Genomic DNA, 57,671 nt, shown 5'->3' with positions numbered 1-57,671 from the left:
GATGTCTCTGCTTTTCTATGACAGCGGCAGTTCCCTGAGCGAAGGGTCACCGATGCTACACCTCTTCTCCGGTGCAACCATGCTCGGGGCCTTTTTTATCATCACCGATCCAGTCAGCGGTGCCACCAGCAATAAGGGGCGCCTGACCTTTGGTGCCGGTGTCGGGCTGCTGGTTTACATTATCCGCGCCTGGGGCTCCTACCCCGACGCGGTGGCCTTCGCAGTGCTGTTGATGAATTTCGCCGCCCCCACCATCGATAACTACACGCTGCCGCGCACGTACGGCCACAAGTCCGCGCGCCGCGCCACCGATCTGGAGGAGCGCTGATGCTGAAACGGTCGATGGCGAGCAATGCGCTGATCCTGGGGATTTTTGCCCTGGTCACCGCCGGTACCCTCGCAGTAACCCAAATCACCACCCGCGAGCCGATTGAGCGCGCGATACGCGAGGCTTCCGCCAAGGCGCTATTGGAGATCATCCCCCTGGACCGCCACAGCAACGACATACTGGTGGATACCTATCCCATTCCCAAGGCTTATTGGAATCAGCTGGGACTGAGCACGGGCGGTGAGATCAATCTTGCGCGGGAGGAAGATGGCAGTATCTCCGCGGTCATTATCCCCGCCGTGGCGCCGGATGGTTACTCTGGACCGATTTCCCTGCTAGTGGGCGTCAACCGCGATGGCACTATAGCTGGCGTGCGAGTTACCGCTCACACCGAAACCCCCGGCTTGGGCGACAAGGTGGACCTGAAGAAGAGCGACTGGATACTGCAATTCAACGGCCTTTCCCTGCAGGACCCACCTATAGACCAGTGGAAGGTGCAAAAAGACGGCGGCGCCTTCGACCAGTTCACCGGCGCCACTATCACCCCCCGCGCAGTGGTTAACCAGGTGCGCCGGGTACTGGAGTTTGTCGCCAGCCACCGCGAGGAAATTTTCAGCGCACCGGTCTCCAAGCGCGCGGTGGAAGTGGAACAGCCCGAGAAGGAGAAACAGTGATGACAGCGCCCTACGGCGAAATCAGCCGCAACGGTCTCTGGAGCAACAACCCTGCACTGGTGCAGCTGTTGGGGCTGTGCCCGTTGCTGGCGGTAACTGGTTCGGTAGTCAATGCCATCGGCCTGGGACTGGCCACCACTGGCGTACTCACCTGCTCCAACCTGGCGGTTTCCCTGGTGCGCCGGCAGATGCCAGACACGGTGCGCCTGCCCGCTTCGGTGATGATTATCGCCACCTTCGTCACCTGCGCCGAGCTGCTGATGAAAGCGTTTACCTACGAACTCTATCTGGTTCTGGGCATTTTTATTCCGCTGATTGTCACCAACTGCACCATCCTTGGCCGCGCCGATGCCTTTGCCAGCAAAAACCCGGTGCTCCCCTCGCTGGTGGATGGTTTCATGATGGGGCTAGGATTTACCCTGGTACTGATCACCATCGGTGCAGTGCGTGAAGTTCTCGGCCAGGGCACCCTGTTCGCGGACATGGATCTACTGCTGGGGCCGATGGCCGCGGACTGGACCATTTCGGTGATGGGGCCGGACTACCCAGGCTTTTTGGTTGCCGTACTGCCGCCGGGCGCCTTTTTGGTGGCAGGTCTTTTGATCGCAGCCAAAAACACCATCGACGCCAGTATCGAACGACGCCGCAGCCAGCAAATAAAAGTGATGCCGGGCGCCAAGCGGGTCAGGGTAACCGGCAAGATCACCTGATACCCAAATGCGGGCCCTCTACAGGCCCGCCATGAAATTTCTTCCCCGCACCAGAGCCATCCCCGCGACTGCCGATTGCAGAACTTTTCCTGTCGATTTTTTTCCGCGGCGAAATTCAATCCCCTCACAAATTGCCCGTGTAATGGCGTGTAATCGCCTGTAATAGCGTGTGCTTAATTGTCCCTTTTATACAGTAGCCATTTGAAGTTGTTCCGCTAGAATTGGACGCACGATCCAATTTAAAGATCGCCAGTTAACAATAAAAAATAAGGAACCCGCTATGACTATGGACATTGGAAAGTCTGAACTGGTCTATCACGGTCGTCGCGCCCAGCGCGCGGACAGCCGCCAGCGCCGCAAAGCAATACTCGAGGCGACACTGCGGCTAATCGTGAAAGAAGGTATTCGCGGTATACGCCACCGCGCCGTGGCCCGAGAGGCCAATGTTCCTCTGGCTGCCACAACCTATTATTTCAAAGACCTGACCGACCTGATCAGTGACTCTTTCACCTACTTCGTTGAGCAGGGGCTCGAGCAGACGCGCCAGCTTCAGGATGACAGCTTTGCCGCCGCCCGAAATCTCTCACCGGAAGAGCGTGCATCCGGCAACGGGCGTAAACTGCTGATTCAGCAACTGACCCGCTTTATCCTCACCCATGTGCGCGCCCAGGCCGGAGACAGGGACCGCCGCCTGATTGAGCTGGCTTTTCGCAACGAGGCACTGCGCAACGAACAGCTGACCCGCGCCATTCGCATGGCCAACCACTCCACAGAATTGTTGATTCAGGAGTTTTTTCAGCTGCTGGGACTTACCGATCCCCAGGCTGCCGCACAGATAGTGCACGGTACTATCCTCAATCTGGAATACCAGATTATCAGCGGCGCTGTCGCCCTGGACTCACCGCTGCTGGAGCGCACCGTCACTATGATGATCAAGGCTCTAATTCCCGCCACCATTCCGGTCGCGGAACTCGAAAGGCCGGCCTGACAGACCGCCGCGGCATTGGCAGAAACAACCGCGGCGTCACTGTCATTGTACGCGGACAGCGCTGGCGCAGAGGCCACTTACGAGCAATTGCCCGGCATGGCCGCGATCCACTCCCGCAGCAGCGCCACTCCCTCCTCGTGCACTAGGCTGCGGCCCAGCTCGGGCATCATAGCGCCGGGATCGGTACTCTCCACACGGAAGGTAAGAATCGAGTCTTCCGGGTGTCCAGGCACTATCGCAAAGCGGCGATCTCCACTACCGGTACCCGCCGCCACCGGCGGCTTGCACAACCCCAGACGACGCCGATCCTGTTCACTGTGGTGCAGCATCAACCCCGAAGTATCCGCAGCCCCCGCCGGATTGTGGCAGTGGCCGCAATTGATATCCAGGTAGGCCCGAGCGCGCATTTCCAGCGGCAAGTCGGCATCCGCAAAGTCGGCGTTGCGCGGTATTGCCTCAAATGCCGGCAGACCGCTGAGATAACCGATCTGCTGCCAGTGCAATAACTGGTTCTGTGCACCACTGGCATAGGCATAGTCCTTGTTCAGATGGCGCGCACGAGGGCCCAGGGGCGCGATGGCCTTCTGGGTGTGATTGTCGGCGTGACAGCCCGCGCACTGGTTTGCATCCGGTACCACATAAGTGAATGGCTGACTCGCGCCACCGTCGCTAGCCAGCCGCATGGGGCTGGCGTCACCGGCGATCTCCAGCGTCGCGTCCGTCTGCTCGGCGTTCCAAACATAGGGCAGCGCCTGCCAGCCGTCCGCACGCTTGACCAGTACACGGGTTTCCACCAGGTGTACCCTATCTAGTGCAAGCGCTTCACCGGCCTTGCCTTCCACGTAGTCACGGCGGTAGTCATCCGTGCGCAACACGGTACCATCCGGCCCTTTCGGGTAATAAAAGGTTTTGGTAAGCACCGTGCCCACCGGATAGTCAAAGCGCTCTTCTCCATACACTGCGGAAGTACCCGGTGGCATCCACACCGTGCGCAGTTTGTGCGCATAATCGGTAAACAGCGCCGTATTTAAATCATAGGGCGTCACGCCCCGGTTCAGGGTCAGTTCTTCGTCGATCGCTTCGACGATATGCCAGTCACTCAGCCGCTCAGGTACGGCATCGCGCGCATATAAAGTGACGTCTTGTCTGGCTGTATCACACCCGCTCACAACAAGAGCGAAAAGCGGAGTCAACAGCAGACCGCGGATTATGTTACGCATCGGCGGCCTCGGTTTGTGCAACATCATTTTCCCCTATTGCCGGCTGATCGAACTCCAGCACAATTTGCGGCAATTTTTTCAGGCTGCAGCGGTGCGGCGATATATCGGTGGAAATATTCTTAAATCCGTTGGCAGCATCAACGTTAATAATGCCGGCATCCCCATTATCGACACATAATTTCAGGTCATCAGGAAGCTCTCCGTCGACCATTTTGGCATCGTCCATCACACCGTCCCACAAAATATCCGGCAAGCTGCCGCTCAAACCGAATTTTGCAAGCTTCAGTGCTTTTAACTCCAGGTGGTCCGGGGATTCTCCACCGCCGCTAAACTGATTGTCGTAGATATAAATTGCTTCCGGATAGGGGTCAAAGGATTCCTGAGTAGACTTGTCACTGTAGTAACCGGCAGTGAAAAAGCTGCTCACAATAATGTTGGCTGTGTCGTTATCGGAAATTTCGTTGTTGAAAATTTCCACCTTATCGTTGGAATTAATCACGATACCAGAACCCGCGGGTACCGAGGCAACCGGCGTACCCTCGTGGCCGAAGTTTTCCGTGTTGTTTGCAAACACTTTGTTGTTGAATACACGGGTACTGTGACCGGGCTGCGGCAGGTTGGGCATATTGAAAACCAGTATGCCGCCGGTATTGTTAGTAGCTACATTGTCATAGACATCCGCACCGATCGTGTTTTCTATTTCGATACCAGCTACGTTGTACTCCGCGCGGTTGTTACGGACGATCACATTTTTTGACTGCCCCACGTAGATACCGGCATCTGAGGCGCCTTTAACCACTGCACCCTCCACCAAGGTATTTTGTGTCTGTACCGGATAAATACCGTAGGCGCCATTTTCCGTAGCGGGACCGTTGGTCCACTCGACGCGGATATTGCGGATGATGATGTTCTCACCCTCGTTTACCTTCAGGGCATCGCCGATGGTGTCCTCCAGAGCCAGGTCTTCAATCGTGAAATTACTCGCACTCACCAATAGGCCTTCAGCGCCCTGAATCTGATCCTTGAAGGAGAGGATGGTTTTATCCATACCGGCACCGCGGATGGTCACATTGTCTACGTTCAGGGAAAGACTGCGGTTGAGAGAGAAATTGCCGGCGGGCAGTTCGATGACATCACCGGGCTTGGCGGAAATCAGTTTTTTGAGGAGTTGCTTCTGAAAATCAGCGGAGGCAGATGCTTGAGGGGAATCAGCCTCACCGGCTTTCTTTTCCGGGGAACAGGCCGTGGCCAGTACAAGGGCCAACGCCACGCCCGCTATCCCCCTGATATGGGCTGCTGTCTTCATGGTGTTTTCCTTTTATTCGAGTTATTTCGGATGACAGCGCAACGCTACCGGGAAATCTGGCATTAATAAGTACGTTTGTACCAATTAAGCCGCGCAAAAAATAGCTGGCTGCCAGCGTGAACTGATACTATCCAATCGGTCATAGGGCATCAAGGCACTTTCCGGACTGTACCGTTTCCACTTGCCCCCGCCAGCCGGCACCTGTAGTGTCACTACCGGTCCCCCGTGCATGCGCCGTTTTGCAAAAAAATGGTCGGCCGCTAATACACACTGTAAAAAATGAAACGCATTGCCCTCTCTTTAGCAGCGCTCATCACCATCACCCCTGCCCTCAGCGCATTGGCGGTGGAAACCCTTCAGTTGAAAATTGTGACTCCCAGTGGAGACAGCTATGAAGTGCAACAGGCGCTGGGGAAAGAATTTGAATCTTTCGCCTCGGGTGTTATTACCGCTGAAACGGCGCCGCGGGAATATTTGGCGATCCGCTGCGACGGTCCCTGGGGGGCGACCAAATACCGCGTTCCGCTCCACAGCGGTCCTGGTTATCTGCTACGCGCAAAAGGGAAGCGACTATTGCTGCAAATTGTGGAGCATGTGGTGATCAGCGAGGACGAAACAATCGCGGCAATGTCTGTACATTGCATTGATACTAAACCGCGACAAGTTGTGAAATCCGTGGCAGAAGTTGAATTGGAAAGAGGCAGTTCCGCGACGCAGCGATTGCAGCTGGCCAATGATTACCTGCTGGAGTACCACTATACGCCATAACAGGCAGGGCCGAAGCCCCACCCGATTGCCAGATCAGTGAAATACCGGGGCGGCGACAAAACTCCAAAAAAGCACTGTCCCCACCATTACCATCACCGCCACCACAAGGGAGACAGTGACGATCGCGCTGGAGAACAGAAAACCCCGCTCTTCGGACACCCCCATCACAATCGGTATCCCGAGGTACAGCAGATAAACGGCGTAAGCGGCCGCTATCGTGGCGAGCAGGATATCCAGCCACAGCACCGGATAAAAACCGGCGGCTCCCGCGATAAAAATCGGTGTCGCGGTAAAACCGGCAATAACCATTCCCTTCATTGGATACGACTTGGCACCGTAAGTCTTGGCCATCCAATGAATAAAATAACCGACGGCCACCACGGCGAAAACCATGGTGCAGTAGAAAACCGCCACCAGGGATAACGCGCTGTTGCTGGTGATACGGACCGGATCGCCACCGTCGATACTCCACCCTACTCTGGTAGTGCCGAAATACCAGGCCAATGCCGGCAACAGTGCCAGCACAATAACGTAGGGGATCTGCCTGCGAAGGTTTTTTTCCGGCAAACTGCCGATCAGTTGCCACTGCTTGCGCGGCTGTATCAACAACCCGAACATATGGATCAACATCCCGATTTCCTCACTCATTGCAAGGAACCCTGGGTGCGACCTGAGAAGTTTCCAAAATACCGTTATGTGTGCCCCTATCTGTGTCTGTCGGCCACAATCAGGCGCGCACCTTGTTTTTCAGAAACTTCCGACTTGCTCAATTTGATCTGGGAACTACTTGTCAAAATGAGGAATACCGCTAAAAGGCCATTCCCTGAGTTCCAGTTCATTTTTTATTGTGTCGATACAGTTGTAGAAAGTTCGGTCACGCAAGTCAACGACTGCACAGAGATTGGCATCAATGATTGCAATTTCGTTTCTACAGGAAACAGCTACGGGAAGAAAAGTAATATTAATTGCCCCTCCGGGGCGCATAAAATAATGCCGCATGCGCATACCGCCGCGCCTGCGGCATCATAGACGGAGTCAGTCAATACTGACCACTTCCACCGGATGCATCCAGCCGAACTTGTCCTCGGCCCGGCCCTCTTGAATATCCAGTAGCATCTGGCGCAGGCGCTCCGCCACCGGACCGGGGGCTTTCGCCAGGGGGTATTCCCTGCCGCCATCGCCGAACAGGCTAATCGGGCTGACAATGGCGGCGGTACCGCAGGCAAAGGCTTCATCGCAACTGCCCTCCGCCACCTGCCCCAGCAATTCGTCGATATCAATGGCGCGCTCATGCACCGTGTAACCCATGTCCCGGGCCAGGTCGATCAGGGAGTCCCGGGTAACGCCTTCCAAGATCGATCCGCTCAGTGCCGGGGTATGTAATTCCCCATTGATAACCGCAAAGAAATTCATACCAGACAATTCGTCCACCGTATTGCGGTTGCCTGGGTTCAGCCACAGGGATTGGTCGTAGCCGCGCTCCTTGAGACGCGCGACGCTGCGCAGTGATGCGGCGTAATTGCCGCCCACCTTGGCGTCTCCGGTCCCCCCCAGTGCGGCACGACTGTCTTCGCGCTCCACCCAAAGGCGCATATTGCCGGCGTGGTAGGCTTCTGACGGGCTGGCGATCACATAGAATTCATAGGAGGTGCTGGCGGAAACGCTTAAATCCGCCTGGGTGCCAAACAGGAAGGGGCGCAAATAGAGAGACTCTCCGCTGGTAGCTGGCACCAGGTTGGCGCAGTAAGCGGTAACCGTACGCACACCGTCCATAAACAGCGCCTCCGGCACCGGTGGCATGCACAAGCGCGCGGCGGAGTGCGCCATACGCGCGGCGTTGCGCTCGGGGCGGAACAGGCTGACGCCGCCCGCCTGGGTACGGTAGGCCTTCATGCCCTCAAAACAGGACTGGGCATAGTGCAATACCTTAGCTGCAGGATCCAGCGCCAGGGGCGCATAGGGGACCAGCTCCCCCTGGCTCCAGCAGCCATCCTGACAAACAGCGCGGAACATGACCGGCGCCATCACAGTGCCAAAGCCCAGTTTCTCTGGCATCTCGAATCCGCGCAGACTGGCCGCTACGGCTGGGTCTATGTATATGCTCACCGGCACCTCCTCTTATTTCAGTAGGCCGATTATGGCGCTTGCAGCACTGTAATCCAAATATCCACTCCGTTACACCGCCTTTGAACGCAAAACACAAACGGATTATCCCCAGCGCCTAGGATAAATGTTTCGGAACCCGTGACCGTTTCGTGCACCGGCGTCCCGCGCCCGGGCAAATTATTGGCAGCCCCTTTTCCGATTCCCCTCCGTTAAGCCGGTGCAAGCGCGGCAGGAGTGCTAAACCGATTAGGTGGTATTGCACCCGTTCACAAATCCTAAGCCCTGCTGTTGTGTTTCACGCCTCCGCCGCCAGGACGCGAATCGCCGTGGCTATACTGCTAAATACGCATCAGAGGCGTCAGATAACTAGTCTCTGGCGCGGACGTGCAGGCGACGACACATACTCGAACCGCACGCCGCCTACCTGCCACCGGAAATAACAGACTCCGGGCACTGTCAGGGAGTTGTGAGAGGACCACACTTTCAGGGAGAAAAAATCCGCGCGGCCAAGGCCCGGGCGGAGTTCGTGCCCGCCTTTCCGCGCCTCAGGCACGGGAAAGGGTTGTAGCAAAACATGGAACGGAAGTGGTTCAATCGTGACACAGACAGATACCAGCAACACCCTTGCTATCGGCTTGATGTTTACAGCCACAGCTCTGCTGTGTGGCAACACCCACGCGGATTCCGGTGTCTCCGAGGCCGCGGATACCTATGCCCCGCCGCCAGCCTATATCAAAGCGGCATCGACACCACTGGAGCCCCCCAAACGAAAGTTGCGGCCGTCGCAGGCCGTGGAAAGTTACCGCGAACGCATTGAGGAAATGGAAACCATGTACGGTGCCTACGGCGCCGGCATGGACGAACAGCTGCTGGGGCTCGGCACTGCCCTACAGGAAGCCGGCGCCCATGAGGAGGCCATCAGTCAATTCCGTCGCGCCATGTTGATCAGTCGGGTCAATGAGGGGCTCTATTCCCTGAGCCAGATTCCCATGATTGAACGCATGATCGAAAGTCAGATTGCGCTCAACCAGTGGGAAGAGGCCAACGACAATCAGCAATACCTCTACTGGCTGCACGCGCGCAATTACGGTGAAAAAGATCCGCGGATGTTGCCGGTGATCAACAATCTGAGCCGATGGCACCTGCAAGCCTATGTCGAAGAAAAGGGCGGCACTTTGTTTGAACACCTGATCAGTGCCACCAACCTCTACCAGCTGGCGGTGGATATCATCACCCAGAACTTCGGCGCCAACGACCTGCGCCTGGTGGAGGCCCTGCGCGGTCTCAAAGCCACCAACTACTATCTCGCCACCTATGAAGGCGAGCCCCAGCCGCCAGTCGTGGTCAATACCAGCTTCGGCAGCGGAAACGTGGATGCGCAGCGCCGCTCCAAGCTGGATCACTACCGCATGAACAGCTTCAGTTCGGGAAAAAACGCCATAGCGCGTATCGTTGATGTCTACCAGAAAAACCCGCAGTCGCCACCGGCGGCTTCCGCCAAGGCCAAGGTGGAGTTGGGTGACTGGTACATGATGTTCAATAAATGGCACTCGGCCCGGCAAACCTATGGCGAGGCCTATCAGGCACTCTGGGACAACGGTGCCACTAACCGGGAAATCGAGGATATCTTTGGCCGCCCGGCAGCGCTGCCGGCACTGCCAATGCTGGAGGAAGATCCCAACACGCCGGCGAACGCCTACGTCACCGTGGCCTACGATGTCACGGCCTTCGGCAAGGCGCGCAACATCCGCATACTGAACGCCTACCCGGAAGACCGGATTAGCATCCGCTCACGGGTCCGCAGTGTATTAAAGCGCGCCAAATTTCGACCGCGATTCGAAAACGGCGAGCCCGTGGAGACAAAAAATATTGTGCAGAGATTCGTTTTCGACTGACGCAAACGACCCCCAGGGGACCACTGATGAATTCGCGCTTTAGTAATAAGTATCCGGCGGAGCTACAGGGAAGTACTCGTGCGTTTTCGAAATATCCGTCCTATTGCCTGAGCGCCCCGGAACCTACCATTGGGTTCACGCGAATTAATCAGAGGTTCCCTAGATATTTGACGCCAGATTACACGCCAGAAACAAACCGCAAACAACCGCTGTTGTCGAACCAGTATTCGCGCAACACAGCCAAGTGAGTGAATGCCCAGGGCCACCGCTACAGCGAACCCCCGCCGCAACAACAACGGCGGGACATTCAGGAGAGAAACAATGACACTACGGAAAGCGGTACACAAACAGGCGCACAGGGGCACCGCCTGGCGCACACTGACATCGATAGTGGTATTGGGCGCTTTGATCGCCGGTTGCAAAAGCCAGCAGACACAGTCGCAGCCGCCGGCCCAACCATCCCCCTCACAGTCCTCAGCCAGTTCGCCTTCCCAGTCGAGCGCCTCGTCCAGCAGCAGCTCATCGAGCCGCAGCCAACCGCAAACCGCGAGCAGCATGCCATCGAGTAGCTCCGCCAACCAGCCCAGCCAGGGGATGCCGAGCGTCAGCACCGCCAGTAGTCAACCGCAATCCCTGCCGGGTATAGAATCCAGCCGTAGTGACAGCGCGGCTTCCCCCAGCGGCGCACAGGACTCCGCACCGGCCAGCTCCACCCCCGGCGACAGCATGCCAGACCCGGCGGACCGCTCCGCTAGTCCATCGGCACCGGTTTACAGCGAATCAGAACAAAATCCGCGGGACAACCGCATGCCCCCTGACCCGTCCACCGATAGCCAGGGCGAGCCCCCGGAGGATATCGACTTTTCCGAGGAAGAAGCATCCGCATCTACTGCCAGCAGCACCGCCTCTGCTAGCGCCTCTGCCAGTGCCTCAGCCAGCGCTGCGAACAGTAACGACTCCGGCCAGCCCAGCGGCGCCGGCAGCCGTGGCGGTGACGCGCCCAGTGAGCCGCCCGCCACTGCCGCCGAGCGGGTCGCGGAGCTGGAGAGCCAGTTTGAATCCACCATGGCAAGCTACGACGGCATGATCCTGCGCCAGCGCGACTATGTGCGCAACCGCCCCGCCCCTGCCGGGGAAGAAGGGGAGGAGCCCGCGGACGAAGCGCCACCCGGAGAGTCACTGGAAGATCTGATCGAATCCGCCGAAGCCGAATTGCCAGCGCCTCCAGGCGGCCCCGAGGGTGGCGGCCCTGGGCAGAATAATTCCAGCGGACAGGCCACCGGCCCGGGCCTGCCCACCCCCGGGCGCATGGGCGAATACGACCACAGCAACTCCCCCATCGTGGTTCCCGCGGACATTCCCAATGGCAATGATGACGACGTAGTAGCGCGTCAAATCCGCGAGGCGGCCATGCGGGAATCGGACCCGGAATTGCGGGAAAAACTGTGGGAGGAATACCGAAAATATAAAAAAGCGCAGAAGTGACCGCGGAGGACATGCGTATGTTTTTTTCCAAACCGTCTTCGTGCCGCAAACTGCTCGGAAACTGCCTGCTGCTCGTTGCTGCACTGACTGCCGGCGCCTGTACCACCACCGAAGTGCGCACCACGGCCTATACACCGCTCACCGTGGAAGACGCCACTATTCCCGAGGAGCGCCTCCTGGACGTGGGCATAGTGCAGTTCAACCCGGGCCTGGATACCGCGGAAGTCGATGAGGATCAGCTGGTGTTCCCGGAATTGCGCCAGGCGGAGTCCCGATATATCGCCGTCACTCTGGCGGAATCCCTGCAACAGAGCCTCGGCTGGGGCGCGGTGCGGGTCATTCCGAGTGAACGCACCAACATCGATGTAACCGTCACCGGCCGTATCGTGCAGTCTGATGGCGAAACCCTGACCCTAGATGTCACGGTGACTGATTCCCGAGGCCAGCGCTGGTTCAGCAAACAGTACAGCGAGCTCGCCTCCCACTACGCCTACGACCGCAAACACCCCACCAAGGGTGACGCCTTCCAGGGGATCTACAACCGCATCGCCAACGACATGCTGGCCTACCGAAAAAAGCTCTCTGACCGGCAAATCGCGGAGCTGCGCACCATCTCGGAAATGCGCTTCGCGCGCAGCTTTTCCCCCGATGCCTTTCAACGCTATCTGGTACAGGGGGAGGACGGCATCTACCGGCTGACGGCTCTGCCAGCGGAAAACGACCCCATGCTGGAACGGGTGCGCCGCATCCGCGAGCGCGACTACCTCTTCGTGGACACCCTGCAGGATTACTACGGCACCTTCGTCAAATCCATGGAAGTCCCCTACCAGGAATGGCGCGCCATGAGTTATGAAGAGACCAAGCAAATGCGCGAACTGAAGCGCAAAGCCCGCAACCACACCATCCTCGGCGCGGCAGCCATTATCGGCGGCATCGCCGCCGCCGGCTCCGGAGGCGGCAGCGCCCGCGCGGCGGGCCAGGTGGGTATTGCCGGCGGAGGCTACCTGATCAAAAGCGGCTTCGACCGCCGTGCGGAAGCCAAGATGCATATAGAAGCACTGCAGGAATTGGGCGATTCAATAGAGGCGGAGGTGGAGCCCCAGATCGTTGAGCTGGAAGACCGCACCGTAACCCTGACCGGTACCGTGGAAAACCAATACCGCCAGTGGCGCGAGATCCTGAAACAAATTTACGAAGCGGAAACCGGCATGTTGGAAACCAGTATTTAAATACAGGACCGGACGCACCTCCGGTCCCATAAAAAAAGACAGCGAACGGCACCACCATGCAACACCGCGATCCATCCTCACAAGACAGCAGCGCCATCCAGCCCGCGGAATTTCGCTTCCCAAGCGATGAACGCCCGCAAATGGCGCAAACTTCTCCGAGAGCAGGCAGCAAAACCCCACACCCGCAGTTTCCGGTCGCAATCACCGGTGCCCTGTTGCTTTCCGGACTGGTGGGCGTATTTTGGTTTCTGCCGCGCATAGTGGAAAAACCCACGCCCCGCTCACCGGTGCCCACCACTGCGGAACAGCCCGCAGCCAGCGCGGAGCACATTAAAGCTTCCCCATACAGCGAGGCGGAAATCGCTCAACAAAGGCGTCAGGTGCAACAAGTGCTGCAGGAAATTCTTATCCTGCAGGAGGAGCTTCAGGAAAGGCAGGTCGAGGTGTGGGCTGAGGATGCATTTGTCGCCGCCAGGACACTGGCGGAACAGGCAGACGGCATCTACCGGAAGCGCCGCTTTATGGAAGCGCTGGAAAAATACCGCGAATCCCTAACTGCATTCCAGCAACTACGCGACAGCATTCCCGAACGCATCGAAAAACATTTGGCCGAAGGTCATCAGGCGCTGGACCATGGCAATGCCGAAGCCGCACACAAGGCCTTCGACCTAGTGCTGACGATTTCCCGGCAACACCCGCGCGGCGTCAAAGGCAAAGAGCGCGCGGAAAAACTGCCTCAAGCCTGGCAACACTACACGGCCGGCCAAAAGGCCTTTGCGGAAAATCGCCTCGATCAGGCGCGGGAACAACTGCAAAAAGCATTGGCAATAGACCCGCAAACGCGGCCCGCCAGCGAGCTGCTCCCGCGGGTAGAGTCCGCCATCACCGAGCGCGATTACAGTGAGGCTATGTCCACGGGCTACGCAGCCATCGCCAGCGAAGATTTCGCCTCCGCCGAAGCGGCTTTTCTGCGCGCACAAACACTGAAACCCAGCGCCACGGAACCCTCCATCGGCCTGCAGCAGGCCCGCAACGGCGCCGAGCAAAAACAAATAGAACAGCTGTTCGCCCGCGCGCGCACTCAGGAAGCCGAAGAGGATTGGCACGCTGCGCTCGATAGTTATGCCGCGCTGCTAAAAAAAGACGCCAGCCTGGTGGACGCCATCACCGGCAAGGCTCGAGCCCAGGCTCGCGCACAACTCGATGACCAGCTGCGCGAACTGCTTGCGGACCCACTCAGCCTGAGCGGCAGTAAACGCAATCAATACGCGCGGCAAGTACTCGCGGACGCGCGGCGGGTAAACAACGGTATAGCCTCCTCACGGCTGCAAAAACAGATCGAGACATTGGAAAACGCTATTACCCAGGCGTTGATTCCCCGACCGGTACGCCTGCAATCGGACAGCAACACCAATGTCGCCATCTATCATGTCGGAAAGCTGGGCAATTTCGACGAGCGCGAAATCGCACTCAAACCCGGCCGCTATATTGCCGTCGGCACCCGCGAAGGCTACCGCGATGTACGACGGGAATTTACCGTGGTCCCAGGAGAGGAAATACCGACAGTCATCATTCAATGCGCTGAAAAAATAGTTGGTGCCAATAACAGCTGATCTACCGAACAGAGCCCGCACTCCACACAGTTGCTCAGAGATTGACCGCAGACAGCCAAATTTGGACAAAAGCGCCAGTCCGGTACGCGCGATAAGATGATTTTTACGCCGAATGGCGCACGAAAAATCAAAGGGATCACACCGGCAAGCTAAGCTGTAGTGCACAGTAATAGGCTCGCGGGTCGCCTCTGCACCTGCGACTGTGACTTGCACGGCATTCGCGATAAACCGATAAGTGCGCAGTAACAGGGAATCATAAATGACAGCGAAGGAAGCAGTACCCGTTCGCGGCAGCGCCCGAACAGACGATGATTTTCCGGTGATTCGCCCCGCCGACTTTACCCCCGCGCAGGTTGAATCTGGCGGCAAGAAACGCTTTTTGTCCCCGCGTGCCCTGACAGTTTCCGGCTGCCTTTTGCTGAGCCTGATGATCCTGCTGTATCTGCTGATCGCCCGCTCCCTGATTTTTGAAACCCAACCCCCCGATGCCGATGTCAGTGTCAGCGGCTTCGCCCTGCCCCTGGGCGATGGGCACCTGGTACTCCCCGGAAATTACAAATACACCATCAGTGCTCCCGGCTACCGGCCCAAAAGCGGAGAAGTAGAAGTGCGAAAAGAGGGACACAGCCGCCACACCATCGCTCTGGAGCGGCTGCCGGGACACTTGCAGGTCATCAGCGATCCCCCGGTGCCGGTGCGCATACTGGTGGATGGCTCCGAAGTGGCCAGCGAAAACGGGCTGGCAAAAAATATTCCCCCCGGCCCCAAACGCATCACCCTGCTCAGCGAGCGCTATCTCCCCTTCACCCGCGAAATCGAAATCGAGGGTCTGGACAACACCCAAGAGCTGCGGGCCCAGCTCCGCCCCGCCTGGGCCAATGTGCGCATCAACAGCAACCCGCCGGGCGCCACTGTCAGCGTCGAAGGCAAGGTACTCGGCACCACTCCGCTGAACGCGGAACTGCTGCAGGGCGACAGAGTCATCCGCCTGTCGCTGCCGCGCCACAAGACGGTAGAGATTCCCGTGGCAGTTACCGCCGGGGTAGACCAGACACTGGCATCCGTGGACCTCAATGCCGCAGACGGCATAGTACATGTGGTCAGCAATCCCGTGGGCGCGAGTGTCACCGTCAACGGCGAATTCCGCGGCCATACGCCGCTCGAATTGGAACTCTCCCCCGGTAGTGAACACCGGCTGCGCTTCTTCAAAAACGGCTACGCATCGGTGGAGCGCACCATCAATGTGGATTCAGGACTGGAGCGGGATCTCAACATCACGCTCGACCCTGTATATGGCCGCGTACGAATCACCAGCAGCCCCGAAAACGCCCAGGTCTACATCGACGGCAAACTCGCCGGCACGACCGGGGAAACCTTCAATTTGCCGGCGCGCAGCCACAACATTCTGGTGCGCAAAAGCGGCTACGAGGACTTTGAGACGACGGTTATTCCCAGCGCCAAACTGGAGCAGAGCATCCGCGCCGTTTTACTCACCGCGGAAGAAGCCCGCTGGAGCAAAATACCCACAGAGATCACCCACCCGGCCGGCGGCACCATGAAGCTGATGCGCCCCAACGCCCAATTCACCATGGGGTCATCCCGCCGTGAACAGGGCCGACGCGCCAACGAAGTGCTGCGGCAAATCGCCCTCACCCGCCCTTTCTACCTCGCTGTCACCGAAGTGACCAACCGCGAATTCCGCCGCTTTAAACGCATGCACAGCTCAAGCCATGTGAATGGCATCAGTCTGGACAATGACAATCTGCCGGTAGTGAACATCAGTTGGACCGATGCCGCCCTCTTCTGCAACTGGCTGTCCGAGCGCGATGGACTGCAACCGGTATACCTGACCGAACGCGGCCGCGTGATCGGCTTCGACGGTGCCGCCACCGGGTACCGGCTGCCCACCGAAGCCGAATGGGCCTGGGCAGCGCGCTACGAGCGCGGCGCCATGCGCAAATTTCCCTGGGGCGACGACCTTCCAGTGCGGAAAAATTCCGGCAACTACGCCGACAGCCAAGCCGCCCGCCTGGTACCGGCGGTACTGCGCACCTACGACGACCGCTATGCGGCCACGGCCCCGGTGGCCAGCTTCGCGGCCAACCACCTGGGGATTTACGACCTGGGCGGCAATGTCTCCGAGTGGATTCACGACCTGTACACCATAGGCACCGGACTTTCCATGCGCCGCGAAGAAAACCCGGTGGGCCCTCAGGACGGGGATTACCACGTTATCCGCGGCTCCAGTTGGCGCCACGCGGGCCTCACGGAGCTACGCCTTGCCTATCGCGACTATGGCGCCGACCCCAGGGATGACGTCGGCTTCCGCGTGGCGCGGTGGGTAAATTAGGAAGACCGGATAAATGCGCCCCGGAACCGACAAAAGCCCCGAGCAGATAAATCAGAGGCACTCTAGGAGATATAGCGTGAAAACAACCCTATGGATGATCGGCCTACTCCTGTTGTCGGCACCGCTGGCAGCTCAGGAAAACAGCGATCAGAGTGAGAAAGAAAAAACCTTGGAAATCGCACAGGCGCAGAAAGCACAAAATGAAGAGACGGCAGACCCTGACGACTACCAGGCCTCCGAGGAAATCTCGGAAGACTTATCCGTCTCCTACCCCGTGGATATCTAGGGAAGCTCTGATACATGCGCTTCCTGGCGGTAAAGATACCTGGTAACACGGACTCAACGACTGCACTCGCGCGCACGCCAAAAAGAGATTCCTCGGGGCAACAACGATGACTTCACACTTGGAAACAACTGTCATTTGCAGCCGGAGCAAAGCCCGGGGAAATGAACCAGCGTTTCCCCGACAGGCTGCGACACAGCCACACAGAGCAACACTATGAAATTCAAATCATCCGATTTTGTTTTCCAGCTGTTTGCCCTTCTGGGCGCAATCATACTGGTGCACGCCATCTACGTGGCCATTATCCGCCCCAATGCGGATGCCCTTATCGAGGAACAGCTGGCCCGCGAAGCCGCCGGTGAAACCTACGTGCAGCAGCGCTCCCTTTACATCGTCATGCGCGACTACGAGCAAGAGGCCTGTTTCGTATTGATGCTCTGGGCACTGGCGATCATGGGGCTGAAAGCCCAGCGCAGCATACGCGAGCGACAACTGCTGGACAAAGCGCTGCTCAATGTCAGCGAGGGCACCCCCATTCTCCCGGAAGACACCCGAGACCTGTCCCGGCCGATTCAAGCGCTGCCAGAGGAAGAGCGGAGCTTCCTGCTGCCCCGGGCGCTGCTGACCGCGCTGCAACGATTCGGCTCCACGAAAAATGTCGCCGCCGTGTCCAACTCCATCAAGGAGGTCTGCGACACGGAAGCGGACCGGCTGGACAGCGAACTGGCGATGGTCCGCTACATCACCTGGGCCATTCCCTCCATCGGATTTATCGGCACGGTGCGCGGTATCGGCGAGGCCCTGTCCCAGGCCCATCGCGCGGTGGAGGGCGATATCGCTGGCGTCACCGTCAGTCTCGGCGTTGCCTTTAATTCCACCTTCGTCGCACTAGTGATCAGCATCATCATCATGTTCTTCACGCATCAGCTGCAGCTGATGCAGGAGCGGCTGGTGTTGGACACGCAAAACTACTGCGACAACAACCTCCTCAGGTTCTTAAAAGTGAGTTGACTATCAGGGCGCCACTGCGCCCCAAAGGAAAGGAAACCACCCTATGACCCAAGGCGTACTGGAAATCAACGACTGTGGTCTGCGCGTATTCAGCGGTACCGACGAAGTCCTCGACAGCCCCGGTGTAGCGGTGATCGACAACCAACAAATACTGGTGGGAACCGCCGCGCTCATGCGCGCGCGCAGCCATCCCACCCAGGTCAACAATCAGTTCTGGCGCCGCCTGAGCCTGGAATCTCTGAAATCCGACAACGCCCGCTGTCGTCACCATGCGGACCTAGCCTACTGCCACCTGCAGGACATCGCCGAACATTGTGATTTACCGCAAGAAGTAGTACTCGCGGTGCCTGGCAATTTCACCCGCGAGCAACTGGCGCTGCTTCTCGGCATCGTCAACGAAAGCCCGGTCAACGCCGTGGGCCTGGTGGACGCGGCCACTGCCTGCATCAGCGCAGTGGCGCCCCGTGGCGTGCATCTGCACGTGGAACTACAGCGCCACCAGACACTGGTCAGCCGCATTGCCGTACATGAGCAGGCGGAACTGGACATCGCCGAGGCGATCGGCGATTCCGGCCTGCAAAATTTCCAGGACGCCTGGGCCCGGGTTTTCACCGATGCCTTCATTATGCAGTGCCGCTTCGACCCGCTGCATTCCGCCGAGGTGGAACAACAGCTCTACGATCTAATGCCTCAATGGGTAAGCCGGGCCATGCGCCAGGGCGAGGTAATGGCGGAACTGGACGACCGCACAGCCAAGGTGAGCCTGCGTCAATTACAAGACGCCTGCGCCCCCATATTGTCCCGGGTGCGCGCCATGACTGAAAACCTCGCTGAAGAAAACAGCATCGTCTTTGTCTCACACCGCTGGGGGGAAATTCCCGGCGGAGCCCAACTAACCGGGCGCATCCACTTGCTGCCACACAATTGCGTGGCTCTGTCAGTGACCAAACACTGGGAGGAAATTTACAGCGAAACCCCCGCCCTGCGCCTGGTCAACGCGCTGAGCGCGGCGCCGGCCACCGAGGTGGCGGTGCAGATCAACACTGCCGCCGAAACCGCGGCGACGCACCTCTTATTCGGGCACCGCGCCCTGGCGGCGCGGCAACCGCTGTTTGTCTACAGCAAGGGGAACAAACTCAACATCACCCCCACACCGCCAGACCACCCCGCCGCCACCGTCACCAACCACGCGGGCCGGTTGGCCCTGCGGGTGGATGCCGGCACACGGCTGATGCTGAACGGCGAGGAGATCGCCGCGCCCGTCAATCTGAGCGCGGGCGACAGAATCGGTGTACCGGATCACGATGAAGTGATCACCGCAATCAGTGTGGAGCATTATGGCGCGTAAAAAAAACCGGCGGTTCTCCACATTCAGCCTGTCGTTCCTAGACATTATGTCCTGCGGCTTTGGCGCAGTGGCACTGATATTCCTGATCATCAAACACGGTTCCGATCACGACATAGAGGCGCAAAACGAGGATCTGGCAGCGGAGGTCAACCTGCTGCAGGAGGAAGTGACTTTCGGGCGCGAGCACCTGGTATTGGCCCGTAACGCACTGGATGTGGTCAGCGATGAATTGGCCCAGACCCAGGGACTGGCACGGCGCATTCTCGAGCAGATAGAAGCGGTCAAAGGCAATATCGCCGAGATCGACAGCAGCGACGACGAAGAGGATATCCAGCGGCTGCGGGAAAAACTGAAACAACTCCAGGAGGCCAAGAAAAATCTCGAGGAGGAAAACGAACAGCTCGGCAATAATGTACGCAAGTTCATAGGAGACGGCGATCGGCAATACCTCACCGGCCTGCGCTTGGGCGGCAACCGCATACTGATATTGTTGGATTCCTCCGCCAGCATGCTGGGGGACGAACTTATCAAAGTCATCCGCGCCCGCAATATGTCCTCACGTGTCAAGCGCCAGACAGAAAAATGGCGCCGCGCCCTGGACACCGTATCCTGGCTTACCGCACAGTTTCCCCACGAAAGTCAGTACCAGATTTACACTTTTAATACCGGTTTCCGCGCCGCCATTCCCGGCACGGAAGACCGCTGGTTGAATGTGGACGACCGCGACCAGTTGGACAGAGCCATCAAAGAACTGGATAAATTAGTGCCCGAAGGCGGCACCAGCCTGGAGCGGATATTCAACGCCGTCAACGCTATGAACCCGCTGCCGGACAATATCATTCTGATTACCGATGGCCTGCCTACCCAAGGCATAAAGCCACCCCGCAGCAGCACGATTTCCGGAAAGGACAGGCGCCAACTCTTCCGGCGCGCAGTCAAGGTTCTACCGAAAAACGTGCCGATCAACGTCATTCTCGCACCGATGGAAGGCGACCCTTTTGCCGCCAGTGAATTCTGGAAACTGGCCGCACAAACCCAGGGCTCCTTTATTGCGCCTTCGAGGGACTGGCCATGAGACGCAACCGCCGCAAAAGAGGTCAGGAAGAATTCAGCGTTTCATTTCTCGACGTCATCTGCTGTGGCTTTGGCGCCATAGTGCTGTTGCTGATGATCGCCAAAACGGTGGAACCGATAGTGCTCGAGGAGGCCGAGCTGGACCTCGACGGGCAGGTAAAGGAACTGCAGCGCCAGCTGGCAGAAATCCGCGGTGAAACCAGTGTGCTCAATCGAGATCTCAACGCCAAGCGCGAACAGCTGGATATAGAACGCAAACGCATCGCCCAGCTGCGCGGTGAGCTGGAGACGCTGCAGGCCCTTTACGCGCGCAAGACGGAGGGGGAAAGCGAGCAGGGCAAACTCAAAGGCGAGCTGACAGTGGCCCTGCAAACACTAACCGAAGAAATGCGCCGCCTTTTGGGGGAAAACCATCAGCGCAAAAACAGTGTGATCGGCGGTATTCCCGTGGATAGTGAATACATCCTGTTCATCATCGACACCTCCGGCAGTATGTTCAACTACGGCTGGGACAGAATGATGGAGGAAATGGTCAACACCCTCGACATCTATCCCAACGTGAAAGGCATACAGGTAATGAACGATATGGGGGACTATATGTTCTCCAACTATCGCGGCAAATGGATTCCCGACACACCGGGGCGCCGCCAAGCCATTCTCAAGCGCCTGCGCTCCTGGAACCCCTTCAGTAACTCCAGCCCAGTGGAAGGCATTCAAAAGGCGGTGCGCAGCTTCTACGACCCAGACAAAAAAATCAGTATCTACGTACTGGGAGACGAGTTTACCGGCAAATCCATCCGCAACGTCATGCTGGCAGTGGACAGAGTCAACGCCCAGCATGGAGAAGGCAAACGCAATGTGCGCATACACGCGATTGGATTTCCCATACAGTTTTCCCGCCCGCCTCATCTACAGACCACGGGATTGCGGTTCGCCGCGTTGATGCGCGAACTCACCTATAGAAATGGCGGCACTTTTGTGGGGTTAAACGATTTCCGATAACTGGCTATTGCCAGGTCTATCAGTTATTGAGGACGGAGAAATGGAATTTTCCAGCAACGTTTTTTCCCGGGCAGCGAGGTGTCTCCTGTTGTCGGCCGCACTGCTGACAACGGCATGCTCACACACGGTACAGGTGGATGGGGAATTTCCCCAGCCGGTAGGACGGCAACACCCTCTAACCGTGGGGATCTATCTGAGCGATGAGTTCAGCAATTTCACCCACCACGAAGACAGCGAAGACAGAGAGGAATGGAATATCAGCACCGGGCGCGCACAGAAAAACCTGTTTCAAACGGTGCTCGGTTCCATGTTTACCGAAACGATACTCCTGTCCTCCTACCCACAGAATCTGCCAGAGGACGTCGAACTGGTCATCGTACCGGAAGTGCGAGAGCTGCAATTCACCATGCCTCGGGAAACCCGTGTGAATATCTTCGAGGTGTGGATCAAATACGACATGCACGCCTATAACCCGCAAGGTGAGTCGGTGGCAAATTGGGTGATTACCGCCTACGGAAAAACACCCACCGCCTTTCTGAAGTCCCAGGAAGACGCTCTGGCCCAGGCAATTAACGTGGCGCTGCGGGACGCAGGCGCCACCCTGTTCACGGGATTTGAACAGGTACCGGAGTTACAGGCGCTGCTCGCCAACAAGCGGCGCGCCCTGTCGATGAAGCAAAACGAATCCGCCGAAGAACAGCCCGCGGATTAACAGGAGGTTGCTGTGTTCAAATCATTGTTTGTCTTCAGTCTGGCGCTGATCAGCGGCTGCACCACCGTGGTCATCGACGAATACCGCCGCAGCGACGGCGAACTGGCAGCGGGGGACACCGTCGTGATCCTCGGGCGCCGCCATTCGAGCGAATACGAAACAGAACCCGACCTCATCGACTGTGTCGGCCGGGAGCTGCACGATCCCGCACGGGGAGTGAAGGTGATACCAGAGAAACATTTTCTGGATGCCATGTACCCCTGGTTCGAACCGCGCACGGCCCCCATGCACCTGCGCTCTCTCGACCGCCTGCTGGAAATTCCCAACGTGCGTGAGCGCATGGAAGCCTACGGTGTCAAATACATTGTGTGGATAGACGGGTCCACCGAGACCACAGCCAGTGCCGGTTCCATCGGCTGTTCCATCGGCACCGGCGGCGCTGGCTGTTTCGGCTTCGGCACCTGGGACAAGGAATCCGACTACGAGGCGTCAGTGTGGGATTTCCGCGATCAGGAATTGTCCGGCAAGCTCAGTGCAGACGCGAAAGGAACGTCCTATATGCCCGCCATCGTCGTGCCGATTCCACTGATTGCACGGGTACAGAATAACGCCTGCAAAGGTATGGCGGCACAGCTGCAACAATTTCTGCTGCCCGCCAACGGCAAATCCTGACAACATGTCCTCAAAAGGGAGAGAAGCGGGATGCGTTACTTCAATAACATTCTGATCGCCATTCTGATCGCAGCCGCCCCCGGCTGTGCCTTCAACCCGGCAACCAACCGCCCGGATCTGGTTTTGATGTCCGAGGAAAAGGAAATCGAAATCGGCCGCGAAATGCACACGAAGCTGATCGCCAGCACTCCCATTTACAACGATCCGGTGCTCACCGCCTATGTGAATCACGTGGGCCAGAAGATTGCCGCCGCCAGCGACAGGCCGGATCTCAACTATCACTTTACGATTATCGACAGCCAGGACATCAACGCCTTCGCCCTGCCCGGAGGCTATGTGTACATCAACCGCGGCCTACTCACCTACCTGCACTCCGAGGCGGAAATGGCAGCGGTGCTGGCCCATGAAATCGGTCATATCACCGCCCGCCACGCGGTGCGGCAGAAAACCGCGGCGACCGGAGCCGGAGTCGCTTCGGTACTCTCGGTACTGGTGACCGGCAGTGGCGTAGTAGGCGATGTCACTAACTTGTGGAGCACCGCCGCGGTCAAGGGCTACGGGCGCGAAATGGAACTGGAAGCGGACCGCTTCGGCGCCCAGTACATGTATAACGCCGGTTACGACCCCCAGGCGATGATCAATGTAATCGGCCTGCTCAAGGACCAGGAGACATTCGCCCGCCGCCGCGCGCGGCTGGAAGGCAAGAAGCCGCAAACCTACCACGGCGTCTTTTCCACCCACCCGCGCAACGATATCCGCCTGCAAGAGGTGGTGGAAGCGGCCGGCCAGCTGCCGGAAGACCGCAAGATCATCAAAGCGGATTACTACCGGGAAAAAACCGATGGCTTAGTGTACGGGCACAATGTCCAGCAGTCCGACAAAAATCGCTATAACCACAAACGCCTGGGATTTTCCCTGCTGTTTCCCAAAGGCTGGAAAGTGGAAAACCAGCGCTCCGCCATCGTCGGCACAGCACCGGATAACAAGGCCACCATCACCATCAGGGTGGCGCAACGGCAAAACAACCAGCCCGCGGATATGGCATTGCGCGAGACCTATGATGTCCGCGATTTGGAACAGGATGAAAAATTGCACCAATACCAATTGGTGGGCCACACCGGCAGGCTGCCCGATGCTGACAGCGATAGTCCGGACAGAGTCGCGGTGATCTACTACGGCAGCCGCCAGTACATTCTGGAGGGAAAAATCAACGACGCTTCCGCTCGCGACGCAGAAACCTTCAACGAATATGACAACCTCTTTCTCACCAGTATCCGCAGCTTCCGGCCCCTGCGCAAAAGCGATCTTATCCAGCCGGATATCAAGCGGGTTCGCTACGTGAAAGCCAATGAAAAAACCACCTTTTCTTCACTGGCAAGGCATATGGAAATCGGCGAATACGCAGAAGAGCAGCTGCGGCTGCTGAACGGCTACTACCCGCGCGGCGAGCCCAAGCCCGGCGAGTGGATCAAGATAGTGCAGTAATCTTTTGGACCTCTGATTATTTCGCCTCCCGGCGGTAAATTGATGTTGCAGCCTGATGAGGTGCGCCGGATACAGGGATGAAAAAGGTTCCATTCAGCGCCGCATCGGCCTGACTGTTACCAAAGTGTCACAAAGATTCCGTAAAAAATATCCAAATCCACCACTCCATCGGCCACTAAGATGATCCGATCCACACTGATAGCCGTTTTCTCTGCCGTTGCACTGACGGCACCCCTCCTATCCCTGGCCAGTGGCGCATTTGCCTGGAAAAGTGAACGACCGGTTGTCATCGCCCACAGGGGCGCCTCTGGATACCTGCCGGAACACACTCTGGAGTCCAAAGCCCTAGCCTATGCTATGCGCCCAGACTACATAGAACAGGACCTCACCCTCAGCAAGGATGATCACTTGATCGTGATGCACGACATTGTTCTGGACAATATCACCAACGTGGCCCAGGTATTTCCAGATCGTGCCCGCGATGACGGCCACTACTATACGATCGACTTCACACTTGCCGAACTGAAGCAGCTAAAAGTCAGTGAACCCTTTGTCACTAATGGCGGCGTGCAAACCCCTAAGTACCCGCAACGCTTCCCGCTGTGGAATTCCAGTTTCCAGCTGTCCACCCTGGACGAAGAAATCGAACTGATCCAAGGGTTAAACAAAAGCCTTGGGTACAACATCGGCATTTATCCGGAAATCAATAAACCTTGGTTCCACCACCGAGAAGGCAAAGACATCGCCCTGCTGACGCTGATCAAATTAAAAGAGTACGGCTATGTGGACCGCAGGCAGAATATATATCTGCAGAGTTTTGACGCAGAGGAACTGCAACGTATCAAATGGGAACTGATGCCGCGCCTCGGTATGGATCTTCCCCTGGTACAACTGATTGCAGATACCGAGTGGGGAGAAAAGAAGGTAGAGACCAACGGAGAACTGGTTAACTACGATTACGATTGGATGCTGGAATCCGCCGGGTTGCAGAAGATTGCCGGCTACGCCGACGGAATAGGCCCCTGGAACATGATGCTGATACGCCTGGAGGGAGGGCAGCCAGTATCCACTGGGCTGGCACAAAGAGCCCGGCAACAGAATCTAGTGATACACCCCTACACTTTCCGTGCCGATGTTCAGCAGCTGCCGGGAAAATTCTCCCGTTTTGACAATCTGCTGCAACTCTTTATCCGCCGTCTGGGTGTCGATGGCGTCTTTACCGATCATCCCGACAAGGCAATACGTGTTATCGACAAAATCTACCCTGCCCGGCCCGCCCCAGAAGCACACTACAGCTCCCGAGTGAATTAATCAGAGGTTCCTTAAGCAGAAAGCCCCGCGAAGGGGCTTTTTGTTACTCGAAGCGGGAAAAGTCCGCCGGCCGCTTTTCCATAAAGGCCGTGGCGGCTTCCTTGAACTCCTCTGAGGACAGGCGCTGCTGGAAGTACTGGGCCTCCTCTTTGATCACCTCCATGCCCACTTGACGTGTTCCCTTGCGCAGCAGCTGTTTGGCCAGGCGCACCGCTTCCGGCGCCTTTGCCGCCAACTCGGAGGCAACAGCCCGGGCCCGCGCCAGGGTTTGATCCGCCGGTACCGCAGCGTTACAAATGCCAATTTCCACTGCTTCATCCGCATCAAACTTTTTGCCCAACAGCAGCAGTTCCGCCGCCTTGACATGCCCCGCTATACGCGGGAGGAAAAAGCTTGAGGCATACTCCGGCACCAACCCCAAATTCACAAATGGCATCTGGAACAGAGCGTCGCTGCCGGCAAAGGCCATATCACAGTGCAGCAGCATGGTGGTGCCTATCCCGACCGCGGGGCCGTTGACCGCAGCAACCACGGGCTTGGGGAAGTTGTACAGGGCCAGCATAAACTGGAAAACCGGCGAATCCGCACTGGACGCTGAACCGCCGAGAAAATCCAGCAGGTCATTGCCACTGGTAAAGGCCCCTCCCGCACCGGAGATAATTGCGACGCGAATCTCGGCACTTTCCGCGGCCTCATTGAGTAATTCGGCCATGGCCGTATACATGGCCATGGTGAGGGCATTCTTGCGCTCGGGGCGATTAATCGTGATTTCCAGCACACGGTCGGTGACCTTAGCCTGGATTTCCGCGCAGGAACTTTGCATGGGCTTCTCCGCTTGTCAGTGTTGCACGCACCCCTCCCGTCAGTGGAACAACTGGAAGAGAGAGTCCTGTGCGCTTGGAAGTTTTCCGGGCTAATGGTAACCACCAGTGCGCCGCGGGCGAGTTCCGAATCGACCAGTTTGGTTGACGTCAGGCACCCGATTTGGCCACCGAATCCCGACGCAGAGGTTGACACATACAGTGCACGCCGCCACCGCCGGGGGTAATCATGGAAATATCGGGGTCAATCACCTCCAGCCCGTGTGCGCGGCACCGCTCTGCCAGTGCCTTGTTGGCTTTTGGCAGCATAACGCGATCGTTGCCGAGCGCGACGACATTGACGCCAAGTTCCAGTATCTGTGGGAAGGAGATGTCGATAATCTCGATGTTGCGGCTCTTGAACCACTGCACCAGCTCCGGCTCTACCGCATCCACGCAGACCGCCGCCAGCTTTTCCGCCAGCATGGCCACCATCACGTCGATATGTAGAAAGAAAGGATCGAAGGGATAGCCTTTGACCTCCCAGCCTTCCTTCTCAATCCAGCCCTTCATTTGCTCGAAGCCCGCCTTGCTGGTGCGCTCCCCGGAGTAACCGCATAAGATGACGCCGGGTTCCAGTACCATAAAGTCGCCGCCTTCCAGCGAACCGGCGGTAATGCAGTCATATATCGGAATCCCCAACTCGGCGTATTTCTTCACGATGGGCACCCATTCACCGCGGCGCCAGGGGCTGTACATCTGGGTGACAATCGGTCCCCAGGGCGTCATTACCGAAGAGTCGCGACCGTAGATCTGGTAGGGCAGGCTGCTGTCCGCGGGGATCAAGTGCACATTCACACCGGCATGGCGGTAAGCATCCAGCATTTCCGCATGCTGGGCCGCGGCCACCTTATGGTCGAACTCGAACCCCAGACGCTCCGCGCGGCGCGCACTGGCATTGCCGGTGCGCCAGCTGAAATTGTCCACTGGGCCGATCAGCACGTCGCGCAGCAGTCCGTACTCGGAGTCCATCCCCCAGTTTTCCAGAGGTGCGGTGCCGCCTTCGTCTTTACGTCGCTTCAGAGTGAATTCAGTCATGGCTTATTGTTCCGGATGTTGTAAACAAGCGTTACCCCTTCTCGGGGAGCCTTCAATGGTTGCGCACGGGGCATCTACCCGAGTACCCCTAAAAGCGAGACAGTGCGCTCAAGCGGATCAGAGGCTCGGGTGGGGAAACCGTTTTACGCTATTCCCGCCCTGTCCAGCATCGCGTGCATTAGCACGTTGCAGCCGGCTTCCAAATGCGCCGGCTCCGCGAATTCGGCTTCGTTGTGAGACAAGCCGCCAGCGCAAGGCACAAAGATCATCGACACCGGCGCGACGCGGGAGACATACACGGAGTCGTGACCCGCGCCAGAGACCATCTTTCTGTGACTGTAGCCGAGCCTTTCCACCGCCGCGCTGACCGCCGCAACACAGGACTCATCAAACTGCACCGGCGGCGAGTGCCACTCCTCGCGCACATCGATAGTAACGCCGGCAGCCTCCTCTACCTGCTCCGCCAGCCGGTAGAGGGTGCGGTGCAGGTGCTCGAGTCCATCGGGTTTGGGGTGGCGCAAGTCCAGAGCCAAAACCACCTTCTCCGGCACCGTGTTGCGGCTGCCGGGCTCAGCGCGCAGGTCGCCGCAGGTCATGCGGGCGTCGTCGGAATAGGCTTTGACTTCGCTGTAGAGGCGTTCGCACAGAATGGCCAGTGCCTGTACCGGATCGCGCCGGTCGGCCATGGGTGTGGGGCCTGCGTGGCAAGGCTTGCCGCGGAAAGTAACGTCGTACCAGCGAATACCCTGGACGCCGGTGACCACACCGATCGTCTCATTCTGCTTTTCCAGAATAGGGCCCTGCTCAATATGGGCCTCAAAGGCCGCGGTCACGGGGCCCGGCTCCGGCGCCAGCTCACCCAGGTAACCAATGCGCGCCAGCTCTTCGCCGATGGTCTTGCCACTTTTGTCGGCGCGGCTGTGAGCGTATTCCAGCGTGAACTCTCCGGCCCAGACTCCCGAGCCGATCATCGCCGGGGAAAAACGTGCCCCTTCCTCGTTGGTCCACACCACCAATTCCAGCGGGGCCCTGGTTTTTATACCCTTGTCTTCCAAGGTCCGCAGTACCTCCAAACCGGCGAGGACCCCGTAAACACCGTCGAATTTTCCGCCGGTGGGCTGGGTATCGAGATGAGACCCTGTGATCACCGGTGCTATTCCGGCTTCGGTACCCGCGCGACGGGCGAAAATATTGCCCATGCGGTCTACGCGAATCTCACAGCCGATTTCGCGGCACCACCGCACAAACAGGTCCCGGCCCTGCTTATCTTCATCGGTTAGTGCCTGGCGATTGCACCCTCCTGCGGGCGTGGCACCGATGCTGGCCATTGCCATCAGACTGTCCCAGAGACGAGCGCCGTCAATGCGCAGCGCCTGTATCGATCTTTCCATTAGAGGGTTTCCCAACCTTATCCGGTTCTTTTCATCCGAAATAAAAAAGCTCAGAGGCGCTCCACGCCAAACCATAGGCACGAAAGGCGGCACAGGTACTGCGAAACTTGTCGGTGACCGAAACAAAGCAAACCCTCTCGCGCCCGGACAGAACGCTTGCAAATTCTCAGTTACGCGATAAGTTCACACTCTGATGCGAAGAGCCCCTTATAATGGCCCTAATACTAATAACATTTATGCAATTTTAATTTTGATCCGCGCCATATAAAGAAAACAATATTTCGCGCCTGGTCAAAGACCAATCAAGAATCGATCCCCTATGACCATTACTTATAGCTCTTACCTGAAAGTAGACGAGTTGTTGCAGTGCCAGATCCCACTGTCGGATGGGCCTGAACACGACGAGATGCTGTTTATCATTATTCACCAGAGCTACGAACTGTGGTTCAAGCAGCTGTTGCATGAACTGGACTATCTGGTGGTGCTGTTCGATGAGGGCGAACGCAATCGCGCCTTGCACACACTGAAACGGGTGGGCGCGATATACCGCACCTTGATTCAGCAGGTGGATATCCTGGAGACCCTGACACCACTGGAGTTCATGTCCTTTCGAGACCGGCTTTCCACCGCCAGCGGCTTCCAGTCCTTCCAGTTCCGCGAGCTGGAGTTTCTATACGGCGCCAAGGACCCCAAAAAACTGGACAACTACGAGGCTGGCTCGGAACACTACCTGCGCCTACAAAAACGCTTGCAAGCCCCCACGCTCTGGGACGCCTTTCTGAACTTCCTGACCAAAGAGGGGCACCCGGTTCCGGAAAGTGAGCTGAAGCGCGACTTCAGCAAGATAGCCGAACCCTCACCCGCGGTGCAGAAGATACTAATTGATATTTACCGCAATGATCCTTTGATCAGCGAGATTTGCGAGGCCTTGGTGGATATTGACACATTACTGCAACAGTGGCGGTACCGGCACGTAAAGATGGTGGAGCGGACGATTGGCAGCAAGGTGGGCACCGGCGGCTCCAACGGCGCCGCTTATCTGCGAACGACCCTGTTTAAGCCGGTGTTTCCCGACCTTTGGGCAATCCGCTCGGAGTTCTGACCCGGCCTCCACAGCCGACTGCGGGGGGAAGGGGGGGGAAATCACCCCAGCGCAAATACAAAAAAAGCCGGCACCAGCCGGCTTTTCTATGCAGGGGCACTTAGTCCTCGTATGGGACCAGGGACACCTGTATATTGGAGTTCACTTCCTTGGCCGCATCCGCAATCTGCACATAGGTATCGGCACTCGACTTGTTGTGCGCGCGCACAATCACGATAGCCTGCGGGTTCTCGGCAAACAGCTGCGCGATACGAGCGCGCACGGCACGGCTATCGATGCGGCTGGTTCCCATCCAAATCTCGTCGTTGGCGTTGACCGTGAGCAGGATATTCTGCTTATCGGGATCCGGCGGGGTCTGCTGGGTTTGCTCCGGATCGGGCACGTTGACGTCCAGCGCTTTCTCTTTGACAAAAGACGCCGTTACGATAAAGAAGATCAGCATGATAAACACAACGTCCAGCATGGGCGTCAGGTCGATATCCGCTTTTTCCTCTTCTACGGCCTTACCGCGTCGTCTACTCATAAAACACCGTATAGTTATTTATTGCGAATGGCGCCGGATTGACCGGTCTGATCAGGGGGGCAAGATTGCCGCGAAATTGCCAGCATTGCAAGTGGAACCTGGCACCGAACAAAAAAGCCAGCAATATCAATAAGTTAAGAGTACCGCCCACAAGCTAAAGGTCATTATTTGAACACCAGGTTCGACTACCTGCCTGCAAGATAGCCCTGATAATCGGGCACTTCGCGCTCAAACTCACGCTCCATCAGCACCGATTGCACCATCATATCCGCACTGGCGCCATTACAGGCCACCGGGATATTCCATACCGCGGCAATACGCAACAATGCCTTGACGTCCGGGTCATGGGGCATAGGCTCAAAGGGGTCCCAAAAGAAGATCAGCAGATCTACCTCTCCCTGACAGATCCGGGCGCCCAGCTGCTGATCCCCACCCATGGGGCCACTGAGCAGCTTCTCCACTTGCAGGCCGGTAGCCGCTTCGATCTTACTGCCGGTGGTACCTGTTCCAACCAGACGGTGCCGCTGCAACAACTCTCGGTGACGGCTGCACCACTCAATCAGAGCCCCCTTGCGATTGTCGTGTGCGACCAGCGCCACGCGCTTGGTCGCCGGTATTGGCTGGGAAATGAATTCCATCCTATCCTCGGTACTGTGTCTTTCTTCTATATAAGTAGGGCAGCTATTTTACCCGTTGCCGGGCCCTATGGCTCCACCCGCATTCAATCCCTATAATCCGCGGCCATTCCACTGAGCAGAGAGAAGCATGTCATGAGCGTCGGTGCCTGGGAACCCGAAAGTGCAGCCAATGCCTGCAGCGATAAAACGCAATTCGACCGCAACCAGCTGCAACGCTTTATCGCTGCCGCGCAGTCATCCGCTCCCTTGATGGAATCTCTGGCAGAAGCGGATCAACGGGATTCCCGGTTGATACGTCTTCCCGCACAAAGCTGGCTTGAAGAAAGTGCGCACTGGAGCGACGAGCAACTGTGGCAGCTCATCCGATTTTTCACCTTGGCAGAAATGCAACTGCCGGGCTGGGATGCCGGTGCGGAATCAGCAGTGATTCCGCTTGCCAAGGCGCTGCGCCAGCGCAACACACCTCTCAGTCGCGAACAGTTGCTGTGGATTCGGCAAAATTCCAATAACCGCTATTTGCCCTATGGGCCACTATAAAGAAGCCCGGTTAAATTCGCCTGGGTACCACCGTTGTGGTGGAGGCAGCCAGGTAATAGATGATCTTTTCCCACCCGTAGCGCCGGCCATTTTTCTCCGGTTTTCAATGCCGCCATCAAACCACATGAGCTATGCACCCGAGAGAAGAAAATCGCCCCCCAGTAGCCAATCAATTAGAGGTGACATCAACCCCTTACCGCCACTGACAAATTACTCTTCCAGGCGGAACAATTGACTGCGTAAGAGGTCCGCACTGCCGGGCGTTCGGTAGTTGTGCGGCAGGTGCCGCCAGACGACAACCCCCTCACTGTCCAACAGCCATTGACTGGGGCGGGCCGCGGCAGTCGTTCTGGAACAGGGCAGCAGCGGTGCGCCGCCCGCAACGACAAAGGGTAAATTCGCGCAAGCACCGCTCTCAAGCTGCAGTATTTCCGCTGCTAGCTGCCCGCTTCCGCCCCAGTCGGAAGCAGGAGAAGTACTAAAGAGCACGAGACCCACACCCCGCTTTTGCAAATGCGGCGATAGCTCGCGTAACTCGGCAATCAATGCACGACTGTCCGCACAACATCTTCCCCGTAAAAAAATCAACAGCAAACCACAGAAGTTATTCCGGCGCGCATATTCTTCCGCATGCCAAATTTTGCAACTGGTGACAACCAATTCCGGAAAGCGGGAGTCAACGGCGGGCATATCCGGGTGACGCACTGCGCTGAGGTGAAACAGGTAAACAAGAAAGATAAACAGGTTACAGATAGCCAGATAAATCGGTTGCCCCCTGTCTGTATCAGTGAGCAGAACAACTGCCAGCCCTGCCAAAACTGCCGCAAATGCGGCCGACTCTCGCTGGTCTCCCCGATATTTCTCCGGCCATATAGAGCGCAGCAACATCCAAAGAGGCAACGCCCAGGCATTCAACAGCAACCCCAGCCAGGCAATCGCACCGGAGCCAAAATAGCGATAAATTGCCCAAAATCCGCAGATCCAGAGCCAGACAAATGCCAATGTGGTTAAAAAAACCTTAAATTTACGCATCAAAGAGTAAAAATGCCGCGAAAACACTTGCATTCAAGTATATAAATAAGCTGCAATTAGCGCGATGAAATCAAGGGGCTTCTCTATCAATTCTTTTCTGCCGGAAATGCCCTCCCGGCTCCGCCCGATCCGGCGGACCGGAAGCGTTTGAAAGCGGTGGAGAATAATTGATAGAGGCGCCCCTTCATCTGCAACAATACTGAACTCATCCACAACAATATTGAATACAGGGATATTTTATGGCTGCAAAAAGAAAGTCTTCGCCCGCTGTAGTAAGCCCCGTCGCCAAACTGGAGGCGGAACTGAACGCATTGAAATCCAAACTGGAACAGGCTCGCGCCAAACAAGAGAAAGATGCGGAGAAAGCCGCTGACAAGCTGGCCAAGGACGCCGCCAAGGCTGCCGCCAAAGCCAAAACCGCCGCGGCTAAGGTTAAAACCGTACGCGCCAAGAAGACCACCCCCGCACAGCAGCGTCAGCTGAAAGCCGCTCAGACTGCGGCCGCCGCGGCCAAACAGGCAGCGGATAACGCCAAGGCCGCCGCCCGTGAAGCCAAAGCCCAACTGGCTAACATCAAAGCGGAAAACAAGCTCGCCGCCAAGATCGCCAAGGCTGTTGCCAAGGAAGAAGCGGCTATCGCCAAGAAGCTGGCTGCCGCCGAGAAGAAGAAAGCTGCCGCCGCAGCCAAGAAGGCCGCCGCTGCCGCCAAGAAGAAAGCCGCTGCAGAGAAGAAGAAAGCTGCCGCCGCAAAACGGAAAGCTACCACAGCGAAAAGAGGGCCCGGTCGCCCGAAAAAAGCTGCGGCCACTACAACTACCACAGCCAAAAGAGGCCCCGGTCGCCCGAAAAAAGCCGCAACTGCTGCCACTACCACAGCGAAAAGAGGTCCCGGCCGTCCGAAAAAAGCCGAAACCGCCACTACTGCGGCGAAAAAAGGCCCCGGTCGCCCGAAAAAAGCCGCTACCACCACCACCGCGGCGAAGAAAGGCCCCGGCCGCCCGAAGAAAGCTCCCGCCAAGCGCGGTCCGGGCCGTCCTCCGAAGGCCAAGTAACCACAACGCAGCGGTCTCAGGCTCCACAAATGCAAAACCCGGCTTCAGCCGGGTTTTCTTTTATGGGCACGAAAAATACGCACCATGTCCGCACGCGGGTGCTGGCCCGGCGACATCAAGAGTTTAGGCGCATCCCGCAAATCCGGTGATCGCGTCCCAGCTCAAACACACAATCGGCGCGTGCAGGCATTTCCGCAAGGAGATTACGGGTAATACGCTCATAGTGCTGCACAAAGCGTACAAGCGCTCTATCATCCATACCGCCACCAGTTCGCTCCCGCAGCTTCCGTTCCTGCAAACGTCGCCACTCCAACACGGATTCCATATCAGGGACCTTCAACATTAGCAACAGATCCAGGCGTTCAAAGAGCTCGCGATAGGACCCCGCCAGTTGCCGGTTGATGTAGTTCCGCCAGCTTCCATCCGGATCTTCATTTTTCTCCAAGGAATTGATAGGCACATCTGCATTCCGCCAAGGCTTGGCGCCGACACACCAGCCTTCGAGCAGCAGAATATCCACAGTGCCACGATGGTGCGGCCATTCAGAACAGGGGGCGCGGTCGTCCGTGGACTTGTCGAACAGAGGAAGCGCGATATCACTGCCGGCATCCGCGGCGAGCAGTGCGTCAATCGTTTTCAATCCCAACTGCACATCATGAGTACCCGGAACACCGCGGGTTTTGAGTAGTGGATGTATTTGCCGCGCAAGCTGTTCGCGCTCCGCCTTGGTAAGATAGAGGTCGTCGAGAGAGAAGCCAACACTGCGCAATCCCATCCGCAGCCAGACCGAACGGAGAAACTCCGTCAAAGTGGACTTCCCAGACCCCTGGCCACCACAAATACCCACCACCAATGCACAGTCCGGCTGCCGCTTTTTCTCCAACCACACGGCCAGCGGCAGATAGTAGTTATCAATTAACTCATGAAATGTTTCCGGCAGCTGGCGTTCGCGTATAAACGAATCAAACTCAGAGCTCAGTTCTGTGCGCAATTCCGCTGCTCTCTGCGTTATTGATTTAGGCCAGCTCACGACAACCTCCAGTCTTGATTGATGTTCCATATTCCGGCGGTCTGCCAGACAGTGCCGGATGAGCACTGGTTGGGGCGCCTCTGCTAGTTGCTTTCCTGACGCAAAGCGATTCCGCCCTGAAATCAGCAACTCAGATGATAGAACGGACACTGCCAGAGCGCCTCAATGCAACTAGATAGCGCTCACACAAATTAACCAGAGGTTCCTTATAGCGCGCTTGCGGCAGTCGTAAGGACAATGAATAAGAAGGATCTACCCACAGGCGCAGACAGATCAAGACAGCATTGATTCGAGAAAGTCATTTACTTCCGGGTCATCGTCCACCAGTTGGCCACTGCCAAATTCGGCATTCCAGTCCAGCAGGATGCGTGCCAAAGCGCGAGCCTGATCCGCCAGGGCTGAAAGCTCTTCGCGGCTGTTTTTGGGTCCAGTGTAAAGTTTCAGCTTGCGATGACTGTCCGCCAATTGGTGGCCGGGATACTTGGAGCGGTATACCTCCAATTTCCAGCGCAACGAGTGCACCATATTTCGATAGAAAACCAGCTTTGTGGGCAGATGCAATAAAGAGAAATCGTCTAAATCCGCAAACAGCGTACAGTCTACTCCCAACACCTGTGTATCGCGGCTCGTTGGCGCAGCCACAATGGTGGCACTGCGGGGCTCTGCGAGCAGCATCGAGAGATCCCCGAACAGCTCCCCCGGACGAATAATTGCAAGCGGTCGCTCACTTACAAGCCGCTCCCGCTCACCCTCAACGTGCACCTGCAATTCGCCCCGTAACAGGAAATAAACCCACTGATCCACATCTCCAGCGTTCAACAGCGGTTCTCCCGGCTGTAAACCCACCAGGCGCGAACGCTTCAGCAACACGTCATATTGCCACTCACTGCTCGCACGAATGTCACGAAACAAATGAATGACGTTTAATAGGCGATCCACAGCATCGCGTGGACAGTCAGTGAGAAGCTTTATATCCATCCGCTATTTGACAATTAGTGATAATTTTCCGTTCCGGCCCCAACCAATACCGAAACAATTTTCATTAGACGCCATTTAAACAACGCCAAACCGCCGCATTCTATCGGCAGAGTGATCACTGTCTTCTTTACAAGCGTCCGAAATTGAAAAAACGAGACATTCTACCTATTTCAGGGTTGAACTACATTGCAATTGCAGTAGAGTTAGACACGGTTCAGATTAAATTGTCCCATAGTGCCAAAACGGCGCACTTTTTAATCTGGCTGCGCACTTTCGGGGGAGATGTGCGCAATCCACTCACCTGCCGGATACTTCCCGTCCGGAAATGAGAACTGACACCAAGGAACAATGAAACCGATAAAGCTCATCATAGCCCTTATGGTGTTTGCGGTGGCCTTAACGGCCAAAGCCGCACCGTTACTAAACGGACTCGCCCTGGAGCAACAATTCAACAAGGACCGCTATATCGCCGCAGTCTATTCCGAAACGCTTGCCGACAGTGCCAGCGCACTGCTCGACAACAATACACCGCGCCGCCTGGAGGTGCGGATCGTCGCCGACAGCCTGTCCGCGCGCCGCTTCCGCAACCAGTGGATGGAAGGGATCGCCATCAATAACTCCAGCAATGTGCTCAGTAGCCAGGCAGAAAACATGGTGACCTTCGCCAAGCTCTTTTCTGGCCGCTACCAGAAGGGAGACCGCCTGACCATCGACTTCGAAGCGGGCACTGGCACCACCAAGGTGGCCTTAAACGGCATTGCCCTGGGTGAAATCGCGGATCGCGACTTCTTCAATACCCTGTTGCGCGCCTGGATAGGCCCGGTACCCCCTTCCACAGACTTCCGGGATGGCCTTCTGGCCGCGGGGGATGTCCCGCCCTCACTTCTGGGGAACTTTGAACTGCTGGAACCGAGCAGCGAACGAATCGCCCAGCTGACGGCCCTGCTGAGTGAAGAAGAGGAAGAGGCCAGCACTGAGGAAACAGCGGTGGCCGCCGCACAGCCCGCGCCCAAAGCCAAGCCCAACCTGGCATCTGATATACCGCCGCCCAGCCTAGCCGCTGCCAGCGCCCAACCCCAAACACCCGTGAAGGAGGCCGCACCCAAGCCCGCGGCCAACACGCCGAAACCCCAGCCGGCCAAGGTCGCGGCCACCAAGCCCACTCCGCCGCCGGTACAGGAATTGGAGGAGGAAGAAGACGAGGCGCCGCTGACAGCAGACCTGATCCTGGCCCGGCAGCTCTATCACTCCATGTTGCTGCGCCACACATTCAAGTACATCACCTATCCAAAGCGCGCCCAGGAGCGCGGCCAGGAAGGCAGTGTGCGTCTGAACGTGACCATTGATCCCCAGGGGCGGGTGAAAGACGTGCAACCCCTGCAGGAATCCCGCTATGCCAGTCTCAACCGCGAGGCCCGGGAGGCGGTAAAACGCGCCAGCCCCTTCCCCGCGGCACCACCGCAACTGGCCCGGGACAGCTACCAGTTCACTGTGCCCATCACTTTCCGCCTGCCGAACTGATCGGCAGCCGCACAAAGCCCCGCAATCGCGGGGCTTTTCATTTCCTCTCTTGTCAGACACACCTGAGCGCAGTCGGCTTGCCCTTAGCAGTGCGCGCGGCTTAGTATCGTGGCGTAATTATCAGCCCAACAAAGGCCCAAGATGAAAAAATTGCTCTTATCCCTCGCTGTCGCCGGCATAGTGGCCGGCTGCTCCCAGTCCGAAGCCCCCAAAACCGAGAAAAGCACTGACGACACCACCGCGGTACAGCAGGTTGAGCTCGGCTCAGGCATTGATCTGACCGCGATGAACACAGAGGTCCGTCCCCAGGACGACTTCTTCAACTACGTAAACGGTGCCTGGATGGCCAGGACCGAAATTCCCGCTGACAAATCCAGCTGGGGCACTTTCTACGAGCTGCGCGATAAAAGCACCGAACAAGTGAAAGCGCTGATCATGGAAGCCAGCGAGAGAGCCGAGGGCGAAGACGCGGAAAAAATCGGCGCTCTTTACAACAGTTTTATGGATGAAAAACGCATCGAATCCCGCGGGTTGGCCGCCCTCACTGGCGAGCTGCAGAAAGTAGATGCCATCAAAAACCGCGACGACCTGACCCGCTATTTCGCCTATGCCGATGCCATCGGCTTCGACGCGCCCTTTGGCGTCTTCATCAACCAAGATGTGAAGGACGTAGAGAACTACGCGGTTTACCTCTGGCAATCCGGTCTCGGCCTGCCGGACCGAGACTATTACTTCGATGACTCCGATAAAGGCCGACAACTGCAAGCCGCCTACATCGACTTCTTGACTAAGCTGCAACAGCTGGCGGGAATGGAAGATGCGACAAAAGGCGCGGAGACCATCTACGCACTGGAAAAACGCCTCGCCGAGCACCAATGGACTCGAGTAGAAAACCGCGACGACGAAAAAACCTATAACAAAAAGTCCCTGAAAGAACTGGCAACGCTGCTACCGGCAATCAACTGGGACATCTATTTGCCGGAAGCTCGCTTGCAGAAAGCGGAATACGTTATCGTCGGCCAGCCGGATTACCTTAAAACCGTCAACGGGATTATCACCGACACGGATCTGGATACCTGGAAGCGCTACCTGAAGGTGAAGCTGCTCACCTCCATGGCGCCCTATATGCACAGCGAATTGGCGCAATTGCACTTCGACTTCTACAGCACAAAAGTGCGGGGTATAGAAGAAATGGAGCCCCGCTGGAAGCGCGCGGTGCAATTCGTCAATGGCGCCGCCGGTGAGCTGGTGGGCAAACGTTATGTGGAAAAATACTTCCCGCCCCAGGCCAAAGCCCGCATGGTGGAACTGGTCAACAACCTCAAGGCAGCCTATAAGGACTCCATCGAATCTCTGGACTGGATGGGAGAGGAAACCAAAAAACGCGCGCTGGAAAAACTGGCCAACTTCACCACTAAAATCGGCTATCCGGACCAGTGGCGCGATTACAGTGCGCTGCAAGTGAGCAACGATTTGGTGGGCAACGTATTGGCGGCACGCCGTTTTGATTCCGAGTACGACCGCGCCAAGCTGGGCCAGCCGGTGGATCGCAGTGAGTGGCACATGTACCCGCAGACAGTGAACGCTTACTACAACCCACCGATGAATGAGATCGTCTTCCCTGCAGCGATACTACAACCGCCGTTCTTCAATATGGCAGCGGATGATGCCGTGAACTACGGAGCCATCGGAGGCGTGATTGGTCACGAAATTGGCCACGGCTTCGACGACCAAGGCAGCAAGTACGATGGCCAAGGCTACCTAAACAACTGGTGGACCGACTCCGACCGCGCCAACTTTGAGAAACTCACTGCCAAACTGGTCGACCAGTACAATGCGTTCGAGCCACTGGAGGGTGAGCATGTGAACGGCGCGCTGACTCTGGGAGAAAATATCGGTGACCTTTCTGGTCTCGGCATCGCCTACAAGGCCTACAAAATGTCCCTGAAGGGCGAAGAGGCACCAGTGATCGATGGCTTCACCGGTGACCAGCGCCTGTTTATGGGCTGGGCGCAAGTATGGCGCACGAAAATGCGTGACGAGGCCCTGAGCGAGCGTCTGAAAACCGATCCGCACTCTCCGGCACAATACCGGGTGCAAGGTGTACTGCCGAATATCGACGCCTTCTACAAAGCCTTTGATGTCAAGGAAGGTGACGGCATGTACCTGCCGAAAGAAGAGCGTGTGGTCATCTGGTAAGGCAGAGCACTGTCAGTATTACCCACGCGGGTGACAGCCCGCTCCAAAGCCCCGCATCGCGGGGCTTTTTTATGACAGCCACATTTCGCTTACCATAAAGTAAAAACACCAATAGGGGATCAGGCCCATGGCCCATAAAAATCAGTTCCAATTACTGGCCAGCCGCCGTTTTCTACCATTCTTCCTGACCCAATTCCTCGGCGCCTTTAACGATAATGTTTTCAAAAGTGCACTGATGGTAATGATCGCCTTCCGCCTCGCCGCGGATCAGGCCAATGCACTTAACAATCTGGCCGCCGGCCTGTTCATCCTGCCCTTTTTCCTGTTTTCCGCCACTGCCGGTCAGCTGGCGGACAAGTACGACAAAAGCCTGCTGATCCGACGCATCAAACTGGCGGAAATCGGTATCAGCCTGGTTGGCGTAGTGGCACTTGTCAGCGGCAGCAATTCCCTGAGTCTGCTGGTACTTTTTCTCCTCGGCCTCCAATCCGCGTTTTTCGGCCCAATCAAGTACGCAATACTGCCCCAGCACCTGCGCAAGTCGGAGCTGGTAGGCGGTAACGCTCTAGTGGAAATGGGGACCTTTGTCGCCATCCTCGGCGGTACCATTGTGGGCACGATTCTTTCTGGGGCCAGTAATGGGGGAAACGAGTGGGGTAGCAGCTGGATCGGAGGCTTGATCATCGCCATCGCCCTGGCGGGTTACCTGGTGTGCCGCGCGATTCCCAAAGCCGCCCCGCCCGTACCGGAACTACAGATCGATCTCAACCCGATTCGTCAGACCGCCCGCATGCTGCGCGAAGCAGCCAAAACACCGGCGATCTTTTACTCCATCATCGGTATTTCCTGGTTCTGGCTTCTGGGAGCCGCCTACCTGACCCAGATCCCCAGCTTCGGCAAGAACGTCTTGGGTGGCAACGAACCCCTGGTGGCTCTGCTCCTGTGCAGCTTTACCGTCGGCGTGGCGATCGGCTCTCTGACCTGTGAGCGTCTATCCGGCGGCCGCATAGAACTCGGTCTGGTACCACTGGGAGCTGCGGGCCTCACCTATGGCGGCATCGCTTTGTCTGTGATCGGTGGCAATCTGACACCGCTGACGGAAGTCTCCCTGGCCGCTTTCTGGAACAGCCCTGGCGCTCAGTCTTTCCTGCTGCATTTGGCGCTGATCGGCATCTTCGGCGGTCTCTACATAGTGCCCCTCTACGCCATGATTCAGGACCGCACCGACAAAGCCCTGCGCGCCCGGGTAATTGCGGTTACCAATATCATGAACGCTCTGTTTATGGTGATTTCGGCAATACTGGGCCTGATATTTCTCACCCTGCTCGACTTCACCATCCCGCAGTTCTTTATGGTCATCGCCCTGATGAATGCCGCGGTGGCCGTGTTCGTATTCAACCGGGTACCAGAATTCGCAATGCGCCTGCTGATCTGGCTGCTGTCCCACACCATGTACCGGGTCAAACACCAAGGACTTGAACAAATCCCCGAAGAAGGCCCGGCCATCATCGTGTGCAACCACGTCAGCTATGTAGATGCCCTACTCCTGGCGGGCGCTGTGCGCCGTCCCATCCGCTTTATCATGTACAAGCCCATTTACGAAATCCCGGTGCTGCACTTTATCTTCAAGACCGGCCGCGCCATCCCCATCTGCTCGAAACAAAAAGACCCAGAGGGCTACGAAAAGGCGTTCGTAGAAATAGAACAAGGGCTTAAAAACGGCGATCTGCTGTGCATCTTCCCCGAGGGGCAGCTGACCAAAGATGGCGAACTCGGCCCCTTCAAGGCCGGTATCGAAAAGATACTCCGCCGCACTCCTGTCCCAGTCATCCCCATGGCCCTGCGCGGCCTCTGGGGCAGCTTCTTCAGCCACAAAGACGGCCACGCCTTCACCACCTTGCCCAGGCGTTTCTGGTCAAAAGTGAGTGTGGTCGCCGGCAAGCCGCTAGACGCGGCCGCAGCCAGGGCGGAAACGCTGCGGGAGCAGGTATTGGGATTGCGGGGAGAGCAGCGCTAAAAAGCGCCTGAACAGTTCACTTCCCGGTGGTAAGGCTAATTCGAGGCCCCTCACCGCCGGGAAGCGAATGAATAAAGGTGACTTCAGTGTTCCGTCGGCACTCGACCTAAATCTCCCTCCATTTCCGCCACCAGAAAAGACATCACCACCCAGGCAGCCACATTTTGTTTCAGGTTCTCCGGGTCCACCTTGTCTAAGGTGTCGTTGGGCGTGTGGTGGAAGTCGAAATAATCAGTGCCGTCCTGGTAGAGGCCGAATGCGGGCACACCCTGGGCGACAAAGACACTGCCATCGGGACCGCCGTGACTGTTGTTGTTGCCGCGCTCAATCCCCAGCGGCGCCAACAGCTGCATCATCTGATCGGCGATATCAAACTTATTTTCCGGTAGGCGGGTATCAAATCGCCACACCTTGCCGGCGCCGAAATCGGATTCGGACACGGCAATAATATTGTCGAGTTCACTGCGGTGGGCTTCCACATACTGCTTGGCCCCCACTAGGCCGATTTCCTCTGCACCGAACAGCACCACGCGCAGGGTGCGACGCGGACGGCTCGGCAGCTCGGCGATCAGACGCGCGGTTTCCAGCACAATAGCCACGCCGGCACCGTCGTCCAGTGCGCCCGTTCCCTCATCCCAGGAATCCAGGTGTGCGCCGATGATCATCACCTCTTCCGGCTTTTCCCGCCCAGTGATTTCACCGATCACATTGAAAGAGGGGCCATCGGCGAGCAGCTCGTTATCCACGTCCAGTTTTACCTCTACCGGTTTGCCGCGCTTGAGCATGGCTTCCAGTAAGTTGGCATCCGGCGCGGACAAAGCCAGGGCTGGCACAGGATTTTCAACCCCTTCGATAGACATCATCCCGGTGTGGGCGAAGCGATCGGAATCTGTGCCCACGGAGCGCAACAGCAGCGCCACCGCACCTTTTTCCGCCGCGATGCGCATACCTTTGCTGCGCCCCTGCACGGCGGGCCCATAGCCCTCACCGGTGCGTGCGCGCTCCATGCGCCTATTGATAAAAACGATCTTGCCTTTGACTTTTTTGGCCGACGCTTTGGTGAGCGCCTCCACATCGGCAAATTCGACAATTTCCGCCGTCAGTCCGCCCTCGGGCGTGGGCACGCTGTAGCCGAGGGAGGAGACCACCAGCGGCTGCGGGAAGGGCGCAACCACTTCCGCATGTGCGTGGCCCCGATGCCAGCGCTTCACATCGATCTGCTCGGTATAGACGCGGTCAAATCCCAGCGTTTTCATTTTCTGCAGTGCCCAGGCCACAGCTCGGCGGTCCCCCTCGGTGCCGGCCCGGCGCGGTCCCACTTCTACCGTCAAAGACTCAACAAGACTGTAGGCGTCGGAAGACTCAAGCGCGCGGTCGCGCAGCACTTCCGCGACGGAAATATCCTCCTGGGACAAAGGCTTGGCCTGGGCGGAAACAACGGCCAGGGCCGCGAGCAATCCGCCGGTAAGAGTCAGCAATGGTCTCAACATGGTTTTATCCTGTGGCAAAACACTGGGGGAAGCGCCGGTTGATCCGGCCAAGCCTGCGATAGTTTCAGGGGCCTCTGGCAATGCAATGGATTGTGCGAAAACGCGCGCTACATTCCCGCATCCGGCGGTTTCAAAACCCGCCCATTACCTGAGCTCTCCCCCGCTTGCGAAATACCCACAAGGCCAGGGCGCGAATAAACCAACGCTTCCGTAGTTTTATTAATCAGATTCTTTTTCGGCTGCCAACAGCTTACGCCGCACTTCACGCAACTGCTCCAGTCCCGCCCGGGTAAACAGATAGGGCGAGCCGCCGGTGTATTCGGCCTCTTCGATCTTCAGACATTCGAGGCGCAGCTGCTCCAGATCGGGATCGTGGCGCATGGGGTAACCGGTGAGCACCCGCCATTCGTTGTCATCCGCCTGGCCGGTGATCACGTCCTCCAGTCCCTTGAGAAAATCCTTGCGCTCCATACGGAAACGCGGCGTACGCATGTGCATGAGCGCCCAGATTATCAGGGCGAAGATGCAAATGGAAAGCAGCAGGGTAAGTAGGATCGTCATGCTCTCACACTTCCAGCAACAGCTTCAACGCCACCACCAGGGTAGCGAGAATAATCACCGGCTTGATCAGGCGCGCACCGCGAGAAATAACCAGATTGGACCCCAGGCGCGCACCGGCGAACTGAGCGGCAGACATACCGATGGCGAGCCATAGTAACAGGTGGCCGCCGGCCATAAAGATCAGCATGGAAGTCACGTTAGTAACCAGCACCAGCGGCTTGGTATGCGCGGTAGCTCTACGTATGTTGTAGCCGAGCAGTGCGCTGAAAGCCAGCGCGTAAATGGATCCCATGCCGGGGCCAAAAAAGCCGCCGTAAAACCCGATGCCTCCACCGGCGAAGAGATTGAACAAGCTATTCGAAATGCGCGGCTTGCTATCAATATCAGAGATGCGGGGAGAAAAGAGAAAATAAAGCGCAATGGCAATCAGCAATAGCGGCAGCAATGTGTCTAATTGTTCACCCCCCAACTGCGTCACACTCCAGGTCCCCAACACAGCGCCAACTATCGCCGCCAGTAATCCCGGCCACAGAGGACGCAAGTCGAGGTGCCCTTTCTGAAAGAAGTTAATCGTCGAGGAAAGCGTACCGAAAACGCTCTGGAATTTATTGGTGCCCAGAGCATCCAGTGGCGGGATACCTGCCCAGAGCAGCGCGGGCAAGGTGATAATGCCACCGCCGCCGGCAATCGCGCTGACAAAACCAGCCGTAAAGGCAACCGAAATCAGGAGCAGGCAGGTAAAAAGAGAAAGCCCACCGTCTATCAGCACCACAGCGGGAACCTCTGATGAATCCGCGGGCGCTCTATCGCCGGTTCTCCGCTATTTGGGCAATGTCGGTCCGGGCGCGAATTCATCAAAGTCAGGCTCCTTTGCTCCCGCTCAGGGCTGATGCTCCACGAAGTCTGTCTGGTTTTCCGGATAGCGCCCTCGGTATTTACTGAAGCGCCGCTGTATCTCTCTCATGTCCGCCTCCAAATCTCCGGTGGGATGATAGAGGGAGTCGATACGGATGCATTTGTGGGCAAAATCCCAGGCCACCAGCAGCACGGGGACATCCGCGGCATAGGCAATGCGCAAAAAGCCGTTTTTCCACTTGCTCACCTTCTTGCGGGTGCCTTCCGGCATAATCGCCACCCACAGCTTATCCTTGTGCTGAAATTGCCTGGCGATCTGCTGCGCCAGGCCCCCTGGCGCAGAGCGGTCAGTGGGAATACCGCCGAGCCACAGAAATAAGCGCTTGAATGGAAAGAAAAAGGCCTCTTTTTTCATCAGCCAGGAAATTTTAATTCTAAGCGCCATAATAAATGGCATGGCGACAACGAAATCCCAGTTGGACGTGTGCGGCGCCATCGCCACCATCACTTTTTTCTCGCGCGGGAATTCACCCTCCAGGCGCCAACCGAGCAACCGGGTAAACATCAGACCGATTGCCTTGGTCAGCCCATTGCCTTTACGGGGTATCTCTTCGGGTATTTCTTTTGGAATGCTCACTAACTCAGTCTCTCAAAATTCAAACCAATACACGGACATAGTCATTATTAGGGAATTTCTGATGAATTCGCTTCCAGACTCTAAGAGGCCCTCTGGCTAAATCTCCTCCTGGCGGTAAAGCTATTTCCAGGCCTATTGAAATGCTCAGATAACGGAATAGGCATTGCGAAAACGCACGAGGACAACCCTCGCTTTGCCAGATTAATCTCGTTACCTAAGCGCGCGCATTCATCCGAGGTTTCTCAATGCTCCCGGGTGGCATAGAAGCGGATTTCCGGATAGCGCTCCTCAGCCAACTGCAAGTTGACGCGGGTCGGCGCCAGGTAGGTCAGGTGACCACTGCCATCCAGCGCCAGATTAGTGCTGGCCTTGCGTTTGAAGTTCTCCAACTCCTTGGCGTTGTCACTGTCCACCCAGCGCGCGGTATTTACGTTTACATTTTCGTAGATGGCCTCCACCTTGTATTCGTCCTTAAGGCGGAAGGCCACCACCTCAAACTGCAACACCCCCACAGCGCCGACAATAATGTCGTTATTGTCCAGCGGAAAGAAAACCTGCGTGGAGCCTTCTTCGGAAAGCTGCTGCAACCCTTTCTGCAATTGTTTCAGCTTCAGCGGGTCCTTCAGGCGGATACGGCGGAAGAGTTCCGGGGCGAAGTTCGGAATACCGGTGAACTTGAGATTTTCGCCCTCGGTAAAGGTATCCCCAATCTGAATGGTGCCGTGGTTGTGCAGGCCGATAATATCGCCGGCGATCGCCTCCTCTACGTGGGTGCGGTCGCCGGCCATAAATGTCACAGCGTCGGCGATCTTCACATCCTTACCCAGGCGCACGTGCCGCATTTTCATACCGCGGCTGTAGGTGCCGGAGCAAACCCGCATAAAAGCAATGCGGTCGCGGTGCTTCGGGTCCATGTTTGCCTGAATCTTAAACACGAATCCGCTGAATTTTTCTTCTCCCGGCGCAACACTGCGCTCGTTGGCGGGCCTGGGCTGGGGGCCCGGTGCCCACTCGACAAAACCGTCGAGCATCTCGCGCACCCCGAAGTTGCCCAGCGCAGTGCCAAAAAACACCGGAGTCAGCTTGCCGGCCAGATAGGCCTCCAGATCAAATTCGTGGGTGGCGCCGCGCACCAGTTCTATTTCCTCGCGGATATCGTCGGCGTACTCGCCCAACAGCGCACTCGCCTCATCAGAGTCCAGCCCCTTAATCTGGGTATCTTCGGGGATAGTGTGGCCCTGCCCCTGCTCGTACACATGTATGGTGTCCGTGTAGAGGTTGTAGACGCCCTTGAAGTTCTTGCCGGAGCCCAGGGGCCAGTTGATCGGCGCCGCCTGAATATCCAGCACTTCCTCGATTTCATCCATTACCTCAATAGGATCGCGGATGTCCCGGTCCAGCTTGTTGATAAACGACAGGATCGGGGTGGTACGCAAGCGGCACACGTTCATCAGCTTTATGGTGCGGTCTTCGACCCCCTTGGCGCCATCGATCACCATCAGGGCGGAGTCCACCGCGGTCAGCACCCGGTAGGTGTCTTCGGAGAAATCTTCGTGGCCGGGGGTGTCCAGCAGGTTGACCGTACGCCCCTTGTAGGGGAACTGCATAACGGAAGAGGTCACGGAAATGCCCCGCTCCTGCTCCATCGTCATCCAGTCGGAGCGCGCGTGGGGCCCCTTTTTGCCCTTGACCGAACCGGCCAGCTGAATCGCATTCCCGAACAGCAGCAGTTTTTCCGTGACAGTCGTCTTACCGGCGTCCGGGTGAGAAATGATCGCGAAGGTGCGGCGGTCGGTGTATCCCGCCTGGGTAGAACTCTGGCCCATACTCTAAGATTCGATAACTCGGCGTTCAGCAAAAACAAGGCGCGCATTATACACGCCGGCACGGCGGCGAGTGCTGGAAAACTGATCACATGGGTCCTAGACTGCGCATTTTTTGCTGGAGGTGGATCATGAGTCGGGAACGCTTGCAGGCATTGAGGGAAACGCTTAAACAGCAAGGTGTACAGGCCTTTCTGGTGCCGAGGGGAGATGAATACCAAAACGAATATGTTCCCGCATCCGACGAGCGCCTGGCCTGGCTCACCGGCTTTACCGGCTCGGCCGGCATGGCAGCGATTGCGGCGGAGCACGCGGCGCTGTTCGTAGATGGCCGCTATACCCTACAAGCCCAGCAGCAGCTGCGCGACCAGCCCATCGAGCAGGAAAGCCTGAGCATGGACGCCATTGCCGACTGGCTGTGCGAGCAACTGCGACCTGGCGATGCCCTGGGCTACGATCCGCGCCTACACACGGAACCAGGCCTGGCGACATTGAAAAAGCGCCTCAACGAACGGGATATCAATCTGCGTCCGCTGGAGGACAATCCTATAGACGCGATATGGCGCGACAAGCCCGCGCCCCCTTGTGGCCCCGCGCGTCCCCATCCCTTGGCCTTTACCGGCGAGCACTCGGCAGATAAACGTGCGCGCATCGCCGCCCAGCTGGCGGAGCGGCGCGCCGACGCACTCTGGCTGCCGAATCCGGAAGTCTGTGCCTGGCTGTTCAATATCCGCGGGACGGACGTTCCCCACCTGCCAGTGGCGCTGGCCTGCGGCCTCCTGTACCGCGACGGCAGTGCCACCCTCTATTTAGCCGCAGAAGCGGTTAGCGAGGCGCTGTTAGAGCACTTGGATAACGACGTCAGTATCGTCAACGATAAAAGCGAACTCTTCACCGCCGCCCAGCGACACCACGTGGCAAAGATCTGGGTAGATCCGCAAATCACTAACTGCTGGACCCTGCAGCAATTGCGCGCGCGGGATATCGAACTGCTGCAAGAGCGGGATCCCGTCACCCGGGCCAAGGCGCGTAAAAATCCCGTGGAGCTGGCGGGCGCCCGCGCCGCCCACGAGCGCGATGGCGCCGCTCTGTGCGAGTTCCTCGCTGAGCTGCCGGACGCTGTGGCCGCGAGCGCTGCCGACACCCCATTCGGCGAACTGGAGGCGGCGGGATTGCTCCGCGCCAAGCGCGAGCAGCGCGAAGGATTTCAGGACGACAGCTTCGATGCGATTTCCGGCTATGGTCCCAATGGCGCCATAGTGCACTATCGGGTCAGCCGCGAATCCAGCCTGCCGCTGAAACCCGAGGGCCTCTACCTGATCGACTCCGGTGGGCAGTACCCAGATGGCACCACTGATGTGACCCGTACCCTGGCGCTCGGCGATTTTCCCGCGCATGCACGGGAACATTTCACCCGTGTACTCAAAGGGCATATTGCCATCGCCACGCTGCACTTTCCCAAGGGCACCTGTGGCGAACAGATAGATGCTTTTGCGCGCAAATCCCTGTGGGATGCGGGTCTGGACTACGCCCACGGCACCGGCCACGGCGTCGGCAGCTTTCTCAGTGTGCACGAAGGGCCGCAGCGAATCGGCAAAGCCGCCAGTGGCGTGGCACTGGAACCGGGGATGATCCTGTCAAATGAGCCGGGGTTTTACCTGACCGGGCAATACGGCATCCGCATTGAGAACCTGGTTTTCGTCAAGGAGTCCGATAAACACCACGGTTTCCTTGAATTCGAAACACTGACACTGGCACCGATCGATAAAAGGCTGATCGACACCGGGCTACTCAACGAGGCGGAAAAAGCGTGGCTAAACCGTTACCACCGGCGAGTGCGGGAAACGCTGCTACCGCTGGTAAACGAGAAAACACAAAAGTGGCTGCACGAAGCCACCGAAACCATCTGACCCGAGAAAGCAACAGAGAAAGGGTCCGGATGCACTCGCATCCGGGCCTGAGAAATCTGTGAATATCCGCTTACCGGCGGTAAAGACACTTCGAGGTCAGGGAGACGTTCAGGAAATGCCCGCCTCATTACCTAAGGAACCTCTGAATAATTCGTGTGAACACAATGGTAGGTTCCGGGGCGCTCAGGTAATAGGACGGATATTTCGAAAACGCACGAGTACTTCCCTGTAGCTCCGACGGATACCTCCCTGTATCCGACGGTTTCGAAATATCTGTCCTATCACCTGAGCTTCATATCCGCCCCAAATGAATTAATCAGAGGCTCCATAAGGAACCGACTACAGTGCTCCGTTGATCACAGAGGCGCCCCAAAGAAACGAGCCCCCCGGAAGCAAAGCCAGCGACGCCTAGCGGGCCTGGGGCTGTGCCGCCCCCGGCGCGGCACAAGTGCCGATATCCCGACGCAGCCACCACCAGGCCAGGGCTCCCAACAGAAGATTGGATATTCCCGTAGCGACAAATAGGCCACTGACTCCCCAGTAATGACTGCCCAGCCAAGCCAAGGGCAAATAGACGCCAAGTACGCGCAGGAAGGAAATCAACGTAGCCGGCAACGGACGCCCGAGCCCGTTAAAGGCGGCATTGGCGGACATCACAAATCCATAGCCAGCGTAGCTGGCGGGCACCAGGGTCAGATAGGCCACCGCCACTGCCAACACTTCCTCGGAGTCACTGAACAACCCTGCCAACGCCGGTCCCACGGCGTAGAGCACTAGCGCCAGTGAGAAACCACAACCGACACAGAAGCGCGCCAACACACTGACCGTTTCCCGCAGGCGCGCCGTTTTGCCCGCCCCCGCATTCTGGCCGACAAATGGCCCCACGACCGACGAGAGGGCGTAGAAAATAATCAGCGCTACAGGCTCTATGCGCAGCGCAATGCCGAGCCCCGCCACGGCATCGGCACCGTGCGCGGCCACTAGCGCTACCACCACACCACCGGCCATGGGAATAATGACATTGGTGGCCACCGCCGGCAGCCCCACCGCCAGCACCGTCCGCCAGGACTCCAACAGCGGGGAGAGCTTCCAGCCCGGTACGGCCATCAAATGCTCTCGCCGTATCAAAAAATAAAGTGCGATAAAAAAACTGATACCCCGTGCGATAACCGTTGACAGCGCAGCCCCCTGTAATTCAAGGCGCGGGAAACCCAGCAAGCCAAAAATCAGTAGTGGGTCCAGAATCAGGTTAAAAAACGCCACCGCCATCATAATGCGTCCGGTCAGGGCGCTGTTACCGATGGCGCGCAGCGCCGACAAGGCCACCATGGGTACCACCGCAAATACCGCACCCAGGTACCAGGGCACCATATAGTCGGCAATCAACGGCAGCATTTCCGGCGCGGCGCCGAGCAGTCTGAAAAGGGGATCGATGGTGGCGAGCCCCACGCCACTGACCACGAGAGCAACCAGCAGCGCTAGCAGCGAAGCATCGGTCACCAAGCGCCGCACCCGTGCCAGATCTCCGGCGCCATAGGCCCGCGCCACTGCCGAGGAAGTCCCCGCCCCCAGCCCGATGGCGACGCTGTTGATCACCATCACCACCGGGAAGGTAAAACTCATCGCCGCCAGCGGCGCATTGCCCAGTTGGGCGACAAAATAAGTATCCACCACATTAAAGGACATGGTGGCGAGAATACCCCACACCATCGGCAGTGCCAGCCGGCGTAGATGGCCGGCGACGGACCCTTCCAGCAGAGAGGGATGCTTTTGCGATAACGCCATGAAAAACTCTTTGCGGAAATTTGAAATCCACCGGATTGCGGTGGATATAGGCAACACCGGGCAATAGTTTATCAGCCCCGCGCGCGCCAGGAGCGATTCGAGTCACTATTGTCTGCTATCGATTTCGCATCGCACAAGTCAGCGTGGATCACTTGGTTCGAGCGTTTAAACTCGCCGAATCAACGCGCAGTATTGAGACTCATCAGTACGGCATCCTCTCGCCCGCCACCTTCCGCCGGATAATAATTTTTACGCACGCCGTCCTCGTAAAAACCCAGTTTGCGGTAAAGAGACAGGGCGGCAACATTCGATGCGCGTACTTCCAACAAGACGCGAGTAATCTGACGCGGCAAGCCTGCGATCAGCCGCTGCAGCAGGGCCCCGGCGATACCGCGCCGCCGCCAGTCCGGCGCCACGGCAATATCGAGAATTTCCGCTTCGTCAAACAGCGATGAAATCACGCAACAGGCGATAGGCTCGCCGCACACCGACAACAGCAGCCAGCACTGGTGTCCAGCGCACAGGCTGTCCCGGTATTGGGCTTCAGTCCAGGGGTGGGAGTGGGCAGCGCGAGCCAGCGTCGCGAAGGCGCCGCAGTGCGTTTCGTTAGCCGCGATTAAACGCGCGCCCGGCGGGAAAGTCATTGAGCCCGGGTCTGTTCGGGGTAAGCTTGGCGCAGCAACTGCCATACGTCTCGCTTGCGCTCCGGCTGCTGCAGCAATTCCGACAAGCTCGGCATAGCGAGCACGCGGATCCCCTTCCAGTCGTTGATAGTGTTTTCCAACGAGACCGGCGCACAGAAGTCCCGCGCCTGCCGACCCATCAGCCAGATGGACTTGACGGGGCGGCGCGCACTGGCGGCCTCCAGCCAGGCGGAACAGGTGTCCCGCGCCTCCGCTGCCGAAGCGGCGGGCCCGAAGCGATTCTCCGCCAGCGGCCAGCGCAGGCGGTCCTGCTCGCGCGGCAATTGGTGCCACCCAAGCGCGCGGGCAATATTGTTGAATAATGCCTCCACCGGCAGTGCCGCTCCCGGCTCCCTGCTGTCCACCGCCAACAGTTCCCCGCCAAGCCACCAGCAGCTGAGCACAAAGGGGGCGGGGGCAGGCTCTGTCCGCGGCGTATCAGATAGGTCTCGCGCCGGGACTGTTTTTTGCGTATCAGGAGCCCGAACAGTGGTTTTGGAAGTGCCGGGCTCCAAGATGCCCAGGTCCGCCAGCTGGGCGGCGGGCGTAGCCGATACCGCGACCGTCAACTCGGTGACAGCCGCCGGCCCAATCGCTTCCGGGGCGCGACTTTCCGGTGCGGGCTCTTGGGGCAACTCCGCCTGGCGCGGCGCTGGAGCATGCGGCAGCAGGAAGCGCGGCACATAGCTGACCACGCCCATTACCGACAGATATTCGGCCCGCTGCAACTCGTTCACTTAAACGCCTTTTCTCTTGTTCTCACCGGAATCGAGCATATTTAACGCGTCCAGGTAGGCCTGGGCCGAGGCCACCAGAATATCGGTATCGGCACCGACTCCGTTGACCAAACGCCCATCGCGCTCCAGGCGCACGGTAACCGTGCCCTGGGAATCTGTACCCTGGGTGACGGCATTGACCGAGTAGAGTTTCAGATCTGCCTGGCTCTTGGCGATGGATTCGATCGCCTTGAAGGTAGCATCGACCGGGCCACTGCCGTAGGCTTCGACGCGGTGGGATTCGCCGTCGATCAGCAGGCGCAGCTGCGCCTGTGGCAGGCTGCCGAACTTGCTGCGCACTTCCAGGTCCTCCAGCCGATAGCGCTCCACAGGCGCCTCGGTTCCGGTGACCAGAGATTGCAGGTCTTCATCAAAAATTTCGTGTTTCTTGTCCGCCAGCGCCTTGAAGCGCTCAAACACCATCTGGAACTCAGCGGTATCCTCGAAATGAATACCCAGCTCCTCATAGCGCGCTTTGACCGCGGCGCGGCCTGAGTGCTTGCCCAACACCAAGCGGTTGTGGCCCCAGCCCACGTCCTGGGCGCGCATGATTTCGTAGGTTTCGCGGTGCTTGAGCACACCGTCCTGATGGATACCGGATTCATGGGCAAAGGCATTGGCGCCGACAATTGCCTTGTTCGGCTGCACAGGAAAGCCAGTGATGGAGGATACCAACCGCGATGTGGGCACTATGTGGCTGGTGTCTATTCCGGTTTCCACCGGGAACAGATCCTGGCGGGTGCGCACCGCCATAACGATTTCCTCCAGCGAGGCATTGCCCGCCCGCTCACCGAGCCCATTGATGGTGCACTCCACCTGGCGCACACCATTCATTACCGCGGACAGTGAGTTGGCTACCGCCAATCCCAGGTCGTTGTGACAGTGCGTGGAGAAAATTGCCTTATCGGAATTGGGTACATTTTCAATCACGCGCCTGAACATGGCCCCGTATTCGCCGGGCTCACCGTAACCTACGGTATCGGGAATATTGATAGTACCGGCGCCAGCGTTAATTACCGCCTCGATGATACGGTACATAAACTCCGGCTCGGAACGGCTGCCATCCTCTAGTGAGAACTCCACATCATCTGTGAATTGACGCGCAAGTTTGACCGCTTCCACCGCGCGCTCCAGTACCTTTTCCGGCTCCATCTGCAGCTTGTACTTCATGTGGATCGGTGAGGTGGCGATAAAGGTATGGATACGCGACGCATTAGCCTTCTTGAGCGCCTCACCAGCGCGGCTGATATCCGGTCCCACAGCGCGGGCCAGACTGCACACCCGGGAGTCCTTCACTGTCTCGGCCACCGCCTGGACCGCCTCAAAATCACCGGGACTCGCAATGGCGAAACCCGCCTCGATCACATCCACGCGCATACGCTCCAGCATGCGCGCAATGCGAATCTTTTCATCTTTGGTCATGGAGGCGCCGGGGCTCTGCTCACCATCGCGCAAAGTCGTATCGAATATGACTAATTTATCTTTTTTAGTGTTCATCTGGGCTTCTCTCCTAATCTGGCCCGAGGCTAAACAGCGCGCGAATCGCTGTCTACGCGCCCAAAAAATACAGTGTGGAATTCTGTCGGAAGGTAAAGAAATAAAATTATATGCCGCGACGCGGCAGTCGCAGCGAGAAAGCTAAGGCGCGGTAGAGGTGCCAGGAATTGAAACAAACAGTATACATGGCGATTTCTGCGCAACAGTGCGGTCAAGTGCTGGCATTATGCCCCCACCCTGTAAAACAGGTCAACAACCATCCTAATAATCATCATTGCGCGGCACAATTTTAGGATGCGCCTCCGCACTGTTGTACTGTTTGCGCAAATCGCAAACCACCGATGGCAAACAACGCTTTAATTTGCGACCTGAAACTTCTCCAGCAACCAACACAGTTGATGGTGGAGCCTTGCCAGCTCCGGCTGCGACAGTGGCGCCGTATTGAACAATTGTTTTAGCAAGGCCCATGCGCTCGGTTTAAGCCCGCACGGCGTCGGTGATCGCCACCCACCACAGGGCGCAAGCTGGAACAACCAGTCCGCGCTCTTCCATTCGTTGGGTCAGGAGTGCCCGAACTCAGCTTCAGACGGCGCCGACGCGCGCCACACAGTTATCAGCCCCTCACCCTGCCCAGTCCACTCCCAGAGGATCAGCAACACTAAGTATTGAGGGCTGGTCACACCCAGTGCCCACCAAGGTGTCCCGTAGCCCCAAGCCATTGGCCTGAAGGCGGCGTAGAGAGCAAAACACAGCTGGCGGCTTAGGGCGAGAGATCCATCCTCAGCGGGCCTGTCACAGTAGCCGCTCGATTTCTGATTCCAAATTCTCCGGTTTGTCTTTGGGCGCGAAGCGCTTGACCTGCTGACCGTCCCGGCTCACCAGGAACTTGGTGAAATTCCACTTGATGGCCTCTGTACCCAGCAGGCCCGGCGCCCGCCGCTTGAGCGCCACAAATAGCGGATGGGCATCGGGGCCGTTGACTTCCAGCTTGGCATGGACAGGGAAAGTAACACCGTAGTTCAGCGCGCAGAATTGCTGTATTTCGTCATTGCTGCCCGGCTCCTGCTTACCAAATTGATTACAGGGGAAGCCCAGCACCACCAATCCCCGATCTTTGTACTTCTCGTATAAGGCTTCCAACCCTTTGTATTGGGGAGTGAAACCACACTTGCTGGCAGTGTTTACAATCAGCAGCACCTGCCCCCGGTACGCCGCCAGAGAGGCTGTGGAGCCATCGGCATTCTGGAATGATATAGAGTAAAGGTCGCTCATTGGCGGACTCCGGCTATTTCAATTGCGCAAAGTTACATTGTGCAAAATGACTTTCAAAAGCCAATTCCTGGGTAAAGATGGGGTATATCTACTTTATTGTGAGAATAATTATCAATAATATTATACGCCAAACGACCAACGTCTTTTGCGTCAATACAAGGACATCCCATGCCCCTCTCCCAGTATTTGAGGCGCCTCTTAGCAGCGCTGTTCTTCTTAACCGCAATTCCCACCCTGGCTCAGGAGTCGGGTCTTTCCGAACAGGAGCTGCGCCAGCTTATGCAACTGGCCGAATACATCGGTGTGGACTACTCGGAAGCCGTGGAAAACGGCGAAATCATCAACGGGGAAGAATATGCAGAGATGGAAGAGTTCGCAGATCTGCTGGTCAATCGCGGACGTCAACTCACCCCCTCTCCGGAAGCTGAAGCCATCCGCAAGGAAGCCCAGGCCCTGCAAACAGCTATTGGGCGCAAAGCCAGCCTGAGCGAAGTACAGACACATACCGCCCAATTGCGTCAAAAGCTGCTCGCCATAGCCCCCACCCTATCGCTGCCGCAATCACTGCTCAGCGTCGAGGAGAGCCGGACACTCTACCGGGCTAATTGCGTGGCCTGTCACGGCGACACCGGCATGGGCGACGGCCCCCTGGCAGCACAGCTGGAACCGCCCCCCACCAACTTCCACGAACGTGAACGCGCGGAAAACCGCTCGCTGCTCGGCCTCTACGACGCTATCAGCAACGGTATTGACGGCACAGCTATGGCCTCTTTCAGCCAACTGACAGAGCAGCAGCGCTGGTCCCTGGCGTTCTATGTAGGCAGCCTCGCGTTCACTGATTCAGTGGGCGATGTCTCTGACTCCCCTCTGGCCTTGCAGGACTTGGTGATGTACAGCCCGCAAGTACTGCACAAGAACCGGCCCGAGATCTCCGCGGACACCATCGCAGCATTGCGTGCCGACCCGACGGCCCTATTTGAGAAGAAAAGCTCTGACTCAGCGGATCCGATGGATACCGCACGTGGCCAGTTGCAGAAAGCGCTGGCGGCCTATCTGCGCGGTGATTACAAGGATGCCCGCACTTTTGCCGTTAGCGCTTATCTAGACGGCTTCGAACTTTTGGAAAACACGCTGGATTCCCACGACGCAGATCTGCGCCGCGCGATTGAAAGCGACCTGCTCAACCTGCGCGCACAGCTGAATCCGAACAGTGACCCACAGGTAGTGGAACAACAAGTCAGCGATATACTTCAGCGCCTGGATCAGGCCGGAGCGCTGCTGCAGGAATCCAGCCTCTCCGACACAGCGCTGTTTATCGCCAGCCTGATTATCCTTCTGCGCGAGGGCCTGGAGGCACTGCTGGTAGTGATCGCGCTTACGACAATCCTTGTGAAAACACAACGCAGGGACGCACTCAAGTACGTACACATCGGCTGGATCAGCGCCTTTATCGCCGGCTTTGCAACTTGGGTGCTGGCACAGCAATTTATCGCCATCAGTGGCGCCAGCCGCGAGGTGATGGAAGGCGTGGCAGCGTTATTGGCCGCCGCAGTACTTTTCTACGTGGGTTTCTGGATGCACAGCAAGACTCAGACGGAAAGCTGGCAGAAATATATCCAGGAAAGCGTCAATCGAAGTCTCACCGCCGGTACCCTGTGGGGCATTGCCGGCCTGGCCTTTATCGCCGTCTACCGGGAAATTTTTGAAACCATCCTCTTCTACCAGTCCCTGCTCACCCAGACCGCGGAAGGCCAGTACGTAGCCCTGTGGACAGGAGTCACAGCTGGCGCAGGCCTGCTGGCGATAATCGGCTGGATTCTGGTGCGCTATTCGGCGCGACTGCCACTCGGCAAATTCTTCTCCGTCACAACTTTGGTACTGCTGGCACTTTCATTTGTGCTTGCCGGCAAGGCCATTGCAGCCCTTCAGGAAGCGGCACTGATCGGCATCAGCCCGATGCCGATCTCTTTCAGCTTCGACTGGCTGGGTATCTACTCCACTTGGCAGGGAATCGGCCTCCAGGCGGCGATTTTGGTAGCCGCACTCTGGCTGATACTGAAGGGGAAAAAGCCCGGCAACACCTCCTCAGCGAAGGCTGTGTGATCCAACCCGCAGCGCCTGAGGCATCCCCAAAATACCCCGCTACTGCGGGGTATTTTTTTATCTGCCAACCGAGAAATATCTGCTCGCTTGCCAACTCATAAAAATGTCATATGACACCCTGGTTACTCACAAAAACCATGGACAGAGCTGTGTATAACTATGGGATAGTTGTCCCCAGCCCCCGATTTTATGCCGCCAGTCACTAAGCGCGTAAAAAAACATCGCCCCCTGTCCTCTCCACCCACAACTGCTCCATGACATCCCGGTTACTAACAGAAGACATGGACAGACTTGTGTATAACTACTGGATATCCCCGTTAAATCAAGGCGTTACGCCACTTCCCAGGAGGCGCATAAAAAAGCAGCGGTGGTTTTTTGCTCGCGCCTGCGGGAGGTAAGGGCGGTTTGTGCAGGAGGTTATCAAACAGGCCGTGCAGATTTTTGCAGGTTTGTTAAGGCTGTGGATTTCGGGCATAAAAAAAGGCCACCCAGTTGGGTGGCCTTTCGATTTGGCGCCTGACGATGACCTACTCTCACATGGGGAAGCCCCACACTACCATCGGCGATGTTGCGTTTCACTTCTGAGTTCGGCATGGGATCAGGTGGTTCCACAACTCTATTGTCGTCAGGCAAACTGGCTTGGGTGGCTCCGGTCTTATGAGCTTTTGCTCTGCCTTGCCGTTTGACTGTCCGTTTGCCTCGCTGATCTCTCAGCGCTGACAGCCAACCCAAATAAGTCGGTGAAACAAACTGTAGTAATACACCGCAAGTCTCTGTGCGTCTCTTCACAC

General features: G+C 57.5%; 51 protein-coding genes and 1 rRNA gene (1 of these 52 running past the window's edge). 27 read left to right on the top strand and 25 right to left on the bottom strand.

All coding sequences use genetic code 11. The features are described from left to right. From rsxD to BM155_RS12235, 4 genes are all read left to right on the top strand, one after another. Nucleotides 1–328, top strand: partial view of an electron transport complex subunit RsxD gene (gene rsxD / locus BM155_RS12250; protein ID WP_074903436.1) — the 3' portion only. The gene continues 731 nt to the left of window position 1, outside the view; 328 of the gene's 1,059 nt are visible here — the last part of the coding sequence; its start codon lies off the left edge, out of view; its stop codon occupies nucleotides 326–328. Then, the gene (gene rsxG / locus BM155_RS12245; protein WP_074903434.1) at nucleotides 328–1,002 is read left to right on the top strand and encodes an electron transport complex subunit RsxG; all 675 of its coding nucleotides are present in this window, start codon (nucleotides 328–330) and stop codon (nucleotides 1,000–1,002) included. Before rsxD ends, rsxG begins: the two co-directional genes overlap by 1 nt. Further along, nucleotides 1,002–1,712 carry an electron transport complex subunit E gene (locus tag BM155_RS12240; RefSeq protein ID WP_139223254.1) on the top strand — a complete coding sequence of 237 codons (711 nt, stop codon included), beginning with the start codon at nucleotides 1,002–1,004 and terminating at the stop codon, nucleotides 1,710–1,712. Before rsxG ends, BM155_RS12240 begins: the two co-directional genes overlap by 1 nt. A 280-nt stretch (nucleotides 1,713–1,992) precedes the next feature. After that, nucleotides 1,993–2,700, top strand: a complete 708-nt coding sequence (locus tag BM155_RS12235) for a TetR/AcrR family transcriptional regulator (protein ID WP_067151343.1) — start codon at nucleotides 1,993–1,995, stop codon at nucleotides 2,698–2,700. Between the two features lie 77 nt (nucleotides 2,701–2,777). Here BM155_RS12235 and BM155_RS12230 read toward each other — a convergent pair whose 3' ends face one another. Beyond that, nucleotides 2,778–3,920, bottom strand: coding sequence for an SO2930 family diheme c-type cytochrome (locus BM155_RS12230; protein WP_074903429.1), 1,143 nt, complete (start codon nucleotides 3,918–3,920; stop codon nucleotides 2,778–2,780). Further along, nucleotides 3,913–5,226, bottom strand: coding sequence for a parallel beta-helix domain-containing protein (locus tag BM155_RS12225; protein WP_074903427.1), 1,314 nt, complete (start codon nucleotides 5,224–5,226; stop codon nucleotides 3,913–3,915). The genes BM155_RS12230 and BM155_RS12225 overlap by 8 nt, the downstream gene beginning before the upstream one ends. A 279-nt stretch (nucleotides 5,227–5,505) precedes the next feature. On the opposite strand from BM155_RS12225, the gene BM155_RS12220 reads away from it, so the two are divergent. Beyond that, the gene (locus BM155_RS12220) at nucleotides 5,506–5,994 is read left to right on the top strand and encodes a hypothetical protein (RefSeq protein ID WP_067151334.1); all 489 of its coding nucleotides are present in this window, start codon (nucleotides 5,506–5,508) and stop codon (nucleotides 5,992–5,994) included. Nucleotides 5,995–6,027: 33 nt separating this feature from the next. Here the strand turns inward: BM155_RS12220 and BM155_RS12215 are convergent, their stop codons facing one another. The 3 genes from BM155_RS12215 to BM155_RS12205 form a co-directional block, all read right to left on the bottom strand. Beyond that, nucleotides 6,028–6,642 carry a Yip1 family protein gene (locus BM155_RS12215; protein ID WP_323054041.1) on the bottom strand — a complete coding sequence of 205 codons (615 nt, stop codon included), beginning with the start codon at nucleotides 6,640–6,642 and terminating at the stop codon, nucleotides 6,028–6,030. A gap of 135 nt (nucleotides 6,643–6,777) precedes the next feature. Next, complete coding sequence (locus BM155_RS17320) at nucleotides 6,778–6,999, bottom strand: hypothetical protein (protein WP_067151328.1); 222 nt, start codon at nucleotides 6,997–6,999, stop codon at nucleotides 6,778–6,780. A 30-nt stretch (nucleotides 7,000–7,029) separates the two neighbouring features. Further along, on the bottom strand, nucleotides 7,030–8,100 hold the full coding sequence (locus BM155_RS12205; protein ID WP_067151325.1) for a branched-chain amino acid aminotransferase: 1,071 nt from the start codon (nucleotides 8,098–8,100) through the stop codon (nucleotides 7,030–7,032). A gap of 596 nt (nucleotides 8,101–8,696) precedes the next feature. Here BM155_RS12205 and BM155_RS12200 point away from each other — a divergent pair. Beyond that, nucleotides 8,697–9,995 carry an energy transducer TonB gene (locus BM155_RS12200; RefSeq protein WP_067151322.1) on the top strand — a complete coding sequence of 433 codons (1,299 nt, stop codon included), beginning with the start codon at nucleotides 8,697–8,699 and terminating at the stop codon, nucleotides 9,993–9,995. A 62-nt stretch (nucleotides 9,996–10,057) separates the two neighbouring features. Here BM155_RS12200 and BM155_RS17115 read toward each other — a convergent pair whose 3' ends face one another. Continuing rightward, nucleotides 10,058–10,606, bottom strand: coding sequence for a hypothetical protein (locus BM155_RS17115; protein WP_139223253.1), 549 nt, complete (start codon nucleotides 10,604–10,606; stop codon nucleotides 10,058–10,060). On the opposite strand from BM155_RS17115, the gene BM155_RS12190 reads away from it, so the two are divergent. The 13 genes from BM155_RS12190 to glpQ all read left to right on the top strand — a co-directional run bounded on the left by BM155_RS12190 (nucleotide 10,590) and on the right by glpQ (nucleotide 25,570). After that, entirely contained in the window at nucleotides 10,590–11,480 is an 891-nt protein-coding gene (locus BM155_RS12190) for a hypothetical protein (RefSeq protein WP_074903423.1), read from the top strand. The two genes, BM155_RS17115 and BM155_RS12190, sit on opposite strands and share 17 nt — an antisense overlap. Nucleotides 11,481–11,497: 17 nt before the next feature. Next, nucleotides 11,498–12,709 (top strand): hypothetical protein, encoded by a 1,212-nt coding sequence (locus tag BM155_RS12185; protein WP_139223252.1) that lies wholly within the window; start codon nucleotides 11,498–11,500, stop codon nucleotides 12,707–12,709. Between the two features lie 56 nt (nucleotides 12,710–12,765). Then, nucleotides 12,766–14,322, top strand: a complete 1,557-nt coding sequence (locus BM155_RS12180) for a tetratricopeptide repeat protein (protein WP_074903421.1) — start codon at nucleotides 12,766–12,768, stop codon at nucleotides 14,320–14,322. Nucleotides 14,323–14,581: 259 nt separating this feature from the next. Further along, on the top strand, nucleotides 14,582–16,672 hold the full coding sequence (locus tag BM155_RS12175) for a PEGA domain-containing protein (RefSeq protein WP_074903419.1): 2,091 nt from the start codon (nucleotides 14,582–14,584) through the stop codon (nucleotides 16,670–16,672). Nucleotides 16,673–16,748: 76 nt separating this feature from the next. Beyond that, nucleotides 16,749–16,958, top strand: coding sequence for a hypothetical protein (locus BM155_RS12170; protein ID WP_139223251.1), 210 nt, complete (start codon nucleotides 16,749–16,751; stop codon nucleotides 16,956–16,958). Nucleotides 16,959–17,171: 213 nt separating this feature from the next. Continuing rightward, on the top strand, nucleotides 17,172–17,966 hold the full coding sequence (locus BM155_RS12165; protein ID WP_067151304.1) for a MotA/TolQ/ExbB proton channel family protein: 795 nt from the start codon (nucleotides 17,172–17,174) through the stop codon (nucleotides 17,964–17,966). Between the two features lie 43 nt (nucleotides 17,967–18,009). Next, complete coding sequence (locus BM155_RS12160) at nucleotides 18,010–19,314, top strand: hypothetical protein (RefSeq protein ID WP_074903417.1); 1,305 nt, start codon at nucleotides 18,010–18,012, stop codon at nucleotides 19,312–19,314. Beyond that, a complete protein-coding gene (locus tag BM155_RS12155) occupies nucleotides 19,304–20,389 on the top strand; it encodes a vWA domain-containing protein (protein WP_074903415.1) in 1,086 nt (361 codons plus the stop codon). The genes BM155_RS12160 and BM155_RS12155 overlap by 11 nt, the downstream gene beginning before the upstream one ends. Then, on the top strand, nucleotides 20,386–21,390 hold the full coding sequence (locus BM155_RS12150; protein ID WP_067151294.1) for a vWA domain-containing protein: 1,005 nt from the start codon (nucleotides 20,386–20,388) through the stop codon (nucleotides 21,388–21,390). Before BM155_RS12155 ends, BM155_RS12150 begins: the two co-directional genes overlap by 4 nt. Nucleotides 21,391–21,478: 88 nt before the next feature. After that, nucleotides 21,479–22,102 carry a hypothetical protein gene (locus tag BM155_RS12145; protein WP_231902444.1) on the top strand — a complete coding sequence of 208 codons (624 nt, stop codon included), beginning with the start codon at nucleotides 21,479–21,481 and terminating at the stop codon, nucleotides 22,100–22,102. A 12-nt stretch (nucleotides 22,103–22,114) separates the two neighbouring features. Continuing rightward, nucleotides 22,115–22,774: a hypothetical protein gene (locus BM155_RS12140; RefSeq protein WP_067151289.1), complete on the top strand. Its 660-nt coding sequence runs from the start codon at nucleotides 22,115–22,117 to the stop codon at nucleotides 22,772–22,774. Between the two features lie 30 nt (nucleotides 22,775–22,804). After that, the gene (locus tag BM155_RS12135; protein ID WP_074903413.1) at nucleotides 22,805–24,259 is read left to right on the top strand and encodes a M48 family metalloprotease; all 1,455 of its coding nucleotides are present in this window, start codon (nucleotides 22,805–22,807) and stop codon (nucleotides 24,257–24,259) included. A 180-nt stretch (nucleotides 24,260–24,439) separates the two neighbouring features. Beyond that, nucleotides 24,440–25,570, top strand: coding sequence for a glycerophosphodiester phosphodiesterase (glpQ, locus tag BM155_RS12130; RefSeq protein WP_074903410.1), 1,131 nt, complete (start codon nucleotides 24,440–24,442; stop codon nucleotides 25,568–25,570). Nucleotides 25,571–25,613: 43 nt separating this feature from the next. Here the strand turns inward: glpQ and BM155_RS12125 are convergent, their stop codons facing one another. The 3 genes from BM155_RS12125 to BM155_RS12115 form a co-directional block, all read right to left on the bottom strand. Further along, nucleotides 25,614–26,393, bottom strand: a complete 780-nt coding sequence (locus BM155_RS12125; RefSeq protein ID WP_067151283.1) for an enoyl-CoA hydratase — start codon at nucleotides 26,391–26,393, stop codon at nucleotides 25,614–25,616. Between the two features lie 148 nt (nucleotides 26,394–26,541). Then, nucleotides 26,542–27,468, bottom strand: a complete 927-nt coding sequence (locus tag BM155_RS12120) for a dimethylarginine dimethylaminohydrolase family protein (protein WP_074903408.1) — start codon at nucleotides 27,466–27,468, stop codon at nucleotides 26,542–26,544. Nucleotides 27,469–27,611: 143 nt separating this feature from the next. Beyond that, complete coding sequence (locus tag BM155_RS12115) at nucleotides 27,612–28,859, bottom strand: Zn-dependent hydrolase (RefSeq protein ID WP_067151277.1); 1,248 nt, start codon at nucleotides 28,857–28,859, stop codon at nucleotides 27,612–27,614. Nucleotides 28,860–29,178: 319 nt separating this feature from the next. Between BM155_RS12115 and BM155_RS12110 the strand changes: the two genes are divergently transcribed. Continuing rightward, on the top strand, nucleotides 29,179–29,961 hold the full coding sequence (locus tag BM155_RS12110; protein WP_067151274.1) for a tryptophan 2,3-dioxygenase: 783 nt from the start codon (nucleotides 29,179–29,181) through the stop codon (nucleotides 29,959–29,961). A gap of 100 nt (nucleotides 29,962–30,061) precedes the next feature. Here BM155_RS12110 and BM155_RS12105 read toward each other — a convergent pair whose 3' ends face one another. Continuing rightward, a complete protein-coding gene (locus BM155_RS12105; protein WP_074903406.1) occupies nucleotides 30,062–30,484 on the bottom strand; it encodes an ExbD/TolR family protein in 423 nt (140 codons plus the stop codon). A gap of 185 nt (nucleotides 30,485–30,669) precedes the next feature. Beyond that, a complete protein-coding gene (locus BM155_RS12100; RefSeq protein WP_067151268.1) occupies nucleotides 30,670–31,122 on the bottom strand; it encodes a methylglyoxal synthase in 453 nt (150 codons plus the stop codon). 132 nt (nucleotides 31,123–31,254) lie between these two features. Between BM155_RS12100 and BM155_RS12095 the strand changes: the two genes are divergently transcribed. Then, nucleotides 31,255–31,659, top strand: a complete 405-nt coding sequence (locus tag BM155_RS12095) for a hypothetical protein (RefSeq protein ID WP_067151265.1) — start codon at nucleotides 31,255–31,257, stop codon at nucleotides 31,657–31,659. A 210-nt stretch (nucleotides 31,660–31,869) separates the two neighbouring features. Here the strand turns inward: BM155_RS12095 and BM155_RS12090 are convergent, their stop codons facing one another. Then, the gene (locus BM155_RS12090) at nucleotides 31,870–32,691 is read right to left on the bottom strand and encodes a hypothetical protein (RefSeq protein WP_139223250.1); all 822 of its coding nucleotides are present in this window, start codon (nucleotides 32,689–32,691) and stop codon (nucleotides 31,870–31,872) included. Nucleotides 32,692–32,930: 239 nt separating this feature from the next. Here BM155_RS12090 and BM155_RS12080 point away from each other — a divergent pair, with 239 nt between their 5' ends. Then, entirely contained in the window at nucleotides 32,931–33,743 is an 813-nt protein-coding gene (locus tag BM155_RS12080) for a hypothetical protein (RefSeq protein ID WP_074903400.1), read from the top strand. 115 nt (nucleotides 33,744–33,858) lie between these two features. On the opposite strand, the gene BM155_RS12075 is transcribed toward BM155_RS12080, so the two are convergent. Both BM155_RS12075 and BM155_RS12070 read right to left on the bottom strand, forming a co-directional pair. Beyond that, nucleotides 33,859–34,734 carry a phosphoribulokinase gene (locus BM155_RS12075; protein ID WP_197463034.1) on the bottom strand — a complete coding sequence of 292 codons (876 nt, stop codon included), beginning with the start codon at nucleotides 34,732–34,734 and terminating at the stop codon, nucleotides 33,859–33,861. Nucleotides 34,735–35,046: 312 nt separating this feature from the next. After that, a complete protein-coding gene (locus BM155_RS12070; protein WP_254773185.1) occupies nucleotides 35,047–35,712 on the bottom strand; it encodes a Crp/Fnr family transcriptional regulator in 666 nt (221 codons plus the stop codon). A 387-nt stretch (nucleotides 35,713–36,099) separates the two neighbouring features. On the opposite strand from BM155_RS12070, the gene BM155_RS12065 reads away from it, so the two are divergent. The 3 genes from BM155_RS12065 to BM155_RS12055 all read left to right on the top strand — a co-directional run bounded on the left by BM155_RS12065 (nucleotide 36,100) and on the right by BM155_RS12055 (nucleotide 41,488). Continuing rightward, nucleotides 36,100–37,272 (top strand): TonB family protein, encoded by a 1,173-nt coding sequence (locus tag BM155_RS12065; protein WP_074903398.1) that lies wholly within the window; start codon nucleotides 36,100–36,102, stop codon nucleotides 37,270–37,272. A 141-nt stretch (nucleotides 37,273–37,413) separates the two neighbouring features. Then, nucleotides 37,414–39,471 carry a M13 family metallopeptidase gene (locus BM155_RS12060; RefSeq protein WP_074903396.1) on the top strand — a complete coding sequence of 686 codons (2,058 nt, stop codon included), beginning with the start codon at nucleotides 37,414–37,416 and terminating at the stop codon, nucleotides 39,469–39,471. A 127-nt stretch (nucleotides 39,472–39,598) separates the two neighbouring features. After that, a complete protein-coding gene (locus tag BM155_RS12055) occupies nucleotides 39,599–41,488 on the top strand; it encodes an MFS transporter (protein ID WP_074903394.1) in 1,890 nt (629 codons plus the stop codon). An 83-nt stretch (nucleotides 41,489–41,571) separates the two neighbouring features. Here BM155_RS12055 and BM155_RS12050 read toward each other — a convergent pair whose 3' ends face one another. The 5 genes from BM155_RS12050 to BM155_RS12030 form a co-directional block, all read right to left on the bottom strand. Continuing rightward, on the bottom strand, nucleotides 41,572–42,978 hold the full coding sequence (locus BM155_RS12050; RefSeq protein ID WP_067157344.1) for a M20/M25/M40 family metallo-hydrolase: 1,407 nt from the start codon (nucleotides 42,976–42,978) through the stop codon (nucleotides 41,572–41,574). A 219-nt stretch (nucleotides 42,979–43,197) separates the two neighbouring features. Continuing rightward, nucleotides 43,198–43,539 carry a hypothetical protein gene (locus tag BM155_RS12045; RefSeq protein WP_067151244.1) on the bottom strand — a complete coding sequence of 114 codons (342 nt, stop codon included), beginning with the start codon at nucleotides 43,537–43,539 and terminating at the stop codon, nucleotides 43,198–43,200. A 4-nt stretch (nucleotides 43,540–43,543) separates the two neighbouring features. Continuing rightward, a complete protein-coding gene (locus tag BM155_RS12040) occupies nucleotides 43,544–44,311 on the bottom strand; it encodes a TSUP family transporter (protein ID WP_067151241.1) in 768 nt (255 codons plus the stop codon). A 108-nt stretch (nucleotides 44,312–44,419) separates the two neighbouring features. Continuing rightward, a complete protein-coding gene (locus BM155_RS12035; protein WP_231902443.1) occupies nucleotides 44,420–45,031 on the bottom strand; it encodes a lysophospholipid acyltransferase family protein in 612 nt (203 codons plus the stop codon). A 242-nt stretch (nucleotides 45,032–45,273) separates the two neighbouring features. Beyond that, entirely contained in the window at nucleotides 45,274–46,857 is a 1,584-nt protein-coding gene (locus tag BM155_RS12030) for a peptide chain release factor 3 (RefSeq protein WP_067151238.1), read from the bottom strand. Between the two features lie 128 nt (nucleotides 46,858–46,985). Here BM155_RS12030 and BM155_RS12025 point away from each other — a divergent pair, with 128 nt between their 5' ends. Beyond that, on the top strand, nucleotides 46,986–48,764 hold the full coding sequence (locus tag BM155_RS12025) for an aminopeptidase P family protein (RefSeq protein WP_074903392.1): 1,779 nt from the start codon (nucleotides 46,986–46,988) through the stop codon (nucleotides 48,762–48,764). Nucleotides 48,765–49,172: 408 nt separating this feature from the next. Here the strand turns inward: BM155_RS12025 and BM155_RS12020 are convergent, their stop codons facing one another. From BM155_RS12020 to BM155_RS12000, 5 genes are all read right to left on the bottom strand, one after another. Beyond that, a complete protein-coding gene (locus BM155_RS12020) occupies nucleotides 49,173–50,549 on the bottom strand; it encodes an MATE family efflux transporter (protein ID WP_067151232.1) in 1,377 nt (458 codons plus the stop codon). A 179-nt stretch (nucleotides 50,550–50,728) separates the two neighbouring features. After that, nucleotides 50,729–51,193, bottom strand: coding sequence for a ribosomal protein S18-alanine N-acetyltransferase (gene rimI, locus BM155_RS12015; protein ID WP_067151229.1), 465 nt, complete (start codon nucleotides 51,191–51,193; stop codon nucleotides 50,729–50,731). After that, nucleotides 51,190–51,969 (bottom strand): hypothetical protein, encoded by a 780-nt coding sequence (locus BM155_RS12010; RefSeq protein WP_074903379.1) that lies wholly within the window; start codon nucleotides 51,967–51,969, stop codon nucleotides 51,190–51,192. The genes rimI and BM155_RS12010 overlap by 4 nt, the downstream gene beginning before the upstream one ends. Next, complete coding sequence (locus BM155_RS12005) at nucleotides 51,970–53,505, bottom strand: 2-isopropylmalate synthase (RefSeq protein ID WP_067151222.1); 1,536 nt, start codon at nucleotides 53,503–53,505, stop codon at nucleotides 51,970–51,972. It abuts the gene before it with no gap. 792 nt (nucleotides 53,506–54,297) lie between these two features. Next, nucleotides 54,298–54,777: a glutathione peroxidase gene (locus BM155_RS12000; RefSeq protein ID WP_074903378.1), complete on the bottom strand. Its 480-nt coding sequence runs from the start codon at nucleotides 54,775–54,777 to the stop codon at nucleotides 54,298–54,300. A 168-nt stretch (nucleotides 54,778–54,945) separates the two neighbouring features. Here BM155_RS12000 and BM155_RS11995 point away from each other — a divergent pair, with 168 nt between their 5' ends. Next, nucleotides 54,946–56,880: a cytochrome c/FTR1 family iron permease gene (locus BM155_RS11995; protein WP_074903376.1), complete on the top strand. Its 1,935-nt coding sequence runs from the start codon at nucleotides 54,946–54,948 to the stop codon at nucleotides 56,878–56,880. Nucleotides 56,881–57,394: 514 nt separating this feature from the next. Here the strand turns inward: BM155_RS11995 and rrf are convergent. Then, nucleotides 57,395–57,510 (bottom strand): 5S ribosomal RNA (gene rrf, locus BM155_RS11990). Between the last annotated feature and the right edge of the window lie 161 nt (nucleotides 57,511–57,671).

The sequence above is a fragment of the Microbulbifer thermotolerans genome (assembly GCF_900112305.1).
Lineage (GTDB): Bacteria > Pseudomonadota > Gammaproteobacteria > Pseudomonadales > Cellvibrionaceae > Microbulbifer > Microbulbifer thermotolerans.
This window is presented reverse-complemented; position numbering and strand designations above follow the sequence as displayed.

Coding starts and splice junctions, on each gene's coding strand:
- rsxG (WP_074903434.1), top strand. CDS start 328: ATGCTGAAACGGTCGATGGCGAGCAATGCGCTGATCCTGGGGATTTTT.
- BM155_RS12240 (WP_139223254.1), top strand. CDS start 1,002: ATGACAGCGCCCTACGGCGAAATCAGCCGCAACGGTCTCTGGAGCAAC.
- BM155_RS12235 (WP_067151343.1), top strand. CDS start 1,993: ATGACTATGGACATTGGAAAGTCTGAACTGGTCTATCACGGTCGTCGC.
- BM155_RS12230 (WP_074903429.1), bottom strand. CDS start 3,920: ATGCGTAACATAATCCGCGGTCTGCTGTTGACTCCGCTTTTCGCTCTT.
- BM155_RS12225 (WP_074903427.1), bottom strand. CDS start 5,226: ATGAAGACAGCAGCCCATATCAGGGGGATAGCGGGCGTGGCGTTGGCC.
- BM155_RS12220 (WP_067151334.1), top strand. CDS start 5,506: ATGAAACGCATTGCCCTCTCTTTAGCAGCGCTCATCACCATCACCCCT.
- BM155_RS12215 (WP_323054041.1), bottom strand. CDS start 6,642: ATGAGTGAGGAAATCGGGATGTTGATCCATATGTTCGGGTTGTTGATA.
- BM155_RS17320 (WP_067151328.1), bottom strand. CDS start 6,999: ATGCGCATGCGGCATTATTTTATGCGCCCCGGAGGGGCAATTAATATT.
- BM155_RS12190 (WP_074903423.1), top strand. CDS start 10,590: ATGCCGAGCGTCAGCACCGCCAGTAGTCAACCGCAATCCCTGCCGGGT.
- BM155_RS12185 (WP_139223252.1), top strand. CDS start 11,498: ATGTTTTTTTCCAAACCGTCTTCGTGCCGCAAACTGCTCGGAAACTGC.
- BM155_RS12180 (WP_074903421.1), top strand. CDS start 12,766: ATGCAACACCGCGATCCATCCTCACAAGACAGCAGCGCCATCCAGCCC.
- BM155_RS12175 (WP_074903419.1), top strand. CDS start 14,582: ATGACAGCGAAGGAAGCAGTACCCGTTCGCGGCAGCGCCCGAACAGAC.
- BM155_RS12165 (WP_067151304.1), top strand. CDS start 17,172: ATGAAATTCAAATCATCCGATTTTGTTTTCCAGCTGTTTGCCCTTCTG.
- BM155_RS12160 (WP_074903417.1), top strand. CDS start 18,010: ATGACCCAAGGCGTACTGGAAATCAACGACTGTGGTCTGCGCGTATTC.
- BM155_RS12155 (WP_074903415.1), top strand. CDS start 19,304: ATGGCGCGTAAAAAAAACCGGCGGTTCTCCACATTCAGCCTGTCGTTC.
- BM155_RS12150 (WP_067151294.1), top strand. CDS start 20,386: ATGAGACGCAACCGCCGCAAAAGAGGTCAGGAAGAATTCAGCGTTTCA.
- BM155_RS12135 (WP_074903413.1), top strand. CDS start 22,805: ATGCGTTACTTCAATAACATTCTGATCGCCATTCTGATCGCAGCCGCC.
- glpQ (WP_074903410.1), top strand. CDS start 24,440: ATGATCCGATCCACACTGATAGCCGTTTTCTCTGCCGTTGCACTGACG.
- BM155_RS12125 (WP_067151283.1), bottom strand. CDS start 26,393: ATGCAAAGTTCCTGCGCGGAAATCCAGGCTAAGGTCACCGACCGTGTG.
- BM155_RS12120 (WP_074903408.1), bottom strand. CDS start 27,468: ATGACTGAATTCACTCTGAAGCGACGTAAAGACGAAGGCGGCACCGCA.
- BM155_RS12115 (WP_067151277.1), bottom strand. CDS start 28,859: ATGGAAAGATCGATACAGGCGCTGCGCATTGACGGCGCTCGTCTCTGG.
- BM155_RS12110 (WP_067151274.1), top strand. CDS start 29,179: ATGACCATTACTTATAGCTCTTACCTGAAAGTAGACGAGTTGTTGCAG.
- BM155_RS12105 (WP_074903406.1), bottom strand. CDS start 30,484: ATGAGTAGACGACGCGGTAAGGCCGTAGAAGAGGAAAAAGCGGATATC.
- BM155_RS12100 (WP_067151268.1), bottom strand. CDS start 31,122: ATGGAATTCATTTCCCAGCCAATACCGGCGACCAAGCGCGTGGCGCTG.
- BM155_RS12095 (WP_067151265.1), top strand. CDS start 31,255: ATGAGCGTCGGTGCCTGGGAACCCGAAAGTGCAGCCAATGCCTGCAGC.
- BM155_RS12090 (WP_139223250.1), bottom strand. CDS start 32,691: ATGCGTAAATTTAAGGTTTTTTTAACCACATTGGCATTTGTCTGGCTC.
- BM155_RS12080 (WP_074903400.1), top strand. CDS start 32,931: ATGGCTGCAAAAAGAAAGTCTTCGCCCGCTGTAGTAAGCCCCGTCGCC.
- BM155_RS12065 (WP_074903398.1), top strand. CDS start 36,100: ATGAAACCGATAAAGCTCATCATAGCCCTTATGGTGTTTGCGGTGGCC.
- BM155_RS12060 (WP_074903396.1), top strand. CDS start 37,414: ATGAAAAAATTGCTCTTATCCCTCGCTGTCGCCGGCATAGTGGCCGGC.
- BM155_RS12055 (WP_074903394.1), top strand. CDS start 39,599: ATGGCCCATAAAAATCAGTTCCAATTACTGGCCAGCCGCCGTTTTCTA.
- BM155_RS12050 (WP_067157344.1), bottom strand. CDS start 42,978: ATGTTGAGACCATTGCTGACTCTTACCGGCGGATTGCTCGCGGCCCTG.
- BM155_RS12045 (WP_067151244.1), bottom strand. CDS start 43,539: ATGACGATCCTACTTACCCTGCTGCTTTCCATTTGCATCTTCGCCCTG.
- BM155_RS12030 (WP_067151238.1), bottom strand. CDS start 46,857: ATGGGCCAGAGTTCTACCCAGGCGGGATACACCGACCGCCGCACCTTC.
- BM155_RS12025 (WP_074903392.1), top strand. CDS start 46,986: ATGAGTCGGGAACGCTTGCAGGCATTGAGGGAAACGCTTAAACAGCAA.
- BM155_RS12020 (WP_067151232.1), bottom strand. CDS start 50,549: ATGGCGTTATCGCAAAAGCATCCCTCTCTGCTGGAAGGGTCCGTCGCC.
- rimI (WP_067151229.1), bottom strand. CDS start 51,193: ATGACTTTCCCGCCGGGCGCGCGTTTAATCGCGGCTAACGAAACGCAC.
- BM155_RS12005 (WP_067151222.1), bottom strand. CDS start 53,505: ATGAACACTAAAAAAGATAAATTAGTCATATTCGATACGACTTTGCGC.
- BM155_RS12000 (WP_074903378.1), bottom strand. CDS start 54,777: ATGAGCGACCTTTACTCTATATCATTCCAGAATGCCGATGGCTCCACA.
- BM155_RS11995 (WP_074903376.1), top strand. CDS start 54,946: ATGCCCCTCTCCCAGTATTTGAGGCGCCTCTTAGCAGCGCTGTTCTTC.